55 protein-coding genes (2 of these 55 cut by a window edge) are annotated in these 55,668 nt (G+C 63.2%); 27 read left to right on the top strand and 28 right to left on the bottom strand.

Annotation, left to right across the window (positions count from 1 at the left end):
• From B6S44_RS21615 to B6S44_RS21645, 7 genes are all read right to left on the bottom strand, one after another.
• Nucleotides 1–788: the 5' portion of a phosphoribosyltransferase-like protein gene (locus B6S44_RS21615; RefSeq protein ID WP_129158954.1), read on the bottom strand. The gene continues 433 nt to the left of window position 1, outside the view; 788 of the gene's 1,221 nt are visible here — the first part of the coding sequence; the start codon lies at nt 786–788; its stop codon lies beyond the left edge, outside the window.
• A gap of 191 nt (nt 789–979) precedes the next feature.
• Nucleotides 980–2,713 carry a hypothetical protein gene (locus B6S44_RS29940; protein WP_248309699.1) on the bottom strand — a complete coding sequence of 578 codons (1,734 nt, stop codon included), beginning with the start codon at nt 2,711–2,713 and terminating at the stop codon, nt 980–982.
• Between the two features lie 248 nt (nt 2,714–2,961).
• Nucleotides 2,962–4,902 carry a DUF3732 domain-containing protein gene (locus tag B6S44_RS21625; protein ID WP_129158955.1) on the bottom strand — a complete coding sequence of 647 codons (1,941 nt, stop codon included), beginning with the start codon at nt 4,900–4,902 and terminating at the stop codon, nt 2,962–2,964.
• A complete protein-coding gene (locus tag B6S44_RS21630) occupies nt 4,899–5,408 on the bottom strand; it encodes a three component ABC system middle component (protein ID WP_129158956.1) in 510 nt (169 codons plus the stop codon). The genes B6S44_RS21625 and B6S44_RS21630 overlap by 4 nt, the downstream gene beginning before the upstream one ends.
• Nucleotides 5,409–5,410: 2 nt before the next feature.
• Nucleotides 5,411–6,622: an ABC-three component system protein gene (locus tag B6S44_RS21635; protein WP_129158957.1), complete on the bottom strand. Its 1,212-nt coding sequence runs from the start codon at nt 6,620–6,622 to the stop codon at nt 5,411–5,413.
• 441 nt (nt 6,623–7,063) lie between these two features.
• Nucleotides 7,064–7,285, bottom strand: a complete 222-nt coding sequence (locus B6S44_RS21640) for a hypothetical protein (RefSeq protein ID WP_129158958.1) — start codon at nt 7,283–7,285, stop codon at nt 7,064–7,066.
• A gap of 13 nt (nt 7,286–7,298) precedes the next feature.
• The gene (locus B6S44_RS21645) at nt 7,299–7,595 is read right to left on the bottom strand and encodes a hypothetical protein (RefSeq protein WP_129158959.1); all 297 of its coding nucleotides are present in this window, start codon (nt 7,593–7,595) and stop codon (nt 7,299–7,301) included.
• 572 nt (nt 7,596–8,167) lie between these two features.
• On the opposite strand from B6S44_RS21645, the gene B6S44_RS21650 reads away from it, so the two are divergent.
• Complete coding sequence (locus B6S44_RS21650) at nt 8,168–9,061, top strand: hypothetical protein (RefSeq protein WP_129158960.1); 894 nt, start codon at nt 8,168–8,170, stop codon at nt 9,059–9,061.
• Nucleotides 9,062–9,108: 47 nt separating this feature from the next.
• Nucleotides 9,109–10,824 (top strand): DUF4236 domain-containing protein, encoded by a 1,716-nt coding sequence (locus B6S44_RS21655; protein WP_129158961.1) that lies wholly within the window; start codon nt 9,109–9,111, stop codon nt 10,822–10,824.
• 62 nt (nt 10,825–10,886) lie between these two features.
• Here B6S44_RS21655 and tnpB read toward each other — a convergent pair whose 3' ends face one another.
• From tnpB to B6S44_RS21675, 5 genes are all read right to left on the bottom strand, one after another.
• Nucleotides 10,887–11,243 (bottom strand): IS66 family insertion sequence element accessory protein TnpB, encoded by a 357-nt coding sequence (tnpB, locus tag B6S44_RS29460; protein WP_164985915.1) that lies wholly within the window; start codon nt 11,241–11,243, stop codon nt 10,887–10,889.
• Nucleotides 11,240–11,677 (bottom strand): IS66-like element accessory protein TnpA, encoded by a 438-nt coding sequence (tnpA, locus tag B6S44_RS29465; protein WP_164985916.1) that lies wholly within the window; start codon nt 11,675–11,677, stop codon nt 11,240–11,242. Before tnpA ends, tnpB begins: the two co-directional genes overlap by 4 nt.
• A gap of 219 nt (nt 11,678–11,896) precedes the next feature.
• Nucleotides 11,897–12,493, bottom strand: a complete 597-nt coding sequence (locus B6S44_RS21665; RefSeq protein ID WP_129158962.1) for a 7-cyano-7-deazaguanine synthase — start codon at nt 12,491–12,493, stop codon at nt 11,897–11,899.
• Nucleotides 12,493–13,689 (bottom strand): PfkB family carbohydrate kinase, encoded by a 1,197-nt coding sequence (locus tag B6S44_RS21670; RefSeq protein WP_129158963.1) that lies wholly within the window; start codon nt 13,687–13,689, stop codon nt 12,493–12,495. The genes B6S44_RS21665 and B6S44_RS21670 overlap by 1 nt, the downstream gene beginning before the upstream one ends.
• Nucleotides 13,690–14,017: 328 nt before the next feature.
• Nucleotides 14,018–14,911: an 8-oxoguanine DNA glycosylase gene (locus B6S44_RS21675; protein WP_129158964.1), complete on the bottom strand. Its 894-nt coding sequence runs from the start codon at nt 14,909–14,911 to the stop codon at nt 14,018–14,020.
• A 45-nt stretch (nt 14,912–14,956) separates the two neighbouring features.
• Here B6S44_RS21675 and B6S44_RS21680 point away from each other — a divergent pair, with 45 nt between their 5' ends.
• Nucleotides 14,957–15,271, top strand: coding sequence for a hypothetical protein (locus tag B6S44_RS21680; protein ID WP_129158965.1), 315 nt, complete (start codon nt 14,957–14,959; stop codon nt 15,269–15,271).
• Between the two features lie 576 nt (nt 15,272–15,847).
• On the opposite strand, the gene B6S44_RS21690 is transcribed toward B6S44_RS21680, so the two are convergent.
• Together B6S44_RS21690 and B6S44_RS21695 are read right to left on the bottom strand one after the other, a co-directional pair.
• Nucleotides 15,848–16,687, bottom strand: a complete 840-nt coding sequence (locus B6S44_RS21690; RefSeq protein WP_129158967.1) for a competence protein CoiA — start codon at nt 16,685–16,687, stop codon at nt 15,848–15,850.
• Between the two features lie 278 nt (nt 16,688–16,965).
• Nucleotides 16,966–18,585, bottom strand: a complete 1,620-nt coding sequence (locus B6S44_RS21695) for a carboxylesterase/lipase family protein (protein ID WP_129158968.1) — start codon at nt 18,583–18,585, stop codon at nt 16,966–16,968.
• Nucleotides 18,586–18,816: 231 nt separating this feature from the next.
• Here B6S44_RS21695 and B6S44_RS21700 point away from each other — a divergent pair, with 231 nt between their 5' ends.
• Together B6S44_RS21700 and B6S44_RS21705 are read left to right on the top strand one after the other, a co-directional pair.
• The gene (locus tag B6S44_RS21700) at nt 18,817–19,227 is read left to right on the top strand and encodes an MbcA/ParS/Xre antitoxin family protein (protein WP_129158969.1); all 411 of its coding nucleotides are present in this window, start codon (nt 18,817–18,819) and stop codon (nt 19,225–19,227) included.
• Nucleotides 19,221–19,916: an RES family NAD+ phosphorylase gene (locus B6S44_RS21705; protein WP_248309700.1), complete on the top strand. Its 696-nt coding sequence runs from the start codon at nt 19,221–19,223 to the stop codon at nt 19,914–19,916. Before B6S44_RS21700 ends, B6S44_RS21705 begins: the two co-directional genes overlap by 7 nt.
• A 47-nt stretch (nt 19,917–19,963) precedes the next feature.
• Here B6S44_RS21705 and B6S44_RS21710 read toward each other — a convergent pair whose 3' ends face one another.
• Together B6S44_RS21710 and B6S44_RS21715 are read right to left on the bottom strand one after the other, a co-directional pair.
• Nucleotides 19,964–20,815 (bottom strand): SRPBCC family protein, encoded by an 852-nt coding sequence (locus tag B6S44_RS21710; RefSeq protein WP_129158971.1) that lies wholly within the window; start codon nt 20,813–20,815, stop codon nt 19,964–19,966.
• A 19-nt stretch (nt 20,816–20,834) separates the two neighbouring features.
• A complete protein-coding gene (locus B6S44_RS21715; protein WP_129158972.1) occupies nt 20,835–22,328 on the bottom strand; it encodes an NAD-dependent succinate-semialdehyde dehydrogenase in 1,494 nt (497 codons plus the stop codon).
• A gap of 112 nt (nt 22,329–22,440) precedes the next feature.
• Here B6S44_RS21715 and B6S44_RS21720 point away from each other — a divergent pair, with 112 nt between their 5' ends.
• The 9 genes from B6S44_RS21720 to B6S44_RS21760 all read left to right on the top strand — a co-directional run bounded on the left by B6S44_RS21720 (nt 22,441) and on the right by B6S44_RS21760 (nt 31,650).
• Nucleotides 22,441–22,917 carry an acyl-CoA thioesterase gene (locus tag B6S44_RS21720; RefSeq protein WP_129158973.1) on the top strand — a complete coding sequence of 159 codons (477 nt, stop codon included), beginning with the start codon at nt 22,441–22,443 and terminating at the stop codon, nt 22,915–22,917.
• Complete coding sequence (locus tag B6S44_RS21725) at nt 22,914–23,696, top strand: enoyl-CoA hydratase/isomerase family protein (protein WP_129158974.1); 783 nt, start codon at nt 22,914–22,916, stop codon at nt 23,694–23,696. The genes B6S44_RS21720 and B6S44_RS21725 overlap by 4 nt, the downstream gene beginning before the upstream one ends.
• 2 nt (nt 23,697–23,698) lie before the next feature.
• The gene (locus B6S44_RS21730; RefSeq protein WP_129158975.1) at nt 23,699–24,577 is read left to right on the top strand and encodes an FAD binding domain-containing protein; all 879 of its coding nucleotides are present in this window, start codon (nt 23,699–23,701) and stop codon (nt 24,575–24,577) included.
• On the top strand, nt 24,574–25,059 hold the full coding sequence (locus B6S44_RS21735) for a (2Fe-2S)-binding protein (protein WP_129158976.1): 486 nt from the start codon (nt 24,574–24,576) through the stop codon (nt 25,057–25,059). Before B6S44_RS21730 ends, B6S44_RS21735 begins: the two co-directional genes overlap by 4 nt.
• Entirely contained in the window at nt 25,056–25,814 is a 759-nt protein-coding gene (locus tag B6S44_RS21740) for an N-acyl homoserine lactonase family protein (protein ID WP_129158977.1), read from the top strand. The genes B6S44_RS21735 and B6S44_RS21740 overlap by 4 nt, the downstream gene beginning before the upstream one ends.
• The gene (locus B6S44_RS21745; RefSeq protein ID WP_129158978.1) at nt 25,811–28,210 is read left to right on the top strand and encodes a xanthine dehydrogenase family protein molybdopterin-binding subunit; all 2,400 of its coding nucleotides are present in this window, start codon (nt 25,811–25,813) and stop codon (nt 28,208–28,210) included. Before B6S44_RS21740 ends, B6S44_RS21745 begins: the two co-directional genes overlap by 4 nt.
• The gene (locus tag B6S44_RS21750; protein WP_129158979.1) at nt 28,207–28,965 is read left to right on the top strand and encodes an SDR family NAD(P)-dependent oxidoreductase; all 759 of its coding nucleotides are present in this window, start codon (nt 28,207–28,209) and stop codon (nt 28,963–28,965) included. The genes B6S44_RS21745 and B6S44_RS21750 overlap by 4 nt, the downstream gene beginning before the upstream one ends.
• 23 nt (nt 28,966–28,988) lie before the next feature.
• Complete coding sequence (locus B6S44_RS21755) at nt 28,989–30,506, top strand: class I adenylate-forming enzyme family protein (RefSeq protein WP_129158980.1); 1,518 nt, start codon at nt 28,989–28,991, stop codon at nt 30,504–30,506.
• A gap of 151 nt (nt 30,507–30,657) precedes the next feature.
• Nucleotides 30,658–31,650, top strand: coding sequence for a winged helix-turn-helix transcriptional regulator (locus B6S44_RS21760; RefSeq protein ID WP_248309701.1), 993 nt, complete (start codon nt 30,658–30,660; stop codon nt 31,648–31,650).
• A 13-nt stretch (nt 31,651–31,663) separates the two neighbouring features.
• On the opposite strand, the gene B6S44_RS21765 is transcribed toward B6S44_RS21760, so the two are convergent.
• Nucleotides 31,664–32,887, bottom strand: a complete 1,224-nt coding sequence (locus tag B6S44_RS21765) for an ABC transporter substrate-binding protein (RefSeq protein WP_129159097.1) — start codon at nt 32,885–32,887, stop codon at nt 31,664–31,666.
• A 298-nt stretch (nt 32,888–33,185) separates the two neighbouring features.
• Between B6S44_RS21765 and B6S44_RS21770 the strand changes: the two genes are divergently transcribed.
• From B6S44_RS21770 to B6S44_RS21795, 6 genes are all read left to right on the top strand, one after another.
• Nucleotides 33,186–33,956 (top strand): ABC transporter ATP-binding protein, encoded by a 771-nt coding sequence (locus B6S44_RS21770; protein WP_129158981.1) that lies wholly within the window; start codon nt 33,186–33,188, stop codon nt 33,954–33,956.
• A 1-nt stretch (nt 33,957) separates the two neighbouring features.
• On the top strand, nt 33,958–34,692 hold the full coding sequence (locus tag B6S44_RS21775) for an ABC transporter ATP-binding protein (RefSeq protein WP_129158982.1): 735 nt from the start codon (nt 33,958–33,960) through the stop codon (nt 34,690–34,692).
• Between the two features lie 11 nt (nt 34,693–34,703).
• Nucleotides 34,704–35,588 carry a branched-chain amino acid ABC transporter permease gene (locus B6S44_RS21780; protein WP_129158983.1) on the top strand — a complete coding sequence of 295 codons (885 nt, stop codon included), beginning with the start codon at nt 34,704–34,706 and terminating at the stop codon, nt 35,586–35,588.
• The gene (locus B6S44_RS21785) at nt 35,588–36,574 is read left to right on the top strand and encodes a branched-chain amino acid ABC transporter permease (protein ID WP_129158984.1); all 987 of its coding nucleotides are present in this window, start codon (nt 35,588–35,590) and stop codon (nt 36,572–36,574) included. The genes B6S44_RS21780 and B6S44_RS21785 overlap by 1 nt, the downstream gene beginning before the upstream one ends.
• Nucleotides 36,575–36,591: 17 nt before the next feature.
• Nucleotides 36,592–37,749 carry an iron-containing alcohol dehydrogenase gene (locus B6S44_RS21790; RefSeq protein ID WP_129158985.1) on the top strand — a complete coding sequence of 386 codons (1,158 nt, stop codon included), beginning with the start codon at nt 36,592–36,594 and terminating at the stop codon, nt 37,747–37,749.
• Nucleotides 37,750–37,947: 198 nt separating this feature from the next.
• On the top strand, nt 37,948–38,784 hold the full coding sequence (locus tag B6S44_RS21795) for an alpha/beta fold hydrolase (protein WP_129158986.1): 837 nt from the start codon (nt 37,948–37,950) through the stop codon (nt 38,782–38,784).
• Between the two features lie 321 nt (nt 38,785–39,105).
• Here B6S44_RS21795 and B6S44_RS21800 read toward each other — a convergent pair whose 3' ends face one another.
• From B6S44_RS21800 to B6S44_RS21835, 8 genes are all read right to left on the bottom strand, one after another.
• Nucleotides 39,106–40,557, bottom strand: coding sequence for an NAD-dependent succinate-semialdehyde dehydrogenase (locus B6S44_RS21800; RefSeq protein ID WP_129158987.1), 1,452 nt, complete (start codon nt 40,555–40,557; stop codon nt 39,106–39,108).
• A 76-nt stretch (nt 40,558–40,633) separates the two neighbouring features.
• On the bottom strand, nt 40,634–41,386 hold the full coding sequence (locus tag B6S44_RS21805; protein WP_129158988.1) for an SDR family oxidoreductase: 753 nt from the start codon (nt 41,384–41,386) through the stop codon (nt 40,634–40,636).
• A 30-nt stretch (nt 41,387–41,416) separates the two neighbouring features.
• Entirely contained in the window at nt 41,417–42,115 is a 699-nt protein-coding gene (locus tag B6S44_RS21810; RefSeq protein WP_129158989.1) for an ABC transporter ATP-binding protein, read from the bottom strand.
• Between the two features lie 2 nt (nt 42,116–42,117).
• The gene (locus B6S44_RS21815) at nt 42,118–42,864 is read right to left on the bottom strand and encodes an ABC transporter ATP-binding protein (RefSeq protein ID WP_129158990.1); all 747 of its coding nucleotides are present in this window, start codon (nt 42,862–42,864) and stop codon (nt 42,118–42,120) included.
• Complete coding sequence (locus tag B6S44_RS21820) at nt 42,861–43,793, bottom strand: branched-chain amino acid ABC transporter permease (protein ID WP_129158991.1); 933 nt, start codon at nt 43,791–43,793, stop codon at nt 42,861–42,863. Before B6S44_RS21820 ends, B6S44_RS21815 begins: the two co-directional genes overlap by 4 nt.
• Nucleotides 43,793–44,698: a branched-chain amino acid ABC transporter permease gene (locus tag B6S44_RS21825; protein WP_129158992.1), complete on the bottom strand. Its 906-nt coding sequence runs from the start codon at nt 44,696–44,698 to the stop codon at nt 43,793–43,795. The genes B6S44_RS21820 and B6S44_RS21825 overlap by 1 nt, the downstream gene beginning before the upstream one ends.
• Before the next feature lie 19 nt (nt 44,699–44,717).
• Complete coding sequence (locus B6S44_RS21830; protein WP_129158993.1) at nt 44,718–46,016, bottom strand: ABC transporter substrate-binding protein; 1,299 nt, start codon at nt 46,014–46,016, stop codon at nt 44,718–44,720.
• Between the two features lie 74 nt (nt 46,017–46,090).
• On the bottom strand, nt 46,091–47,218 hold the full coding sequence (locus B6S44_RS21835) for a zinc-dependent alcohol dehydrogenase family protein (RefSeq protein WP_129158994.1): 1,128 nt from the start codon (nt 47,216–47,218) through the stop codon (nt 46,091–46,093).
• 202 nt (nt 47,219–47,420) lie between these two features.
• Here B6S44_RS21835 and B6S44_RS21840 point away from each other — a divergent pair, with 202 nt between their 5' ends.
• From B6S44_RS21840 to B6S44_RS21870, 7 genes are read left to right on the top strand one after another with little or no spacing between them, the layout of a single operon-like run.
• Nucleotides 47,421–48,647, top strand: a complete 1,227-nt coding sequence (locus tag B6S44_RS21840) for an ABC transporter substrate-binding protein (RefSeq protein WP_129158995.1) — start codon at nt 47,421–47,423, stop codon at nt 48,645–48,647.
• 43 nt (nt 48,648–48,690) lie between these two features.
• Complete coding sequence (locus B6S44_RS21845) at nt 48,691–49,551, top strand: branched-chain amino acid ABC transporter permease (RefSeq protein WP_129158996.1); 861 nt, start codon at nt 48,691–48,693, stop codon at nt 49,549–49,551.
• The gene (locus tag B6S44_RS21850) at nt 49,548–50,534 is read left to right on the top strand and encodes a branched-chain amino acid ABC transporter permease (protein WP_129158997.1); all 987 of its coding nucleotides are present in this window, start codon (nt 49,548–49,550) and stop codon (nt 50,532–50,534) included. The genes B6S44_RS21845 and B6S44_RS21850 overlap by 4 nt, the downstream gene beginning before the upstream one ends.
• A complete protein-coding gene (locus B6S44_RS21855) occupies nt 50,527–51,249 on the top strand; it encodes an ABC transporter ATP-binding protein (protein WP_129158998.1) in 723 nt (240 codons plus the stop codon). The genes B6S44_RS21850 and B6S44_RS21855 overlap by 8 nt, the downstream gene beginning before the upstream one ends.
• Before the next feature lie 10 nt (nt 51,250–51,259).
• Complete coding sequence (locus B6S44_RS21860; RefSeq protein ID WP_129158999.1) at nt 51,260–51,979, top strand: ABC transporter ATP-binding protein; 720 nt, start codon at nt 51,260–51,262, stop codon at nt 51,977–51,979.
• A gap of 45 nt (nt 51,980–52,024) precedes the next feature.
• The gene (locus B6S44_RS21865) at nt 52,025–52,420 is read left to right on the top strand and encodes a carboxymuconolactone decarboxylase family protein (RefSeq protein WP_129159000.1); all 396 of its coding nucleotides are present in this window, start codon (nt 52,025–52,027) and stop codon (nt 52,418–52,420) included.
• 7 nt (nt 52,421–52,427) lie between these two features.
• Nucleotides 52,428–53,219 (top strand): N-acyl homoserine lactonase family protein, encoded by a 792-nt coding sequence (locus B6S44_RS21870; RefSeq protein WP_129159001.1) that lies wholly within the window; start codon nt 52,428–52,430, stop codon nt 53,217–53,219.
• 6 nt (nt 53,220–53,225) lie between these two features.
• Here B6S44_RS21870 and B6S44_RS21875 read toward each other — a convergent pair whose 3' ends face one another.
• The 3 genes from B6S44_RS21875 to B6S44_RS21885 form a co-directional block, all read right to left on the bottom strand.
• A complete protein-coding gene (locus B6S44_RS21875) occupies nt 53,226–54,437 on the bottom strand; it encodes an alpha/beta fold hydrolase (protein WP_129159002.1) in 1,212 nt (403 codons plus the stop codon).
• Nucleotides 54,434–55,351 (bottom strand): NAD(P)-dependent oxidoreductase, encoded by a 918-nt coding sequence (locus B6S44_RS21880; RefSeq protein ID WP_129159003.1) that lies wholly within the window; start codon nt 55,349–55,351, stop codon nt 54,434–54,436. Before B6S44_RS21880 ends, B6S44_RS21875 begins: the two co-directional genes overlap by 4 nt.
• Nucleotides 55,352–55,457: 106 nt before the next feature.
• Nucleotides 55,458–55,668, bottom strand: the final stretch of a protein-coding gene (locus B6S44_RS21885; protein WP_129159004.1) for a GntR family transcriptional regulator. It continues 479 nt past the right edge of the window; only the last 211 of its 690 coding nucleotides appear in the window; the start codon falls outside the window, past its right edge — the gene reads right to left on this strand; its stop codon occupies nt 55,458–55,460.

The following is a 55,668-nucleotide window of genomic DNA, read 5'->3' on the forward strand; positions in this document are numbered from 1 at the left end:
ATCTGGGGTGCGTTGTTCGGAATGCCGTGAGAAAACGCGATTAGCGAGCCGGTGGCGTTAAACCCCATCGGCCACTTTGATCCCTTCGGATACTTTCTGCACAGATCCTCGATGGCTTTGAGGTCGGCTCCCATGAAGGTCTCACTGACGACGGGACATGCCGCGTAGATCGTCAATGTTGGCTTGAGGCGATGGTCAGCCACAGTCTTGGCACCCCATTCTGCGGCTGAATAGCAAACGACCTCGAATTCAATAAGCCCATATGACCGCCAACTCTGGATGCTCGCTACATTTCCGAAAGCTTCCAGCATCTCGCAGGCACGCTTACCCGAGCCGATGAAGTCAGTGACGATGACAATTTTTCGGACCCGCTTCGCTCGCAAATCATCGGGCCCAGGATGAGATAGAACTGTAGCTGGATTGGCATTGCGGAATTTAGATATCAGGGCAGCCAGGATCCCTTCGCTGCCAACATCCTGCCTATTAGGCGACACTAAAACCGGCTGGACGCCATGACCCCTGGCTCGTCCTCGTTCAGTCTTTGGGAACAACGGCAACACATTGCCGTCTGCTTTAGCCATCTCTCGCTCGGCGTAGAGCGCGATCACCTGACCTGCTTCCCTCGCGCAAGCGGCGATCACCGCGAGTTGCGTGGTCATCTTTGAATTGAACTCGCTGGCACTAATTAGCAGCAATCCATCGAGCAACTTCTTTGCTATCGGCTTGTCAACAGTATCGAAGTTTTGCAGCCAAGCCTCGCCTGCAGCTGTACCCGATAGAAAGCTCATTGTGGTTTCATAGTCCCAGTCATGCGAACTCGCTCCACGTTCAGCGGTACATGCATCTCGCCCCACATGAGCGACTTATAGACTCTGAACGTTGGCGACGCTTTCGACTAGTGTGCCACAGCCCGCCTCGGGTTAGCGCTCGTTGTTTTCGGCGGCGATCGATCGAAAAGCTAACGTCGGTGCATACGGGCTTACGGCTGGCAGACGACATAACCGACTGCTCCGATTTCCGCGCAGGCAGAAAAGAAGCCCATCAGGATCCAATACAGCTGAACGAAATTCGGCCTGAGCGGATGACCGTCAGCGGCTTGCGCAAAGCCATTGGCAACGTCGGTACGGCTCAGCGAGGAGGTAACGATAAAAACCCGGCGGACGACATCAGGCGCCCCGACCACTTGGCCAATCTTGACCTCAACCTCGTCGCGTGCGCCGCCGCGGATGTACCGAGCGATTGCGGTTATCGCTCCATCATTCCGATAGCTAGTGTCCCAGCCTTCGTATTTGACCGCCATCACATCTCCGGCGAGGTTAAGCCGGCCGAGATTCTTGATGCCCTGACCGACGGCATCATGAAAGGCGGATGCGCTCAACGAACGATCGCCGTGCTTGGCGTGATAGAAGCTGATCGTCGCCGGGGTCGTCTCAGTCGCGACGCCGATAAAATCGGCCCATTCGTCGCCGAGATCGTCGCAGATGAGCACGTCCTCACGCGCAACGCTGTCCACGACAGCGCGGAAGACCGAACCTTGCGAGAACTCGGCCTGTCCGTTCGCGAACGATCCCTTCTCGCTTGTGGCCGCACCGAGCGAGGGATTCGCGATGAGGTGCCGCAGGAACATTTTTCCGCCGCCGACCAGCGCGTCGTCTCGGAAGAGCGTACCGTTCACATACGCTAGGCTGAGATCGTTGAAGAGGACAGTAAACATATCTTCCTCATCAACGAATCGCGAAAGGGGTATGCGATCTTCATCCGCGCCAAGCCCAAGCGCAGCATCTTCGACCATCACATCGGTGAACAGAGGCTTCTCAAGTTGCCTGAGAGCGATCCGGGTTTTGCCGATCCGGAGCGCGCCAATCCTGTTGCCCCCATCACGTAGATTCAGGTCTCTACCATCCACTGCGATCTCAAGGGTCTGATCAAGATCCGCGACGATGGCATCGACTTCTGGCTTGGTGAGTTGCTGCCATGCTCCACCCACCTGACGCACCAGTCGCACTGGCTCCTCGGCCTCAAAGATCGCGTCCGCCAGCTCCATGGTGTCCACGGCGAAGAAGGTAGGATGCACTTCACCCTTGACGTGCGATAAGTCGATCGGCCGTGCGAAATTGCGGATGAACGAGGATGTTTCGCCCGCATCTGCACCCAAGAGCTCAATGATCTCACCAGCCCATTCAACTGCCGCCTCATAGTCGGCACGGTCAGAGCGCAGCGAGATGCGTCCCGTGCTGGGCGTAGCTGAATAGCTGCCGTCCGGTCGGCGCACTCGATACCCTTGAGGAATGAAGCGTGTGGCGCTCGATGCTGCGATGGCATTCTCTAGGTCGCGTGCTTCGAGCGTTTTCGATCGAAGCGCGAATTTCGACGCAGTCATATTTCGTAAGCTGAGCTTCTCGAAAACCGCGTCGTGACGAGCGATTGCGCGCTCCACCCGCGATCTCCCGATCGGCTCAAGATAGAGCCGCTTAAATTCAGACGTCAGATCCAGCCCAGATTTGAACAGTGCGATTAGGTCACCCTTTTCTACGAGCAAAAGGAACCCGTGGACACGATCAGCAGGTCCCGCTTGAAAGAAGGATATCGGGCGGTCGTAGGCGAAGCAGATTGCGGAATAGTGGGCATCGCCGAGCGCAACGCGCTCGGCCCGGAAGATCGGACGCGACGGGCTGTCGGCATCGCGTTGAAGCTGAACGAAAAGCTTACGCACAGCATCCTGGGTTATGCGAGTGCGAGTCCGGCCCCGGAAGAAGTATGCTACGCGGGCAGTCCGAAGCTGATCAAGCATTCCCAGTTACCTTATGAGCGGGCGACATTCCGCGAACGAAGCCGACCTTGCGCCGAGTATTCCCACAAGACCCACATTGCGGGCGATCGGGAGCAGCACGGGCAGGTTGTCAGAGGCTTTCGCGGGGATCCAAACTACAAACTTTGCTTGCATCGCGGTGGCCGGAGATCCTAAGTCGACCGTAGCCAGCTGACCGGCACCAGCTTGATGTTGTCCCGCCATCTTTGGACCGTGGAATCTCGGAACCAGTCCTCCAGCAGTTCGACGTGGTCCATCACGATGATCTGCATTTCGGGGTAGTGCTCCGCGCAGTAGTCGAAAAGAAGCCGATACAGCCGGGCGACGGCGGCCTGGTCCTCATCACTCTTACCGTCGATTGCCCCAACGTCGCGCTCGGGTGGGTAATGCGCCTGCGACGGCTGATCGAGTATCAGGAACGCGGGAACTGGCCGCTTGCGTGCCCGGAATAGGCCGTGGATCGCGAGATGGGCGGCGACGTGGTAGCCGACCCAGTTTTCGCCGCTTCCGATCTGCGGAAGGGCCAAGGGGCCGTCAATCGTGTCCGCGACGACGGTGAGGTTCTTCCGATCGAGCCGCAGCGTATTGTCGCCATGTTCGAGGTCCAGCAGGCGCGCGTATCGGGTGAGATCGCGTCCCACGAGGCCCAATGCGGTGGTAAGGCGTTCCTCGAGCGCCTCCTGGTCCAGCAGCTGTTCAAGCTCGGACACCTCGGCCCGGGCCCGCGCGATTGCCAGCCGTATGCCCTCGTCTGAGGCGACGGTCCGCGCATTTTCGAGGTAGTAGCCGATCCGGCCGGCGGTACGAGCCTGTTCGGTGAACTGGTCCTGCTCGATCCTAAGCCGTTCGTTTTCGGAGATCCGCGCGAGGATGTCAGCCTGGACTATCTTCAGCTGTTCGTCGATGGCGTTCCGGCGGGACTCGAGTTCCGCCTGCCGGGCTTGGAGGCGCGGATTGTCTCGGCGAACCGACTTCAGCTGGCCCTCAAGCGCGGTGAGCGACCTGCGAACCTCGCTGACAGACGGAATAGGGATGGCCAAATGGCTATCGCAAAGTGGGCAGGTCTCGGCGTCGCCACTGTCGTCGGCGAGCAAGCCGATCGACGCAAGGCGGGCCTCCTGTTCTCGGGCCTCGACCTGAAATTCCGACGCCTCGCGTTCGAGCCGTTGGACGTCGGCGATCTCCTCGCGCATCTCTTGCATTTCGCCGCGTAGACGCCGACGGCGATTTTCCAGATCAGTCAGGTCCGCAGCCGGATCGTCATTGCGCGCGTAGGCAAGCTCGCGGGGCGCCGCAGCGGTGGCCAAAAGGGCGCGCAGATCGGCAGGAGTGTCGGCGAAGGCGTTTGCAGGCAAGAGGCCGACGCGCTTCGCTTCCTGAAGGAGCGACTGGGCGGTGCCGGATGCCTCATTCGCTAGAGCGCGAGCTTCGGCGTAGTCGCGTTCGAGTTTACGCAGGCGTGCCCGAGCCTCGTCGTAGCGCATGCGTTGCAAGTAATGATCCTCGCCCATCGCTCCGACGAAATACGGCAGCGTGTCTTTGATGTGAGAGGGGATGAACTGTTCGCCCTGGCGATGGAAAAGCAGGCGACGATTGGCAATTTCATCTTGGGCTTGAAGGCAAAAGAAGATCGCCTGGCTGGCCGAAGCCTCCAACGGTGCTCGGGTCGATCCGGGTTCAGGAACGTGCTTGTTCTCGGCAATGCCCAACACCATTGAGAGCTGGGCGCGCAGGCCATCGGCGGTCACGTTCTTGGCGAATGGCTGAGAGGTGTCGGGGAATCCCACCACCCCGCGCTCGAAGAAAATCTCGTCGCTAGCCTTGCCGGCCGGCCCCGGATTGCGCCGAGCGATCAGGATGCCTTCGCCGTCGCGGTCCAAGAGGATCGCGAACCAGGACACGCTGCGTCGAATCTCCCCCTCCGGGATTGTGCATTCGCCGCGGCCCCAGCAGTAGTCGACGATGTCGAGCAAGGCTGACTTGCCCGTCTTCGAAGCCCCCGTGACGATGTTCAGCCGACCGAGGACGAACTCGACGTCGCGGCGCTCGCCGGCATGGGAATAGATCGCGATGGCTCGCAGTTGCAGGGTCACGGCGTCACGCCCATTGTCTGGAGGATTTGGACTGGCGCGCCTTGGTTGGCAAACCATCGTCCGAGCAAGCCGGCAGCACGGCGGATATCGTCGACATCGGACGTCATCACCGCCGCCTTCGCCGTAAGCCTCATCGGCTTATCGCCCGTTCGCAGCCCTTCCGCGCCCACCGTGAGGGCCCTATGCTGCGCGAGGAAGAGCAGGGCTTCGCGGCTGATCGGTCGAAGGCGCAGGGTGCGTTCCGGCAGATCAGCGAGCAGCGCCTCATTGTCCGCCGACCACGTGGCGAAGGTCGTGTTCGCCCGGCCGGGCAGCGCGGCAAGGGTTGGCGGGTGCAGCACCAAGGGCAGGATCACAAAGCTTAGGGGAAGCGGAAATGCCGCGGCGCGGATTCGTTCGTAGTCCTTAGTGGCGCGAGCGATTAGCTCACCACAGAAGGCGGGGTTGAGAAGCGCCGCTTCCTCGGGAGGGCGATCGCGCCACGCCAAACTCCAACGGGAGGCCATGGCTAGACCTTTTCGACGGCGCAAGCCGTCTGGTAGTCCGGATGCCATCCGACGCGCAGTTCGTTGGCTAGGATATGGTAGGAGCCGACAGTGAGGAAGCGTTGGCTGACCGTTCGAAAGGGGAAGCGGGCGTCCGCCTCCACCCAGCTGTAGAGTTCCTGGCCGGCCTGGCGGCGCGCCGTATCGGTGGATTCTTTGTCGACTATCTTGTCGCACATTTGTTGAAACCGCGGCTGCCACTCCTCGATGAGAGTCAGCTCGTACTTTGCGATCTCGCCGTCGAACACCAGGTGCTCGCGGACCCATTTTGACCGTTGAGTGAAAGCCCGGTAGTAGTCTCGCTTGGCATACTCGATGCGGTTTCCACCGACGCCGACCACCTTCAATTGGTGGACGAAGGGACGCCCCTCGTAGTCGGCAATGTCGTCAGTAGGCGGATCGACGTGTTCTTGGTCGGCGACCAGAGCATCGCGCTTCAGGCCGTCACGAATGTCGTCAAGCTTCGCCTCGACTTCCAGCACTGATATCGTCTCCGCGGGGCTGGCCATGAGCGCTTTGCACACGCGCGGCCACCACCAGCCCTCCAATCGCTCCCGAGCGATTGCGACTTGGCCACGGGGCGCAATCATACGCAGGTCCCTTTCGATCACCTCGCCCAAATCTGTCAGCAGGGGCTGATTGTCGAGTATCTCGATCGAGCTTAGGAGCGAAATTCGCATGGTCGGGCCGAGCGCCAGGAACGCCGCGTAGGCCGCCTTCAATTCCTGATTGCCCCCCGCCTCCGCGACCCTCTCCAGGAGGGCGACCGCCGCTTTGGCGTCGCGCGCTTTTCCGACCGGATAAGCTCCCGCCGGACGCAGCATGGCGGCTGCGCTGTCGTCGGGCGCGGAGCCCGTGGTCACCAAGGCCAAGCGGGTACGCGCGGGGAGGGTCGGATCTTTTGTGGCGGCTTCGCTCCAGACGCGTAGCGTCTTCCAGAGGTCAACACTCTTATCCGTGAGACTGGCGACCCGATTGATGTGGTGTTTCGCCTGAAGAAGCTCCTGCGCCGTTCCATTGGTTTCGAACGAGATATCATCCAATCGTTCGATGCCCACTTCGACGCCAGCATCGACATTCACGTACCTCAGGCAAAGGGCCAGCGCTAAACGGGCCTGGTAGATATAGCCCGCGGCGGATGGCGCTGCATTGAAGTTCGTGGGCGGATCGGCCAAGCGGATACCTCTGAAGATGCAATTTCACTATTTTTCGTTACTTTGCAATCTTGAGTTGCGAGTTATAGCATCAAATTGGGCCTCGAAGTCCCCGCCGCCTTGCAGAAAACGTTCGGGGTCGAATTCGTGGGCCATTGACGCAGTCTCAAACGCCGCAATCTCCAGCTGATTGTCGCCGCTCCTATCTTGCTCACCTCGCCCAGCGCGCCTCTTTTGTTCCATTGTGGAGGACACGGCTACGGCGAGCTTGGGGTCTTCGTCAGAGAGCGAACTGGAAGGTTCGCCGCTGTAGATCTCTCAATATCGAGATCGAAGCCGTTCCGTAGGCTGGCCCAAAATTACCCGTCGCATATCGCGCAACCGCAAAGCGGACGTTCCCAACATCTGGTTTGGGCCAGCTGCGGAGCCTCCGATCCTGGCGGTCGCTCAACGCTCCGGCAACTATAGGTCCTTGGGATCTGCACCGCGGCTACGGTGATCTTCTGCTTCGCGGTCCGACTGGATACGAGCCTCGATCAGCGCCGTTTCGAGGAAGTAAGCGAGGGTCTTGTAGCTTCGCGCATTCGCATCAGTGACCAGCGCCTCGATACGACCGACAAAGTCGTCGGCACGCCGCAGCGGGACCAGCGGTACGCCTGATCCGCTCGTGAATCGATCCGGCATCCCCACCCTCCCGTCAGTCAGGATAATCGCGCGCCAGTTCGTCGAACAGGTCTTCGGCGGCTGCGTCGACGCCGAGCGCCGCGGCTATCTCACCCAGCGAAACAGCTTGCCCGCCATGGCAACGTTGAAACGCATAGGCCGCGCGCTCGTCGGCGAACCTCACCCGAAGTTGGCCGGTCGTTCCAAGCACGGAGCCGATCTCCGCATCGAGCTGCCATTCGGCGAGCCACGCCTCAATCTCGCGCAGGCGGCTGTGGAAACGCGCTGCATCGACGTCGACGAGCACATGAAAGGGCCGAGCATCAGTCATCGCGTCGCTCCCCGCGCGGATGAATGAGCGATCAATCCCCATCCGGCTGATATTCAACCTGGGAGAACAGGAGGAGGCAATATGCCGATCTCGATCAGTTATCGTATCACCGAACGCTTCGGCTTCTCGCTCAACCTGCGCGATGCGATCGCGCTGATCTTCTGGTGGCTTTGAGCCCGCGGCCGCGACAATGTGGCGGCGCCTCATAAGAGTTTCGGATGCCGGATCTCGACGACGAAGCCAAGTACGGCAAGGGCCCGGACCTGACCGCCGATGCCGTGGTCTTCCATCGCAACGAGATCGCCCTCGTCCGAGCCTGACGATGAAAGCGTCGCCGGTGTTTACCTTTGTCATGTTGACCGAGCCTGCGTTTCGCAAAGCTAGGTTGCCGGCTTATGCAGGGTCAATCGGCGCGGAGTTTCTCATTCTAGGTTGGGAAGCCGTCCATACCCCGTCAGGCCGCACACTCCCTTTTTCGATCACGGCACAGTGTGCGTTTTAACCGAAGGTCCAGGTCCGACTCGACTTGCGGTTAAGGATTGGTAAAACACACACGCTGTGGGGGAATGCCTATGCGTACGTTTTTTGTGCTGGGTGTATTGGCGGCATCGGCTTTGCCGGCCCTGGCGCAGTCGCCTGCGCAGTTAGAGGCGCAAAAGCGAAAGCAACACGTCCCCTACGTTCGCGCCGCAACCGATTGCGTGGCCGCTGTTGTCCGCCGCGATGATGGCTTCGATGGCGCTGTCGCGTATGACAGTTTTCAGCCGCTGATCAATCGCGCTGTGTCGACCTGCTCGCAGTCGATCTCGGTGATGATTTCGACACACGACACGATCTACGGCTTCGGTGGCCAAGCCTTCTATGCCGGTCCGTATCTCACTGATCTGGAGCGCGCCGTCCGCGTGCGGCTGGCCAGCCAGATCGCGACCTCCCGGGCGAACACAGAGCGTATGGCAGCCGAGCGACAGGCTAATGAGGAGCGGGAGCGCGCAGAGCGGCAAGCCCGGCTGGAAAGGGAAAAGGCCGAGCGGGAGGCAGCTGCAGCGCATGCCGAGGCTCAGCGTATCGAAGCTGAGACCCGCGCAAAGGCGGCTCGCGCTGAAAGGACTGAGCTTCTGGAGAAGACCCGAGATCTTATCCGGACGAAGACGCTTGCCTGCATCGGAAAGGAAGGAGCCACCATGCTCCTGACCGATGAGAAGGCAGAGGTTGTCGCGAAGGCGGCCATGATCTTCTGTCAAAACGACATCGATGCGCTCGTGAAGGTCACCACTGAGTTGGTGGAAAACGAGTCCGGCGGGCCGTCCGATCGTTCTCTGGTACGAAAGATCGCTGAGGATCGCGTTCGTGACGTCGTCACCGCTTACGTCATCCGGTCGCGCGGCGATCTGATCGGGAAAAATCTGAAGGAGCAGCAGGCTCCTTCGAAGCCAGCCGAGAGCTCAAGAAACTCCCCCACCCTGTAGCCGGGCGGCCGCGCCGGCGAGAACAAGACGGTACGGAAGGGCGCCCTATGGGGTTCAGGTTTCGGCGTTCCGTTCGTCTCTTCCCGGGCGTAAGGCTGAACTTCAGTCTGAGCGGCGTGAGCGTAAGCGCTGGCGTCCCGGGCGCGATGATCAATATCGGCCCGCGTGGCAGCCGCCTGACAATGGGCCTGCCCGGCACCGGCATTTCCTACGTCCACAACCTGAGTTCGCCTCGCCCCACCAAACGCCTGCCGAGCCCGGTCGAGGTTTACCTGGGACCGCCGGCGACGCCCGAGCCGATGCATCCAACCTCTGAGCCGCAGCCAGAGCCATTGGTCGGGGAGATCAAAAGTGCCGAGGTGGCGAGCCTGACCAGCCCCGACCTCGAGGGCCTCAAGAAGCTGATCAACGACGCCGTGCATCAGAAGGCCTTGCTGCAGGGCGATCTTACCGAAGCGGTTGCGGATCGGCGTCGCGCCTGGCGGAAATTGCGCCGCCGCGAACAGTGGCCTCTTCGCTTGCTGATGAAGTCGTCGATCCCGGCCGCGCGCATTTCTTTCGAGGAAGCGGAAGAGGAAGCCTTGAAGGTCGCGGCGGCGATTATAGCGACCGAGATCAAGGTCGAAATCGATCTCGACGATCAAACCTGGTCGGCATGGGCGGAAGTCAGAAAGGCATTCGATCGCCTCTCGCAGACCGCGAAGTTTTGGGATGTCACATCGTCCGTCCACGTCGACCGTTATCGGACCCGATCCGCTGCTCACCAAACGATCACGCGCACCCCGGTCGGGTTGAGGACGGTCTTCGATGGCATCGTGGCAACACCGGGCGGAGGGCACCGTTTCGAAAACGCCAACGGTGGCGATCTCGACATTTTCCCAGGCTTTATGCTCATCAGGGATAAGGCGAGCAGCGACTACGCCCTCATCGACTTCCGCGACCTGGCGGTCGAGACCTATGGCTGCCGCTTCATCGAGAACGAAACAGTACCGCCTGACGCCGAGGTTGTCGGACACGCCTGGCACAAATCGAACAAGGACGGATCGCCCGACCGACGATTTGCGCAGAACTTCCAGATCCCGATCGCTCTGTATGGCGAGATCAGGTTCAAGACCCGGAATGGGGTTGAGGAGGCGTACAACGCCAGCCACTGCGGCTCTGCGCTCGCATTCGGGCATGCGATCTCCAGCTTCCAGGATGCGCTTCGGCGGCAGGTAAAGAGTTCGAAACCGGCCGTTGGACCAGCGGCTGCGGGTGAGGGACCTCAGAAAGATCCCAGCGCACTGCTGCCGGCTTTACCGAAGGTGCTGGGCGCCTATGAAGTGATTGCGATCCCGGCGCTGCTTGCCGGACTGATTGCTTACGGACCGGCTTCCAATCTTGTGCGACCGAAACCGGCTTCGGTTCCAATGGCCGTAATTTCGCCGGTTCCGGCTGTGACCGTAGCAAATGCTGAAAGGCCGAGCACCAGCTCGACCCCTGTGTCAGCGCGGTCCCAGGCCGCTCCAAACCAGCCAGCAGCCGCGCCATTGCCCACGCCAGTTTCAACATCCGCTCCTGCTGCGGCAGCGCCGACCGTAGTCGAGAAGATGGTCGTCAAGCAGAACGCGAACGTCCGAGCTAACCCGGATCGAGCTGCCGCGTCGCTGCGGGTTGTACCGATCGGAACGACTGTCTCGGTGTTCGAGAAGCGCGGCAGCTGGATCAGAATTGGCGACACCGCTGCCTGGGGCTGGACACACACCAGCCTGCTACAACCGTAGCGGAATCGCCAGGAGACTTTCCGCGCGCGGACAGCGACTTGGTACGTGTCCGCGGAATAGGATCAACTTGCGGCGATTGGAACGCGCGTCTCGCGCCGCTCGTGCACACGGCGCCAGTCGAGGCCTTCGAGCAGGGCCTGAAGCTGCGCCACCGTCAGCCGCACGACGCCATCGGCGATGGCGGGCCACTGGAACTTGCCGTCTTCCAGCCTCTTGGAGAACAGGCAGACGCCAGTCCCATCGAAGTAGACCAGCTTGATCCGGTCGGCGCGCCGCGCCCGGAACACATAGACCGTGCCGGAGAACGGATCGGCGCCCATGCTCTCTCGAACCAACGCCGCCAGACCCTCCGCGCCCTTGCGGAAGTCGACCGGCTTCGTCGCCACCATGACGCGGACCGCGCCGGTCGGGCCGATCACGAGCCGGCCTTCAACGCGCCCAGTACCGCGGCGATCGTAGCCGGAGAAGCCCCGTTCTCGATCGTCACCTTCACACCAGCGACGTCGATCTCGATCGCCGCCGCGCGCCGATGTTGTCGACTGCGCCGCTTTCGGTGCGGCGATGCTGCCGGCGGCTCCGCGGCGAGAACCGGTTCGGGAGCGACGACAGCCGGCACGAAGGCCGGCACCGCCTCCGCGGCCTTGCGCGCCTCGCGGCGCCAGGTGAACAACTGCTGCGGCGACAAGGCATGGCGACGGGCAACGGCACTCACCGTCGCTCCAGCCTCGAAGCTCTCGGCAACGATCCGCGCCTTCTCCTCGGCCGACCAATCTCGCCGCCGTCCTGCGCCCGTAAAGACCTCAAACCGCCGAACCGGCTCCTCGACGCTCGATTTAAGCGTAAGCTCTGACATCGTCATATGTCCAAGCCCTCCCGGCTCGGAACATCAACGTTCAAGTCCCAGCACAAAAGGTGGGGCTGGCACACCGCTTACGATGTGCAGGCAGCCCGACCTCGTGGACGAGCCCTCAGGCCTGCGCTTATGGCCTACTCCTATTCTCATCCTGTTATGCAGGACCGGTCGAGGCCACGCGTTGGTTCGGCCCAACTCCCAGTCCGGCCTGCCGTCCCTTCACCAACGCCGACGCAGCGCGTTGAGGACGCTCAAATGCTTCGCACAGCCGCGACAGTCGAGACACGGCTCGTTCGACAAAAAACAGGAATGCGTCCAACCAAGAACATCCGGGGGCACGCCAGAAACCTCCACAAGTTCCGTCGAGGACAGGTGCGCGGCTGGAGCGTCGACACCAATGCTGCCTTCCTGGAGCTTCATCAGTTTGCTGATCGCCTCCCGGAATTCGGGATTGCCGTCCCCATTGATATGATCCTCTCGTACGGAGCCGATCCAGATTGTGTCGATACCGCAATGACGCAATGCGACTGCTGCCGCGAACGTGAGTAGCAGCTGATTTCGGTAGGGCCACCACTCGGGTGTTGGAGCACCTGGTAGGGCTGGCGTTCCGACAAGGGTGCCAGACCCAAGCGACGACAGATCGATCTGTACAGTCTCCAGAGGAAGGCCAATCTCTTGCGACACCATTCGGGCGGCTTCGCGCTCGGCGGCTGCCGGCCGCTGCCCATAGTCGATATTAATTGCCAGCGCGGGACGCTTCCACCACGCGAGCGCAGCAGAATCCATACCGCCTGACAGAAGCAAAGCTTGCGCCATCAAAGCCTCCAGGCGGTATGATAGACTGCAGTCGCGAAATCATGGATGAGACGGCATCCGGACCCCGTGATCATTTTTGAATCCTCGGGGGCGATTAATTCGCCGTAGCCATAGACCGGGATTCCCATTTTCCGTGCATATCCGATCTCAAACATCGTGCCGGAATCGTAGCCATCTAATACCGCGAAAACGCGATCACATGTCTCAAGGCCCCTGAGGTCGGCGGGTGCTACGAAATCTGCTGGTCCTCTGCCGACCTCGTGCACCGGCGAAAACACTTCAAGGCCCATCTGCAGAAACTGCTCTCTGGTCTCTTCGACCAGCCAACGCTGCGCCATAGTGAAGAAGGGGCCAGCCAAGTAGACCCTACCTGGTACGACCGTGACGGCCTGCCTAGTCAGACCTTCGGCATCGTCCAACGAGAGCCTATCGTTACGAGTCTCGACGTAGTGGCTAACAGCTCGCGACGCCTTCTCGGCTGCATCGAAGGGCGACTCGCCGCGCTCTCCCCAATGATAGGCGAACGCTGCTGCGAACATATCGCCGGAACCTATCCCGAACATGGCCTTGGCGTTGAACGCGGGAACTGAGCGTATTTCGGGAGTTCCGTTCTGGAAGACGAGCGCCCCCTTCGGACCTGATTTGACGATTACAACATCGGCAGAATTCTCCGCTAGGAGAAGCGCACCGGCCTCCTCGACCGCTGGCGCACCCGTCGTTTTCAAAGCCTCGCCAGCGTTCATCAAAATGGCGAGCCGTTCAGTCGCGACGCAGCCGGACTCCAAGTAGGAAACTGGCATTTGCCCGTCCTGTGGATCATAGATGATGGTTTGCGCCCTCACAGACGAGTTGCCTTCATACATTCCGAAGACCAGGGCGGTTTCGTTGCCTGCATCGACGTGGATCGAACCTACCCGCTCGAACGTGCCTCTAAGAGGATCGGTCTGCGACGAGGCAAGAGGGTGGATATAGCCGAAGCTCACGTCGATATCGGACTTGACGAGGTCCAGCTGAAAGCCGCCAAGCACTGCCATGCGACGCGCATCGTCCAGCCGCATGTCGCTAACGAACGTATGCAGCGTTACGTCCGTAAGCCCTGCAAGCGCAGTGGCTGCCCGACCGCCGGAGCCATAGAATTGCTTGATCTCGGGCGAGATGCAGATCTCGCGGTAACTGCCCCCGATGACGTGAAACATCGGTCAGATCCTGGACACAGAAACTGACACCGCGCCGCCTTGAACCCGCAGGACAACGGCCTGATACGAGTTCCCCAGATTAATGCATTGGATGATCTCGCGTTCAGCAGGACAATCGATCACGCCGGCGCCAATTTGACTGCTGTGAATTGCGCGGAGGACCTCGACGCCCCCGACCGGAGTGACCTCAACAGATAATCGATCGCCTTGCTGGAGCGACCGCACTACGACCGGATTCGGTGAGCGAAGACTGCCATTGGAGGTGATGTTGCAGAGGTCGGCGCCTGCCTCCTGGCCGGCTGATCCTTTTTCCCCGCCGCTACCCCGGCTAGGCAAGTCGTCCGACAGGTAATCCTTTCTTCCCCCGGTCACTACTTCCCCCCTCAAGAATCACGAATTCATCGATGATACTTGATGGATCGTAGGTTGGCACTGGCAGTCCTTCTGAGGCAGCCAGACCCCTATTCATGCGGTCAGCAGCAGCGAGGCTTGACGGGGACAGGTCTCTCGCCATCTCCCAAATTGTGGCGTCCAGGATCGAGGCTGGCACGCCGGCGGCGTCGGCAAAATCGAGGAAGCGCCGCTCCAAGCGACCGTAGTCCTTGGCGAGATCGAACCGCGGTGGGAAAATCCGGGCAATCTTGCACGCGCGAAGCACATGGACGTCGAGGATGGCAACCTTGTCACTGCCGAGCAGGTTGCGAACGATGAACGATGCGGTTTTGGGGCCGACCCCCCTGATCGCCAGCAGCCTGTCGCGCAACTCCAAGTCGCCTGCGACTTCTTGGACATCGCTCAGTCTTTCCAGCGCACCATGAATGTACTGTGCGCGCTTCTGTGGGAAACGATATTTGGCGCGTTTGCCGCTTCCCAATTGCAGTGGTTCTCGAAGCAGACGCTCGATCTCCTCGACACTGAAGGGCTGCTGAAAAAGGCCGGCGCGTTGAAGGTGCGATAATGCCGCCTCGGCCACTTCGGCCCTGATGCCGAAACCACTGAGAATGCAGAACACGACCTCCTCGGCCAGATTCCAACGCACGCCGCCAAAGACCTGGCTGTAGGTGCCGATGCGCCACCTCATATGGGTGTGCTTCGCGATCCATGATGGCGTGAGCAGAAAAGACGCATCGCCCCATCGGTAGCCAGCGGACCACTCCGCATCGGGATCCGGCAATGGGACGCGGTGTATTCCCTCACTCAGTACGATGTCGATGTTCTGCATTACGTCGCCCTTGTAGTTACATAAGTTACAGTCTAGGGTGACGCGATGCAACCCGAGAAAAGCACATTGCGCGTGCTCATGGATGCGGCCCTGCGCAACGGCAGTACGAAGTCGGACTTGGCTCGACTGGCTGGTTGTTCCCGCATGCAGCTCTGGCGCCTCTACACCAATGAGAGTGTCGAAAACACGCCCTCCGGGCTACGCCTCCGAGCGGCGCTGGAGGGTGACGAGTTCCAGCGCATCATGGTGCAAGTGATCGCGACAGCCAGGCGCCTCGCGGCTAGCGATCCGAAGCGTGCCTATGCTCTGCAGGGTATGTTACAGAAAGTTACAGACCTGATGCCAAAGGCGGAGCAGTGAAGCGAGTGAGCCGGGTCCGACAGTTCGGCCTGAGCACTGGGCCGAGTGCACGTCGCAACCGCTTCCTGCGGTCGCCTCGTTGGAAGACGTTTGGTAGCGGATCGGTCAGGCTAAGCCAAAAGGGCGCGAACTTGGTCGTCGAACCGACCGACGAGGCATTCCGCCTTTGCGTAAATGGCACGCAGGGCAAGCAGCGTCTTCACTCAATGGACGAGGCAAAAGCAAAGGCCTTCGATCTGTTCGAGGATGGCAGGATGGAGGCTTTCCTGAGAAGACGTTCGGCGACAGGTTGAAGCGACCGCCGGAATTCGTGCAGCAGTCGGTGGGCGATGGCACGCGCACTGAGCGATGATCGGCGTGGGCCCATTGGCCATTTCATTTCCGGCATAGTTGTCGACTTGCCCTTCGATGCGGTCGAGGAATTGACCGAGCGTCGCGCCCTCGCCGGTCGCGGTCGTTGCATTGTGAGGAAGGCTGTCCAGCACAGGGAAGGTGACCCGGTCGTACAGCCGCCAAGATTGGCCGGGAAGATATGCGGCAGTTGATCCTGGTTCGAGCCGATCGAAACTTTCCTTGTTAGTCGTGCCTGAACGGATGGAACCGCGTCGCGATCGCGCGACCATCGGTTTCGACCATGACGTCATGCAGGAACTTGCGCTTCGAGACGAGACGGATGCAGCGCAGGCCGGACTCGTCATAGGTGTCGAGCCGCACGAGGCGATCGTCACCGAAGTCGATGTAGACCGGGCAGGCAGCATCCAGCCAAGTGCGACGCGGCCGCACCCAGTCATATTGGTGGTGGCCGCGGTAGGCCTGTGCCACATCGGCCTCGATCTCATGGATGCCGTGGTAGAAACCGCCCCGCATCGACGCCTTGGTGATGGTCTCATCCGGAAATTCCGCCTGACCCTCCGACAGACGAAAGAACAGGCCACGCGCCGCGCCCTGCATGGGCCGGCTCGCCTTACACCACACTAGGTCCTGCGCGATCTCGGAGTCCGGGTCCGGGAGCAGATGGTAGATGTCGAAGTTGTCCCGGAAGCCGCGTCCGTCGATCACCCAGACCAGATTGCCATAGAAGTCTTCGCGTGACTGCCGCTCTGCGTCAGTCATTGCCGAATGCTGGACCTCGATGACGATTCCGGTCGGCGTCTTGATATCCGCGCGGTGGATCTCGCCGTCAGGCGCAACGTGCGCAATCTCCCGGCAGGACTGGGGAAAGAGATTTTTCCACGCCCGATGCCACTCGGTTTCATTCTCCCACCACGGGTCACAGTTACGCCGGCCGGCATGAGCCCAGTGGTGCAGGATGCGCGGCCCACACTTGGCGATCATCGCAGCGCCGCAGGTAGGACAAAGGCCGCGACCGCCCGCAAAGGCCTCGCGCCGGTTACCGTCTACGAGAGAGTATTGCATGACGCGCCCCTAGGCTCACGGCTCCGGCTCCCGGGAGCGACTGAATGGCGACAACTTGGGTGCAAAGCGCGTCACCGCGATACTTGGGCTGGACCGAGCCGGGATGAGGCGCATGGTGGGTCACATCGACGGGGCGTTTGGTCGCGGAAACTTGGACTTTTTGGAGGCTAAGCCGCCACTTGCCGCTTCGACCTTGCGAGCAGTCGCATCCCAAACCACACCCAAGGCCTGAAACCCTCTTTTTGAGATTGGCGGCCGGCGTTGGCGCAACGGGTGCCTCAGATCCTCCAAGCGGCCGTGCGTTCCGGCTGGACGGCGTCGGCGAGCTGATAGCCGCTTTCGCGGCCGAGAACGTTGATGCCCTTGCCGTCGGGCGAGACCGGCCGCCAGGCGCCCGAGATGTCGGAGGCGGGCGTGCCTGTATGAGCGAAGCGGGCCCAGCTCGCCAGCATCAGCTCAGACAGCCTGGCCTCGGCTTGGCCTGCCCCCACCTTGGCGCTGAAGAACGGGTGGCGATAGGTGCCGAAAACGAACGGGATCTCGGCCGTGTGCGGCACGCCGCGCGCCGGCGGCGCGAGGGGATGATCGAATTCGTAGAGATAGGCGGCGTGCCCGGCCCGCGCATGGCGCCTGGCGGCCTCGAGCGCGCGCAGGCGAAAGACGATGTCGCCATAGGCGGCTATCCAAGAGCTTTTCAGAGCATCGCCCTCAGCCGGCGTCGCGGTGGAACGATAGGCCTCGACAATCTCAGCCACCGGCAGATGCGCGGCCTCCGGGCGATAGATCGCGATCAGGTCGCGGATCATCGCCTGTAACTCGGCCTCCGTTTGCGGCGACTTCGGTCCGCCCACAGCCTTGCCGTCGGGGTTGACCAGGTCATACCAGAACACGCCCTCGTCGCGCGTCGTGCCGATTAGTACGGGGACGGCCGGCAATTGCCCGTCACGCGGCCAGGCCGTCAGCACCTTGCCGTCGAGCACGGGCAGGATCGGCGGGCGGCCGAGCGAGCGCACCATGGCAGGATCGCGCGCCAGCTGCAGCTCGGCGTCGTGAAGCTGCTGGGCGGGAAGCTCTCGCAGGCCGGCGATGCTGGTGCCGAGCCGCTTCGCCAGCGCCTCCGCATATGCAGCGGCGGTGTCGAGTTCAGGAAAGCCCGGCGCGCCATGCAGCGAGCCGCTCTGAATGATGATCTTGTCGAACAGCCCGGCATTGGCAGGGTTCTGCGCGATCGTCGCGACGCTCTGCCCGCCGGCCGACTGGCCGAAGATCGTCACCCGCGCCGGATCGCCGCCGAAGGCGGCGATGTTGTCCTTCACCCAGCGCAGCGCTGCGATCTGGTCCTGATGCCCCCAATTCGCGAAGGTGCCCGAGCGCTCGTCCTTGAGGTCGGGATGCGCCAGCCATCCCAGAGCGCCGAGCCGGTAATTTACCGTCACCACGACGACGTCGCCGCGCGCAGCCAGTGCTGCGCCGTTCGTGCCGGCGACTAAGCCATGGCCGGTGCGCCAGGCGCCGCCATGAAGCCAGACCATCACCGGCCGCTTGCCTTGAGCAGAGGGCGTCCAGACGTTGAGAAAAAGGCAATCTTCCGATTGCGGGTCGGCGCCGTCATAGAGCCAGGCGGCCGCGCCCGCCAAGGTCTGGATCGAGGCTGCGCCCGGCTTGCTCGCATCGCGTATACCGGCCCAGGGCGCGGCCGGCTGCGGCGAGCGATAGCGCAGCGGCCCGAAAGGGGGGGCGGCGTAGGGGATGCCGAAGAAGGCGATAGCGCCTTCTTGCACAAAGCCCTGCAGTTTGCCGCTCGCGGTCTCGACCACCGGCATGTTCTGCGCCAGCGCCGCAGCGGCGAGCGTGCTCGACAGGCCGACGAGAACAGTCCTTCGATCGGTCAGAAACATTGCCAAACCCTCCCTGCAGGCTGAAATATATTTTCAGCTTAAAATATTTCGGCGTGCAAGCGGAGTCGTCAGTCGGGGATTGACGCGTCGCCCAAGCCCGACGGGGGGCGGTCATTCGCCTCGGTCATTCAAAATGCCGCTGATCCGCTGGGCACATCGCATCGCGCCTGATCGAACAGCTTATTGCCAATTGGCGCAAACAGGCCTATTTTACGCCTAAGGAGTATCGTCATGCTCGTCGAAATACCGCGCACAGCCGCTCAGCCGTCGATTCCTCAGATCACCGCTGATGAAGCCTCGGCTGCTGCGAGAGCGGTGATTAAGCTCTTCGAGAAGTGGAAGCTGACTGACGCGGTCGCCCGCGAAATCCTCGGTGGCTTGCCGGCCCGGACCTATGCTCGCTGGAAGACCGGCGATCATGGTCGCATTGACCGGGACCTGGCCACTCGCTTGTCGTTGATCCTGGGGGTTCACAAAGGCCTGCGCATTCTCTTCACTGAGCCCGAGCGCGGCTATGCTTGGGTCAGCAAGCCGAATGACAATTTTGGTGGAAAGACCCCGGTCGAGATCATGTCCCAAGGGGACATCTTCTCGCTAGCTCGCATCCGAGCATATCTCGATGCGGAGCGCGGTGGTTGGTGATCGACGCTGCCCCGCTCGCCCACGTCCGCTGGCAGAAGGCCTACCGCATCATCAGATCGATCTACCCGCCGGTCGATCTGTTCGAGGACATCGCAGATCCGAGCGACTGGGAGGCGCTCGCCTCGATCGAATCAAAAACCAACCCGCGCGTTTGGGAGGAACTCGGGAGGCTGGATCTCGTACCTGCCTCCAGGCGCGTATCCGGCCCTGGCGCCAGCTATCTCATGGCCCCCTTCGTCCACATCAGCACCGATCGGCCGGGCAGGTTCACAGACGGGTCATGGGGTGTCTATTCCGCCGGTCAGACTGAAGAGGTCGCGATCCGTGAGGTTGCGCACCATCACGGGCGAACGATGGCCGCAAGCAAAGAGGAACGCGGATGGACCTCACAGTTCCGGATGCTGATCAACGCGATTGATCAGAAACTCCACGACGTCCGACAGATCATCGAGCTGCACGCGGCGGACAGCTATTCGGCCTCTCAGGCGCTCGCGAAGGAGATGCGTGCCTCCGGCTCAAACGGGCTTCTGTACCGAAGTGTGCGCAGTCCCGGCGGGGAATGCGTCGCGATCTTCTGGCCAGATCTGGTCCCTATCCCCGTCCAGGCAGACCACTATGATTTTCATTGGGAAGGCGCGCGTGTCGACAGAGTGCGAAATTGCCGTACCGGGGCCATTCTGGCGCTGTAGGGGCCGCGCAACGCTGATGCGGACGGCAGAGGTTTGGCAATAGTTCTTCAGCCCTCTGGCGCTCCCGAACGCCGTGCCAGCAGCGCATACAGCAACTGCCGGTCAGACATGCTCGTCCGCGAGGCCTCGTGCTGTCTCCCGGCCAGATATCCGACGGCCAAGATCAGGAAGAGCAGAACGGCGGAGGATAGGTCGATGGCTGAACTGCCTGCCGGAGTGGGAAGCGAGAGCCTTGGCGGCGACCCGATCAGCAATGCCGATGCGATGACGAGGCCCGCAGCAATCAAGACCGCGATATTGAGCCATGATACCCAAGGCATCGAGGCGGATTGAGTAGCCAGCGGGAAATCAGTCAAGGGCTGCAGCCGATGGTTCGGCATCGAGTTGATGCCGGCAGCTCGCGACACAGCCTCGGTCACTTCCGGCGTTGCACTCGATCTTGAGTCTGTAGTCCCGTCCTTGCTGGCGATTTCCTCGGCGAAGCGCTTGAAGAAGGCATCGGACATCTTCCGCGCTGTCGCATCAATGAGGCGGCCGCCGAGTTGGGATAGCTTTCCACCGATCTGAGCCGACACCGAGTACCGCAGGATCGTCGCTTCTCCATCGGCCGTAAGGCGAACCTCGGCCGATCCCTTGGCGAAGCCCGCAACTCCTCCCTGCCCCTCGCCGGTGATGCGGTACCCGTTCGGCGGATCGAGATCGGACAACGTCACCGCACCCTGAAAGCGTGCCGACACCGGGCCGACTTTGATGACCGCCACAGCGGTCATCTCCGTATCGGAGTGCTTGTCGAGTTCCTGGCACCCAGGAATGCACTTCCTCAGGATCTCGGGATTGTTCAGAGCAGCCCAAACCACATCGCGCAACGCCTCGATGCGCTGCTCGCCGGACATATCCATGGCGTTTCCTCCTAGCGCTTCAGTTGGGTTGCCCGATGCCGCCGAGGCAGACGTACTTGATCTCGAGGTAGTCCTCGATCCCGTACTTCGACCCTTCGCGACCGAGACCCGATGATTTTACGCCACCGAAGGGGGCGACTTCGGTGGAGATCAGACCCTCGTTGGCTCCGACGATGCCGGCTTCCAGCGCCTCTGCCACTCGTATCACGCGGCCGATGTCACGACTGTAGAAGTACGCAGCCAGACCGAACTCGCTGTCATTCGCCATGGCGATCGCCTCCGCCTCAGTCTCGAACCGGATAAGGGGCGCCAGCGGGCCAAAGGTCTCCTCTTGGAAAACCAAGGCAGACGATGAAACGTCAGCAAGCACCGTCGGCTCGAAGAAATTGCCTCCGAGATCGTGCCGCTTCCCGCCGGCTACGACGCGCGCGCCCTTCGCCAGTGCGTCGCGGACATGTTCCTCGACCTTGTCGGCTGCAGCGGCATTGATGAGCGGCCCCTGTGTCACGCCCTCGCTCATCCCGTCACCGACCTTGAGTTGTCCAACGGCCGTCGCAAGCTTCTCGGCGAAGCGATCATAGACACCGGCCTGAACCAGGAAGCGGTTCGCGCAGACACAGGTCTGCCCGGTGTTGCGATACTTCGAGGCCATCGCCCCCTTCACCGCCTCATCTAGGTCGGCGTCGTCGAAGACGATGAACGGGGCATTGCCGCCCAGTTCCATGCTCGTCTTCTTCACCGTTGGAGCGCACTGGGTAAGCAGGATCGAGCCCACCCGCGTCGAACCGGTAAAGGAGAGCTTGCGCACCAACGGGTTCTCGCAGAGCTCCTTGCCGCACTCGGAAGACGGACCGGTCACAATGTTGCAGACGCCGGGAGGCAGGCCAGCGCGTTCGGCCAGCACCCCGAGCGCCAGTGCCGAGAAAGGAGTCTCGCTCGCCGGCCGAATGACGCCAGCGCAGCCCGCCGCCCAACCTGGCCCCGCTTTGCGGGTGATCATCGCCGCCGGAAAATTCCACGGCGTAATCGCCGCAAAGACGCCGATCGGCTCCTTCTGGACGATGAGGCGGCGCCCAGCGACCGGTGTGGGAATCGTATCGCCGTAGACCCGCTTCGCCTCTTCGCCGAACCATTCGATGAAGGAGGCAGCGTAGGCGATCTCGCCTTTCGCCTCAGCGAATGGCTTGCCCTGCTCGGCTGTCATGATGCGCGCCAGATCGTCCTGGTTCTCCATCATCAGATCGAACAGCCGACGCAAGATCGCGGCCCTTTCCTTGCCGGTCTTGGCTCGCCAGGCCGGTTGGGCCTTATGCGCGGCGGCGATCGCTCTTGCGACCTCGTCGCGCCCGAGCGACGGCACATGCCCGATGACCGCGCCGGTTGCCGGATTGGTCACCGCGATGACATTGCGGCCGACGGTACCGATCCACTCGCCACCAACGAGGTTCGCTTCGAGAAATAGACCGGGATCGGAGAGGGATTCCCGCAGCCCTCTGATCGGCTGAGCCTTCATTGCACATCCTCCTGTCGCACCGATTTCGCTCTGGCTTTGCGAGTTGCCGTCGCGCCTGGTGCCTTGACATGTCCTAACACAGTCTAATAATGCAAGTCACTAGGAGGAGACAATGGTGGACCAAGAAACCACTGCCCCTAAGGCGACATTCGACCGAGCCATCCGAGGGCGTCGCCGGGACTACGCATTGGCGCGCCCCATCCCGACGCGCTGGATGGATAACGACGTCTACGGGCATGTGAACAACGTCGTTTACTATTCATTCTTTGACACGGCGGTGAACGCGGCGCTGATCGAGCGCGGTCTGCTTGACCCCGCTTCGAGCGAAGTGATCGGCCTCGTGGCCGAGACAGGCTGCCGCTATCACGCTTCTCTTTCCTTCCCGGAAGAGGTGACGGCGATGCTGCGCGTCGCCCATCTGGGCCGCTCCAGCGTTCGGTACGAGGTCGGGCTATTCACCGATGGCGATCTGGCCGCCGCGGAGGGCCATTTCGTCCATGTCTATGTCGACAGCCGTACGCGCCGCCCGACCGCATTGCCCGAACCCGTTCGCACATTTCTCGAAACACTCCGAGTGGAACGCGCATGACTAGCATCGAGGGTATCGATATCACGCGCGAAGGCGTGATCGCGACCGTCACGTTGAATCGTCCGGAGCGGAAGAACGCCGTCACCTTCGCCATGTGGCAGGCGCTCGCCGATATTTTCGGAGAGTTCGGGCGAGACGAAACCCTGCGGGGCGTTATCCTCACCGGCGCGGGCTCGACCTTTTCCGCCGGTGCCGACATCGGTGACTTCGAACAGAACCGCGCCTCGACCGAGCAAGGAATTGCTTATGAAGTTGCGGTCGACGCAGCCTGCGATGCCATTGCCGCGCTAGGGCGGCCGGTCGTGGCCGCAATCCGCGGTCATTGCTACGGCGGCGCCTGCAATCTCGCCATGGCATGTGACTTCCGCATCATTTCTGCCGACGCTCGGATGGCGATCCCCGCCGCTAAGCTTTCTATCGTGTACGGCGTGAAGGGCACGGCCCGGCTGCTGGCGTTGGTCGGCCTTGCGGAAGCGAAGCGCATCTTCTTCTCAGCACAAGGCTTCAACGTCGCACACGCCCTGCGTATCGGCTTCGCGCAAGGGGTCGCGGAAGATCCGCTCGCAGCCGCGAAAGAGCTTCTCGATGACTTCTCGGATTTGGCGCCGCTCTCCATTGCCGGAGCCAAGGCCATTCTGAATAGCCTCTCGATGCGCGATCTTCCCTTCGAGGCTGAAGGCGCCAACGCACACATCCTGCGCGCCCTGAACAGCGCCGACTATTCCGAGGGCCGAGCCGCCTTTGCTCAGAAGCGGTCGCCGCGCTTTCAAGGACACTGACGATGAAACCGGCAGCCTTCGACTACGTCCGCGCCGAGAGCGTCGCGCATGCGGTCGATACGCTCGCTGGCGCAGGCGGCGATGGCAAGATCATCGCGGGCGGGCAGAGCCTGATGCCGATGATGAACTTCCGCCTCGTAAAGCCGTCAGTTCTCGTCGACATCAACGCGATCGCTGGTCTCGACCGGGTAGAACGCGATGACTCGCGCCTGCGCATCGGAGCATTGGTGCGCCATTTTATGACGGCGCGCGATCCGATCATCGCCAGGCATGCCCCGGTCGTGTCGGAAGCGATGAAGCATGTAGCCCATCTGACCGTCCGCAATCGCGGGACCTTCTGCGGCAGCGTGTGTCATGCTGATCCAGCCGCTGAGATGCCGATGATGACGGTGCTGCTCGATGGCAGAATCCATGCCGTTTCCAGTCGGGGTACGCGCACGATCCCGGTGCTCGACTTCTTCGCTGGCTCGCTCGTGACCACGCTGGAACCGGACGAGCTCGTCGCCGCTATCGACCTCGCGACCATTCCCGAGGGCATGGGGTACGGGTTCCACGAATTCGCCCGGCGCCATGGCGACTACGCGCTGGCCGCTGCCGCCGCACTGATGCGTCGCGAAGACGGTCGGGTGAAGGACATCCGCATCGCGGTGATGGGCGTCGGCGAAATGCCGAGCCGCATCGCGGCTGCCGAAGATCAACTTGAGGGCACAGAGCTGACAGATAAAGCCGTCGGCCGCGCCGTCGCTGCTTTGCGTGCGGCGATTTCGCCCGGTTCTGACCTGAATGCCTCGGCCGACTATCGGCGCCATTTGGCGGGAGCGCTCGCTGGCCGTGCGATCCGTGACGCCTGGTCCCGGGCCAAAGAGGCTGTGCCGGCATGACAACCGCCAAACGTGAGATTTCCGTCATCGTAAACGGGCTTCGACACAGCGTATTGGTCGAGCCGCGCATGCTGCTGAGCGACATGCTCCGACAAGAACTCGGGCTCACGGGAACACATGTCGGTTGCGAGCACGGGGTCTGCGGGGCCTGCACCATCCTCCTGAACGGGCGCAGCGCTAGATCCTGCCTGACGCTCGCTGTCCAGGCCGATAACGCCGAGATCGAAACCGTCGAGGGACAGGGAACCATTGAGGACCTCGGACGGGCCCAGCGCGCGTTTCGCGACCATCATGGCCTGCAATGCGGCTTCTGCACGCCCGGCTTCATCATGACCATCACCGACATCCTGCGGAACCACGCTCCGTCAAGCGACGACGAGATCCGCGAGGCGCTGTCCGGAAACATCTGCCGCTGCACAGGCTACGAGCACATCGTCGACGCCGTGCGCGAGCTTGTTCGCGAAAAGGAGGCTAGGCCATGAAGCTTCACTTCCTGTCGGGCGGGCGGTTGCGCATGCGCCGATCGATCTACCAGCCCGACGCCGCCAAGGAGGAGACGCTAGAACTGCCGGTTTCCTGCGCGCTGATCCGCCACCCGCAGGGCAATGTGCTCTTTGACACCGGTTGCAATCCGCAAGCTGCGGCAGATCCGGAAGAGCGCTGGGGTGGCTTGGCCCGGGTCATGACGCCGATCTTCGAAGCCCGTGACACGGTCGTACCGCAGCTCGCGGGCCTCGGTCTCCTACCGAGCGACATCGACATCGTGGTCTGCTCCCACCTTCACCCGGATCACTGCGGCTGCAACGAAGCCTTTCACCACGCGACGATCATGTGTCACGCCGCTGAGCTCGATACGGCCAAAGCCGAGGGCGCAGAAAAGCAAGGCTATCTTCCGAAGGAGTGGAACCAGCCTAACGGCTTCACCACCTTCGACCAGCGGCATGATCTGTTCGGCGATGGTCGGATCGTCCTTGTTCCTCTTCCCGGCCACACTCCGGGGACGACGGGGGCTCTCGTGCAGCTCGACCGGGACGGTCAGTTCCTGCTTGCCGCCGATGCGGCGCCGATGCGCTCGTCCCTCGATGGCATCCTGCCCAAGAACAACTGGAACCAAGAGTTCGCCGCCACCACCATCGCCGAAATCAGGCGTCTGGAGGCCGAAGGCGCCACCGTGATCTTCGGACACGACGACGCGCAATGGGCAGCGTTGCGCAAAGGCCGGGACTTCTACGAATGAGCCAGGTCGATGCCTCGGTCGAGCTGCGGCCCAAGCTCGTTGGCGCGCGCGTCAAGCGCACAGAGGATCCGCGCCTCCTGTCCGGCAACGGGCGCTATGTCGACGATATGACGCCCAAGGGCACACTTCATGTCGCCCTGCGCCGCAGCGACCAGCCCCACGCCATGATCCGCGCGATCGATCTCGGTGACGTCTTCGACGTGCCAGGCGTCGTCGCCGTCTTCGACGCCACAGATCTCGAAGGTGATCTCACCCCGGCGATCCCAACCTCGAAGATGAAGAACTACTATGCGACCCCGATCTGGCCTCTGGCGCGTGGCAAGGTGCGCTATGTCGGCGAACCGGTCGTCGCGGTCGTGGCCGAGAGCCGCTACGCTGCCGAAGACGCTCTCGAACACATCACAATCGACTACGAGCCGCTGCCGTTCGCCATCCGGCAGGTCGACGCCGTCGCCCCGGACGCGCCGCTCCTCCACGAGGAGGCAGGGACGAATGTCATCATCTCCCGCGAGTTCCAGCGAGGAGAGGTCGACGAGGTCTTCGCACAGGCGCCCGTCACAGTCCGCGCGCGTTTTCGGATGACGCGCAAGACTGCGGTGGCGATGGAGACGCGGTCCTATCTCGCCGAATGGGACCGCCGCAAACGGGCACTGACCCTGCATTCCTCGACCAACATACCGGGGATCATCCGGGACGTTCTGTCCGGTTGCCTCGACCTGCCGGGCAACCGCATGCGCGTCGTCGCCCCCGACGTCGGCGGCAGTTTCGGCGGCAAGGGCTCGCTCTATCACGAAGAGCTCCTCGTCTGCGTGCTGGCACGCAGGCTCGATCGGCCGGTGAAGTTCGTCAGCGACCGGCTGGAAGACCTCACCGCGACGAGCCAAGCCTTCGACGAGCTGATGGATGCCGAGCTCGCGGTCGACGAGGAAGGACGCCTGCTCGGACTGCGCGCCGACGTGATCGGCGATATCGGCGCCTATTCGATCTATCCCTGGACGGGCGCGCTCGAACCCGTCCAGGTCGTCAGCTTCCTGCCTGGTCCCTATCGGATGGCGGCCTATCACGGTCGCATTCGCGGCGTTCTCACGCCTAAGCCTCCGACCGGGCCGTATCGCGGCGTCGGCCGGCCGGCATCGACCTTTGCCATGGAACGACTGATCGACATGGCCGCGCGCAAGCTGGGACTTGATCCAGCCGAGATGCGACGGCGAAATCTCGTGAATGCCGAGGAGTTCCCCTACCGCACGGGTTCCGGGATCATCTGGGATCGGTCAGCCTTTCAGGAATGTCTGCAAGCTGCATGCGATTGCGCCGATTACCCGGCGCTGTTGCGCGAGCGCGACGAGGCGCGCAACCAGGGGCGCTGGGTCGGGATTGGCTTCGCCAGCTACGCGGAACTGACGGGCATAGGCTCGCGTATCGCGGTCGCGCCCGGCATGCCGATCAACACAGGAATCGAGACGGCGAAGATCACGATCGACGCCACCGGTGCCGTCACCGCGGATTTCGGAATCTCCTCCCATGGCCAGGGGCTAGAGACGACCCTTGCCCAGGTCATCGCCGACGAGCTCGGCTGCCGCATGGAGGACATTGAGGTTCGCCACGGCGATTCCGCACTCGTTCCGATGGGGACCGGAACCTACGCGAGCCGCTCCGCCGTGCTCGCGGGCGGCGCGGCGACCAAGTCCTCCCATGTCGTCAAGGCGAAGGTACTCAAAGCCGCCGCTCATCTGATGAAGGTCCCAGTCGAGGACCTCGAGGCCTCGCAGGGCATCGTCAGGTCCCGTTCCTCCAACCGCTCGCTGAACTTCAAGGAGATCGCTCACGCCGTCTACGCGCAGATGGGCCGCATCCCACACGACCAGCGCGAGGACCTCGTCGCCATGGAGAGCTACGATCCGTATTTCGGCACGGCCTGCTCCTCGACGCATCTCGCCATGGTCGAGATCGACCCGGAGACCTACGGCGTGACGGTGAAGCGCTTCGTCGTCGCCGAGGATTGCGGCCGGATCATCAACCCGATGATCGTCGACGGCCAGGTCCAAGGCGCCGTGGCGCAGGGCATCGGCGCCGCCCTGCTCGAAGAGGTCGTGCACGACGACGACGGCCAATGCGTCACCGCCAGCTTGGCCGACTATCTCGTCCCGGTCGCCTCCGTCATTCCGACGATCGGCATCGTCCATGTCGAGGCTGAACTGCCCGGCACGATCGGCGGCTTCCGCGGCATGGGCGAAGGCGGAACCATCGGTGCTCCGGCTGCGATCGCCAATGCCGTCTCGGACGCGCTTTCCCCCCTCGGCATCGAAATCGACACGCTGCCCGTCACGCCGGACCGGATCTTCCGGCTCGTCGAAGCGGCGCGCGCTGCCAACCCCACTGAAAGGACCACGGCATGAATCTCTCTCTTGCAGGCAAGGCCGCCCTCGTAACCGGCGCCGGCCGCGACGTCGGCAAGGCGATCGCAATCGAACTCGCCGCCCAGGGCGCCGCGGTCGCGGTCAATTACCAGTCGAGCGCCGAAGAGGCCGAGGCGGTCGTGGCCAAGATCGCGGGGGCTGGCGGCAAGGCGATCGCCTTCAAGGCCGACATCTCCGACTTCGCCGAGACCAAGGCGATGGTCGACCGGATCGTCTCCGAATTCGGCGGCATCGACATTGTCGTCAACAATGCCGGCGTCGCGCAGCGGGCGCGCTTCCTCGAGACCACGCCCGACCAGTGGAAGCGCCACATCGACGTCGGGCTGCTCGGCACAGTCAACACCTCCCAAGCGGCCCTTCCCCATATGGTTCAGGCCGGCAAGGGTGGGCGCATCATCTCGCTGGGAGGCGACAGCTCGCGTATCGGCGAAGCCAATCTGTCGATGGCCGCGGCTTCTCGGGCGGCGACGATCGCTCTGGTCAAGTCGCTCGCCCGTGAGTTCGGCCGCTACGATATCACCTGCAACGCGGTGACGCTCGGCATGATTCAGTCGGCCCATTCCGACCCGGCCTGGCTCGCTGAGAACCTGCCCAAGATGGTCAAGAACTATCCGTTGAAGCGCATCGGCCAACCCTCCGACGTCGCGCCGATGATCGCGTTCCTCGCCTCAGCCGACGCTGCCTGGATCACCGGCCAGACGATCAGCGTCAATGGCGGCTTCGCGATGCTCTGACCTGGCGCCAAGGGAGGACGCCCATGATCATCACAGACCTGATCGCCCCGATCGGTGAGCTCCTGCGCAGACAGGCCACCAATCGACCGCAGGCGCCGGCCTTCCGGGACAAGGCACGCGCCGTGAACTATGGTGAACTTGCGGATCGCACGGCCCGCATCGCCGCCCATTTACAGTCGCGCGGCGTCCAGCCTGGCGAGCGCGTCGCGATCCACCTGCCCAATTCCGTCGACTGGGTAGAGGCGTGTCTCGGCATCGTCAGGGCCGGCGCGGTCGCCGTGCCAATCAGCTTCGAGGCGACGATAGAGGAGATTGCCTACCGGCTCGACGACTCGCAGTGCGTGGCCGCGTTCGGCCACATCGCGAAGCTGGACCTGTTGCGACAAGCATCCGGAAGCGTCGCAGTCGTCACGCTGGAGGACGGCCGCGGCGCCCCCTTCGAAGATCAGACGGCGCCCACCCTCGCCCCGCGCGATCCGCCTGACATGGAGCGCCCGGCTTTCATCGTCTACACCTCCGGCACGACGGGCCGCGCCAAAGGCGTCGTGCTCTCGCTTCAAGGCATGAGCTGGGTCACGGCGGCTTGCTGGGCCCCGATCGCCGGATTGAACGCCGACGACTACGTGCTCAACGCGCTACCGCTCTATCACAGCTACGCGCTCAACCTCGCCGTCGTCAGCATCGTCGCGACCGGCGCCAGCGAATATCTGATGGAGAGCTTCTCGACCTCCCGTCTCGCCGAGGTTCTGGCCGAAGAGCCAATCACATTGCTGCCCGGCGTGCCGACCGTCTTCCACTACATGCTTGAACGCGCGAAGGAGGAGGGTCGGCGCACGCTCTCACGCGTCAGAATCTGCCTGTCGGCCGGCGCGGTTCTTCCCGGACCGCTCAACCAGGAATTCGAGAGCTGGTTCGGCGTCAAGCTGCTCGACGGCTACGGCATCACCGAGACCTCGACCATGGTCACGATCAACTCTCCGCAAGGCGCGCGTTTCATGGGCTCCTGCGGCTTGCCGCTGCCCGGGCTCGCGACCCGCATTGTCGACCTCAACGACCGCGACGTCGAGCGCGGCGGTGAAGGCGAGCTGATCGTACGCGGGCCAAACGTCATGCTCGGCTATCACGACAACCCCGAGGCGACGGCCTCAGCCCTGCGGGACGGCTGGTACCGCACAGGCGATCTCGCCCGCTCGGACCACTTCGGCTTCCTGTCCATCACCGGGCGGCTGAAGGAGATCATCATCCGCGGCGGACAGAACATCGCGCCGGTTGAGGTCGAGGAGGCGATCTTCGCCCATGAGAGCGTGCTGGACTGCGCGGTCGTCGGCATGCCCCACGAGTTTCTGGGCGAGGTTCCGGTCGCATTCGTCATTCCGCGCGAAGGGCATCAACTCGACGAGGAGGCCATTCTGACGCACTGCAGGGCGCGGCTTTCAAGCTATAAGACGCCCCAGGCCGTCCACGTCGTGGGTACGATCCCGAGAACGGGCTCCGGCAAGGTCCAGCGCTTCAAGCTGAAACAATTGCTGATGGAGGGCTGAGCCCATTCTGCACTCGCGGGCGGCACTCGCGAGCGGTCGGTTCCGCGTCAGGTCGTATACAGCTAAAAGGACTGATGAACTTTAACGCTCGAAAGGCGCTCGCGTGAGGATTGCCGCAGCAAAGAAAGGAGCGGGCGAGGAGGCTGAGCACGTGTCCGAGGGCGAAGAGGCTTTGACCGCTGTACTTGAGCGCAATTGCTCAGTTGGACGGGCAATCGCGATCCTTTCGGATGCGTGGGCATTTCTCGTCATCCGCGAATGCCTGTTTGGCGCTCGGCGCTTCGATGATTTCCAGGCTCGCCTGAAGGTGCCGCGTCAGACGCTGACGGAGCGCCTGAAACGCCTGACCGATCAGGGAATCCTCAAGCGCGCGGCTTACCTCGACCGGCCCCTGCGCTACGAGTACCGTCTCACCGAAATGGGGATTGACCTCTACCCCAGTATGATCGCGATGCTGCGCTTCGGCGACAAGTGGCTCGACGGCGTGCCGAGAATCCCCCTGCGTTTGATCCACAAGAACTGTGGCTGCCACAGCGAGCCGATCGTGGCCTGTTCGGCTTGTGGTGAGGAACTCAAGGCCCGTGAGGTCAGCTATCGCGACGGTCCGGGCGCAGGACGAAGCGCGCCGATCGAGTTCCGACGGTCCCGCCGCTCCTCCGACAGCGAGCATTACAATCGTGGCCGCCCCTCGTCCGTCTCCCGCACATTGCAGATCATCGGTGATCGCTGGACCTTCAAGGTCTCCCGGGAAGCGTTTCTGGGCGCGCGTCGCTTCGACCAGTTCGAGGAGCGGCTGAACATCGCGCCGAACATCCTGACCGACCGACTCAACCGCCTGGTCGACAAGGGCATCTTCGAGCGGCGTCTGTATCAGCGCCTTCCCGACAGGTTCGAGTATCGGCTCACTTCTATGGGGCTGGATCTCTATGGGCCATTTGTGGCCATCCTCGCCTGGGGCGACCGTTGGCTTTCACACGGCGCGCCGCCGATGATCCTGACCCACAAGACCTGCGGCCAGGACTTCACGCCACAGGTCGTTTGCGACAAATGCCGGCAACCCATCCATGCCTGGGAAATGGCTTATGAGCGCAACTACGACATGACCGAGGACGGCGAAATCCGGATCAGGGAGTACGACCCCTGATCCGGACATCTGGTCACTTCTTGACGAGTGGGCAAGTGCTCTCAGAAAGCGGCCTGAATGCCTCGTCCCGAGGGATGGTCTTGACCAGCTTGTAGTAGTCCCAGGGCGCCTTCGACTCCTTGGGCGTCTTCACCTGGTAGACGTACATGTCGTGGATGAAACGACCATCCTCCCGGATGATGCCGTCCTTGGCGAAGAAGTCGTTGACGGGCGTCGATTTCATTTTGGTCATGACGGCCTTCGCATTGTCTGTGCCAGCGGCTTCAATCGCCTTCAGATAGTGCATGGTCGAGGAGTAGTCGCCTGCATCGCCCATGTGCGGCATGCGTCCCATTTTCTCGGAGAAGCGCTTCGACCAGGCCCGCGTGGCCTCGTCGCGATCCCAGTAGAAGGCGTCGGTGAGGATCATTCCCTGAGCGGTTTCCAGCCCCAGGGCGTGGGTATCAGGCAGCCAGACGAGTAAGCCGGCGATGGTCTGGCCCCCGTCCGAGATGCCGTAATCCTTGGCCGATTTCACCGCGTTCACGAAGACGGTTCCGGATCCGGCAATGGCCACGACCTTTGCCTTAGACGCCTGGGCCTGCAGCAGGAAAGAGGAGTGATCCATCGTGTCGATCGGATAGCGCACCGAGCCCGCGATGGCGCCCTTAGCGGCCTTCACCGCCGCCGAAGTGTCGGCCTCCAGAGCGTGGCCAAAAGCATAGTCGGCGGTCAGGAAGAACCAGCTCGTGCCACCCTTTTCGATCAATGTCTGGCCCGTGCCCTTGGCGAGCGCGTAGGTGTCATAGGCATAGTGGATGCTGTTGGGCGTGCAGGCGTCCATCGTCAGCCGCGACGTGCCCGAGCCGTTCACGATCGCAATCTTGTCCTTTTCCTTGGCGATGGACACGACCGACAGGGCGATCGACGAGTTGATCAGGTTCGCGATCATGTCGACTTTCTGAACGTCGAACCATTCGCGGGCCTTGGCGACCGCGACCTCGTTGCGGTTCTGGTGGTCGGCCACAACCACCTCGACGGGCTTGCCGAGGACCTTGCCGCCGAAATCATCGACCGCCATGCGGACGGCGGCCACGGAGCCGGGGCCGGCCTGATCAGAAAACTGGCCGGACATGTCCGTCAGAACGCCGATGCGGACGACGTCATCGGAAATCCCCGACGACTGAGATCGCGCTGCCGATACCGCGAAACCAGACACCGCAGCGGTCAGCGCCAGCGCGGCCAGATGCTTTTTCATCATGTTCCTGCCCTCCCTCGAAGTTCCTCGCCGGCAACGCCTTGTCGCGTCCGGCAGCGCCCATTCGGGCCATTTCAGCCTTCCGGGGTTCCGTGATCCCGATTGACTTTCATAACTAGACTAACTATTCCGGGATCAGTCAAGACGGATCGAAAACGCCGTCGGAGATGCGAGCGAGACAACGCCCGCCGATTTGGGAGAGGAACTAATGCCTGCTGTCGCGAGCTTGATGACGCGTGCGGAAAATGGCGGAGCAACACCTGCGATTGCTGCTCAGGACAAGCGCCATACTCGCACTATGAGCGAGAATGTGCCGGTCCTCGAGGCGCGCGGCGTCACCAAGTCGTTTGGCGGCTTCGTTGCGGTTCAGAATCTCAATTTGGAAGTCAACCGCGGTGGCGTGCACGCTTTGATCGGCCCGAACGGCGCGGGCAAGACGACAGTCTTCAACCTTTTGACGCGCTTCATTCAGCCGACAGCTGGCCAGATCATCTTGATGGGCGAGGACATCACCACCCTTGCGCCGGAATTTGTGGCGCGTCGCGGGTTGGTTCGCTCCTTCCAGATCTCGGCGACCTTCGAAAAGCTAACGGTCTCGCAGAACATCCGGATCGCACTGCAGCGCCCACATGTCGATGCCTGGCGTTTTCTCGGGACCGGCGCCGATCGCGGCAAGACCGAGGCCCGGATCGCGGAACTGCTGACGAGCTTCGACCTGACGGCCTATGCGAACTGGCGCGCCGGCGACTTGCCTTACGGACGCAAACGCGCGCTCGAACTGGCGGCAACTATGGCGACCGACCCGCAAGTCATGCTGCTCGATGAGCCGACGCAGGGTCTCGGATTCGAGGATGTCGAACGCGTCGCCGATCTGATCAAAGCCATAGGAGCGACCCGGACCGTGTTGATGGTGGAACACAACATGAGCCTCGTTTCCCGCATCGCCGGCCGCATCACCGTTCTGCGGTCAGGCGCGATCATTGCCGATGGCGACTACGCCACCGTCTCGCGCGATCCCCAGGTTGTCGAGGCTTATCTCGGCTCCGGACGCCGCAGGGCGAGGCATTGATATGATCGCTCAGACAATGTCGCAGGAAGCTGCTGCAACGCCGGCCCTCCGCGTGCGTGATCTTCATGCCTGGTACGGGCATTCCCACATCCTGCACGGCATTTCCTTCGACGTCGCGGCGGGAGAAGTCGTAGCGTTGCTCGGCCGCAACGGCAGCGGCCGCTCGACAACCCTGCGCGCGATCATGAACCTGGTCGGACGGCGAGAGGGCTCGATCCTGGTCGCCGGCCGGGAGACAGCAAGGCTGCAGCCCCATCACATCTCGCGTCTTGGCATCGGCTATTGCCCGGAGGAGCGCGGCATTTTCGCGAGCCTGAGCTGCGAGGAGAACCTGCTGCTGCCGCCGCGGATCCGCGACGAGGCGATGCGGGACGACGAGATCTATGCGTTGTTTCCCAATCTTCTCCGTCGGCGCGACGCGCCCGGGACGAAACTCTCAGGCGGCGAACAGCAAATGCTCGCCATCGCCCGCATCCTTCGGACTGGCGCTCGCACCCTCCTGCTGGACGAGATATCCGAGGGCCTCGCGCCGGTCATCGTCGACGCGCTCTTCGACCTGATCCTGAAGCTGCGCGAACTGGGATTCACCATCCTGCTCGTCGAGCAGAACCTCCACTTCACCGCACCGCTGGCCGACCGCTTCATCGTCATCGAGCGCGGCAAGGTCGCGCTTGAAGTCGAGGCGAGGGATCTCGAGGCCAGCACGGCAGCCATCGAGCGCTTGCTCGGCGTCTGAGGGAGAACGACATGACCATTCTCGGCCTGCCGATCCAAGTCCTGTTCGGCCAGCTCACCATCGGGCTCATCAACGGTAGCTTCTACGCGCTGCTCAGCCTCGGCCTGGCAATCATCTTCGGGCTGCTCAATGTCATCAACTTCGCGCATGGCGCCTTCTTCATGCTTGGCGCCCTGGCAGCGTGGCTCGCCCTGACCGTCGGGGGTGTGAACTACTGGTGGGCGCTCGTCCTCGCTCCGCTTGTCACAGGGCTCTTCGGAATCGTCGTCGAGCGCCTGCTTCTGCGCCGCTTGCAGGGGTTGGATCACCTCTACAGCCTGCTTTTCACGTTCGGGCTCGCGCTCGCGATCGAGGGCACGGTGCGCGACATCTACGGGACGTCGGGCCTTGCCTACCCAGTTCCGGCGGCACTGCGAGGACCTGTCGATCTCGGTTTCATGCGGCTGCCGGCCTACCGCATCTGGGTCGTCGTCGTGGCGCTCGTGGTTTGCTTCGGCACCTGGGCACTAATCGAGAAGACGCGGATCGGTTCCTACCTGCGCGCTGGGACCGAGAATGCGCGGCTGGTGCAGGCGCTCGGCATTAACGTGCCGCTGCTCGTCACGCTGACCTACGGCTTCGGCGTGGCGTTGGCGGGTCTCGCTGGCGTGCTGGCCGCCCCGATCTATCAGGTCCAGCCGCAGATGGGCTCCAGCATGTTGATCATCATCTTCGCCGTCGTCGTCATCGGCGGTTTGGGTTCGACCATGGGCACCATCCTGACGGGCCTCGCGCTGGGGGTGATCGAGGGGCTGGCGAAGGTGTTCTATCCGCAGGCGTCCTCGACGGTCGTCTTCATGATCATGGTCATCGTCCTGCTGCTGCGCCCCGCCGGCCTCTTTGGGAAGGAAGCCTGATGATGAACCGTCTCGCTCCGCTCGCGCTGCTGGCGCTCGCCGGCTTCCTTCCCGTGGCCGGCGTCTACCCGCTGTTCCTGACGAAGTGCCTGACCTTTGCGCTCTTCGCCATGGCCTTCAATCTGTTCACGGGCTATGTCGGCCTGCTCTCGATTGGTCACGCTTCCTTCTTCGGGATGGGGGCCTACATCGCCGGCTACGCGGCGAAGGCTTGGGGTGTGCCCACTCCCTTTGCCCTCCTAGCAGGCATCGCTGTCGCGATCGCGCTTGGAGCAGCTTTCGGCGCGATCGCGATCCGCCGCCGCGGCATTTATTTCGCGATGATCACACTGGCCCTCGCGCAGATGGTGTACTTCTTCTGCAGTCAGGCGCCGTTCACGGGAGCCGAGGACGGGCTCCAGAACATTCCACGTGGCACGGCTTTCGGCCTGCCGCTCGGAAACGACCTCGTTTTCTACTACTTCGTCTTGGCTTTGACCGTACTGGCTTATCTCTTCATTCAAGCCGTCATCGCCAAGCCGTTTGGCGAGACGCTTCAAGCCATCCGCGACAACGAGCCGCGCGCCATATCACTCGGCTACGACGTGCGCTCCTACAAGCTCGTCGCCTTCACGATCTCCGCGGCAATCGCCGGACTGGCGGGGGGCCTCAAGGCCTTCGCGCTCGGCGTAGCGACGCTTCCCGATGTCCACTGGACGCAGTCTGGAAACGTGATCCTGATGTGCTTGCTCGGCGGCATGGGAACTGCCCTTGGTCCGATCATCGGCGCGATCGTCGTTGTACTGCTGGAGAACCAACTCGCCAGCCTGGGCGTGATCCACCTCGGCTTCTTCAGCATCGACTTCTCGACGAAGGCTCCGATCGTGATCGGCATCGTCTTCATGCTGTGCGTATTGCTCTTCCGACGGGGCCTCGTCGGTGAACTCATTGCACTCCTGGGCAAACGCGGGTTGGCGACCGAGACGGCGTCAAGGCACACACCCTGACGGCAGCGGAAATCGATATGAACGACTTCATCTTCAATACGACGAAGACCATCGTCTCGCAGCTGGGGGCTGCGACCCGGATCGCAGAGATCGTGACCCCGGTTCTCGGCTCGCGCATCGTTTTCGTTACAGACGCCGGCCTTCGGCGTGCTGGCCTGCTCGAACCGGCGCTCGCGTCGCTACGAAATGCTGGCGCCTCAGTCGAGATCTTCGACGAGGTCGTGGCTGATCCGCCCGAAGCCAACGTGCTCTCGCTGGTCGGCGTAATCCGCGAGCACGGAGCTACAGGTGTGCTCGCCATCGGTGGAGGATCCCCGATGGACGTTGCGAAAGTTGCTGCGTTGATTGCGGGTGGCGGCGAGCAGCTTTCCGAGGTCTATGGCGTCGATAAAGCTCGAGGCCCACGCTTGCCACTGGCCCTAGTGCCTACGACCGCCGGGACCGGTTCAGAGGTGACGCCGGTCGCGATCATCACCACTGGCGAAGCGATGAAGGCCGGCGTGGTCTCGCCGCTGCTGCTGCCCGATATCGCCATCCTGGACGCCGAGCTCACCATCGGCCTGCCGCCCGCCGTGACCGCGGCGACCGGCATCGATGCCATGGTTCATGCCATTGAGTCCTATGCCTCTACCTCCGCAAACAACAACCCGATTTCCCAAGGCCTTGCCCGCCAGGCCCTGCGATTGCTCGGCGCCAACATTCGCGAGGCGACATTCAATGGCACCAATCGCGAGGCGCGCGCCGCCATGTTGCTCGGCTCACTCTTCGCCGGGCAGGCCTTCGGCAACTCGCCCGTGGCTGCGGTTCATGCGCTGGCCTACCCGATCGGAGGGCATTTCCACGTGCCGCACGGATTGTCGAACGCCCTCGTGTTGGCCCCGGTAATTCGGTTCAACCTTCCGAAGGCCCGGCACATCTATGCGCAAATCGCGGTCGACGCGTTTCCGGAACTCGCCACTGTAGCCTTTGACCTCCGCGGCGAGGCCTTCGTGGACAAGCTGGTCGAGCTCAATCGGGAACTGAAAGTCCCGCAGGGGCTCCAAGCAGTCCACATTCCGCGTGAAGCACTACCCATGATGGCTCAGGACGCGATGAAGCAGACGCGCCTGCTCGTCAACAACCCCCGCGCTATGACCTATGATGACGTGTTGGGGATTTACGAGGAGGCATTCTGACTGCAGCGAGCTGGCCGGCGCGCAAGAAGGCTTTACGCATGTTCATTTCCCGGCCTTCTCTACTCGAAAGCGCCGGCAGCTTCCTGCTAGGCCTAGCGGCTTCTGCTCTTTCATCTGCCTCGTTCTCGTGAACGAAACACGTGCGGAAGATGCCCGCAGCGCGTCCGAAGGTCTATGAGACGGGCTGGGAGAAAATATATGCTTTATGTTCAGTCGAACGGCGCCCTGCTCTATGCCGAAGAAACCGGCAAGGGCACCGCCATCGTCTTCGTTCACGAGTTCGCGGGCGACCTGCGCAATTGGGAACCCGCCATCCGCGTTATGGCCCGCCGCTATCGCTGCATTGCCTTCAACGCGCGCGGCTATCCGCCATCCGATGTGCCCCGGGATGTATCGCAATATAGCCAGAGCCTCGCGGTCGAAGATATCCTGAACACGTTGGACCATTTCGATGTCGAGACCGCCCATGTCGTGGGCTTGTCGATGGGCGGCTATGCCACACTAAATTTCGGCATTCAGCATCCCGAACGTACTCGCTCCTTGACGATCTGCGGCGCCGGCCACGGCTCAGATTCCGACAAGCGCGAGAAGTTTCTCGCTGACAGCGATGCGCTCGCGGAACGGCTCCTCCGACTGGGGATTGAGGAAGGCATGTCCGACTATATGTCGGCTCCCGCCCGACGGCGTTTCGCCGAGCGCGATCCGCGCGCCTGCCAGCAGTTCATGCGACAGCTCGCGGAGCATTCTGCACTTGGCTCAGCGTTGACAATACGCGGCTGCCAGTTGCGGCGGCCGACCATCTACGAACTAGGCGATCGAATGGACCGCATCTGCGTGCCGGCACTGATCATCACAGGCGACGATGACGAGGCGTGCATCGAGCCCGCACTCTTCATGAAACGGCAGATCGCAGACGCCCGGCTCTGGGTGATGCCGCGCGTTTCGCACAATGTGAATCTCGAAGAGCCCGAAGCCTTCAACCGCGTCGTGCTCGACTTCATCGACGAAGCCGAAGCCAACCTCAGGATCGCGTGACATGGATCCGGAGCTCGCCAACAAGATTGCGCACGGCCATCGACGCACGACTTTCCGAGCTTCGCATGTTTGCCATGGTGACGAAGAGCGCCTTCGATGGAGCAAGCATTCTGGCTAGCCTGTGCGAGAGCTGCGTTCTGCACGCCTTTCGTTGTGCGATATGATGAACCTGCCGCGGCTGCTGGGTGAACAGCCCGTGGGCGGCACGTCGACCGAAGGCGTCGTGTGACGCGCGCCGCAGTGCACTATCGCAAATCTCCGCCTAGAGCGGCATGGCCCTCATCTGTGCGGCTGCGGCAAGGCGCTGCAGCGCGACGGCCTTCACGCGCCGAGACCACCCATCAGCATGTACTTGATCTCGACGAACTCCTCGATGCCGTGGAGCGAACCCTCGCGGCCGAGGCCGGACTCCTTGACGCCGCCAAAGGGCGCGACCTCGGTGCCGAGAATGGCCGAGTTGACGCCGACCATGCCGTATTCGAGCTCCTCGGCGACGCGGAAGGCGCGGCCGAGATCCTTCGTGTAAAAGTACGCTGCCAGGCCAAAGGGCGTGTCGTTGGCCATCGCGACGACTTCGTCCTCGCTATTGAAGCGATAGACCGGTGCTATCGGCCCGAAGGTCTCCTCGCGGGTGACCAGCATCTTGGTGGTGACGCCAGAGATCACCGTCGGCTCGTAGAAGGTGCGGCCGAGCGCATGGCGCTTGCCGCCGACCATCACCTTGGCGCCGCCTGCGACCGCGTCGGCGACATGGCGTTCGACCTTCTCGATCGCGCGCTCGTTGATCAGCGGCCCCTGCACGACGCCGACCTCGACGCCGTTGCCGACCTTCATCTTGGCGACCTCGCCGGCGAACTTCGCGACGAAGTCGTCATGGATGCCGTCTTGGACGAAGAGCCGGTTGGTGCAGACGCAGGTCTGGCCCATATTGCGGAACTTGGCGATGATCGCGCCCTCGACCGCCTTGTCGAGATCGGCATCGTCGAAGACGATGAAGGGCGCATTGCCACCGAGCTCAAGCCCGACCTTCTTCACCGTCGTGGCCGCCTGCTGCATCAGGAGCTTGCCGACCGGGGTCGAGCCGGTGAAGCCGATGAAGCGCACCGCCGGATGGCTGGTCATCACGCCGCCGATCGCGACGGCGTCGCCGGTGACGATGTTGATGACGCCCTTGGGGAAGCCGGCACGCTCGGCGAGTTCGACCAGCGCGAGCGCGGTCAGCGGGGTATCCGGCGCCGGCTTGACCACGAAGGTGCAACCCGCCGCCAGGCCCGGCGCGCATTTGCGGGTGATCATCGCCGCCGGGAAGTTCCAGGGCGTGATCGCGGCGCAGACGCCGAGCGGCTGCTTGGCGACGATGATGCGTGAATTCGGGAAGGGCGAGGGAATGGTCTCGCCATAGATGCGCTTGGCTTCCTCGGCGTAGAACTCGACGAAGGAGGCGGCGTAGGCGACCTCGCCGCGCGCTTCCGTGATCGGCTTGCCCTGCTCGGCAGTCATGATCTGGGCGAGGTCCTCCTGGTTGGCCATGATCAGGTCGAACCATTTGCGCAGGACGAGGGAGCGTTCCTTGGCGGTCTTCTTCGCCCAAGGCTTTAAGGCGCGCGCCGCCGCCTCGACGGCGGCCGTGGTCTCGTCAGCGCCGAAGCGCGGCACCTTGGCCAGCACCTCTCCCGTCGCCGGATTGTCGACCACATCGACGCCCTCGCCGATCCAGGCGCCGTCGACATGGCACTGCGACTTCAGGAGAGTCTGATCGTTCAATTGCAGCATGGTATTTCCGACAGTTTGATCAGGCGCTCATTCCAGCACGGCGGATGACCAGCCTGCAGCCCTTGCATTCCGGTGATCACCAGATCGAGGTCCCACCATCGACCGTCAATGTCGAGCCGACGGCGAAGCTCGCCTTGTCCGAAGCCAGCCAGACGATCGCCTCCGCGATTTCTTCAGGGCGGCCCATGCGATGGACCGGCGCGCGATCGTCCAGTTCCTTCTTCATCGCCGCCGGATCAGCCGCCTGCGCGAACATTTTGTCAAAATAGGGCGAGTGAATCGTGCCGGGTGCCACGCAGTTCACCCGGATTCCGTCGGCCGCATGGTCGAGCGCCATGGCCCGGGTCAACGACACAACACCACCTTTCGAGGCGACATAGGCGGCTCGATCCGCAATCCCGATGCCTGCGGTGTAAGATCCAGTGTTGACGATGGCGCCGCCGCCTTGCTTCGCCATCACCGGGATGACGTGTTTCGAGCACAGGAAAACACCCTTGAGGTTGACCGACATGAGTCGGTCCCAATCATCCTCTGCGATCGAGACGACGTTGCCGCGGAAGCCGAAGCCGGCATTGTTGACGAGCACGTCGATTCGTCCGAACGAGTCGGCCACAAGCTCGACCATCGTGCGGACCTCGGAGTCCTTGCTGACGTCGACCTTGCAGCCGATGCTGCGTCCGCCAAGTTCCCCGGCGGCTTTCTCGGCGGCGGAGCCATCGACGTCGGCGACGACGACGCTCGCCCCGTGACGAGCGAAGAGCCCAGCGGTGGCGCGCCCGATCCCGCTCGCACTCCCGGTGACGATCACGACCTTCCCTTCGAAATCCATACTATCTCTCCATCTCGCGTAAGGCTCGGGCTAGTGCAGGTCGGAATCGGCGAGCGAGGAATCGGGCAAGGCATCCTGCCTCGACGTCTCGCCGCGCTCGATCACGTAGATCTCGTCGGCGAAGGAGCGCAGCAGGCTCGGATTGGATTCGGTAATCAGCAACCCGAGTTCGCGGTCGACCTGTCGCAGTTCGCGCAAGGCCGCGCCGTAGCGCTGTGCCAGGACAGGAGCCAGCCCCTGGAACGGCTCGTCGAGCAGGATCACCCGCGAGCCGGCGACCAGGGCGCGGCCGAGCGCCACCATCTTGCCCTGCCCTCCCGAGAGACCGGCGGCCGGGCGCGTTCGCATCGCATGGAGTTCCGGGAGGACGCCGTAGACCAGCTCCATGCGCCGCCGCAGCTCCGCCGCGGAGAGCTGCATCACCTCGCCCGGGAAGCGCAGGTTCTCTTCCAGCGTGAATGAGCCATTGAGCCGGCGATCCTCGGGTGCGTAGCCGATACCGAGGAAGGGCCGGCGATGGGACGGTACGTCCCGCAGATCGCCGCCATCGAAGGTTACGCGGCCGCCGGTCAGCTTGAGAAATCCCATGATCGAGCGCAGCACGCTCGTCTTGCCGGCGCCGTTGCGACCGATCAGGGCGACCGTTCCGCCCTTCGCGATTTCGAGAGTAGCGCTGCGAACGACGGTCACGCCGTCGATCTGCGCCGAAGCCTGTTCGACACGCAGCATGGTCAAACCCCGATCACGTTCTTGCGCACGTCAGGGTCGTTGAGAACCTGCTCCGGCGTGCCCTCCAGGCTGATCCGACCGCCCGACCAGACGGCCACTTTGTCGGCGTAGCGCGACACCACGTCCATGTCGTGCTCGACGAAGATCGCGGTCGTCTCGTTGTACTTCAGGGCCTTGATCAATGTGTCCATGATGGCGAACTTCTCCTTGCTGGAGACGCCGCTGGTCGGCTCGTCCATGAAGATCAGCCGAGGTTTGAGCGCGAGCGCCATGGCGATGTCGATGAGCTTGCGCATGCCTTCCGGCAGTTCGCGCACCGGCCGCTGCGCGACCTCAGCAAGACCGATGACGCCGAGCAGATCGAACATCTCGTCGCGCTTGGGATGGCGTTCGAGCGGCGTCCACGCCTGCCAGATGCCCTCCCGCGCTGCCAGCGCGAGCAGCATGTTCTCGATCACGGTGTTGTCGAGGAACAATTGCGGGAGCTGGAACGAGCGCCCGATGCCGCCGCGTGCGATCCGTCTCGGGGCGACGCCAGTGATGTCGCGACCTTCGAACATGACCGCCCCCGATTGCGGCACGAGATAGCCGGTGCAGAGATTGACGAAGGTGGTCTTGCCCGCGCCGTTGGGGCCGATGATCGCGACCTTCTCGCCCTTCTTGACGGCAAGGGAAGCATCGTCGGCGGCTTTCACGCCCCCGAAGCTCAGGCGCAGATTGCGCGCTTCCAGAACCAGAGACTCTGTCATGGGCGCACCTTTCGACGCAGACGCAGCTGGGTCAGGCCATCGGGCGCGAACATGATGATCGCGATCAGCGAGAGCCCGAGGATCGTCTGCCAGTAGCTGGCCGCGAAAGCGGCGGCGTAGTTGCGGATGACCTCGAAGACGATCGAACCGGCGAACGCGCCGACGACGTTGCCCGAGCCGCCCAGGATCGAGATGAAGACGAACTCTCCCGAGCGCACCCAATAGGCGAATTCGGGAGCGACATGGCCTGTGACGATCGCGATGATCGCGCCGCTCATGCCAGCGAGCGCAGCCGAGACCGCATAGGCGATATGGAGCGCGCTATTGCCGGACACACCGAGATATTCCAGGCGCGTCTCGTTCGACTTGATGGCCTCCAGCGCCTTGCCCAACGGCGAAGCCAGGTAGCGCGCGACGAGGAACGCCGACACCGCCGCGACGGCGAGCGTGGTGTAGAACATCCAGGTTTCGAAGGCGACGCGGCCGAGCCTGACACCCCCGAGGGTTGGTCGCGCGACGTTCATGCCGTCGCCGCCGCCGGTCAGATGATAGAGCTTTTCCAGCAGCGAGAAGGCGACCATCGAGATCGCCAGATTGATCATCGCGAAGAAGATGTCGCGATAGCGTACGGCAAAGAAGCCGAACGCTATCGCGATCACCATGGCGACGAAGCCGCCGAGCGGGATCAGTACGAGCGTGTCGAGAGACAGCCGCGCATTGACCAGAAAGGCGACCGTATAGGCGCCGGCTGCATAGTAGAGTCCGTGCCCGAACGAGATCTGGCCGGCCCGCAACAGGATGACGATGCCGAGCACCGTCAGCCCGACCGCGAGCGCAATGGTGAGCATGACCGTCGCCCAGGGAGCGATGATCGTGGCGACGCAAAGTGCGAGGGCGGCGCCGGCGCCCATGATGACTTCAGGACGCATCAGACTTTCCTCGTCTGCGGGACGCTGAACAGGCCTTGGGGCTTGATCAGCAGAACGACGAACATGATCAGATAGGGGACGAGGACATCGAATTCCGGCGCCGTATAGACGGCGATCGAGCGCCCGAGGCCGATCATCAACGCAGCCACCGCCGCGCCCTCGATCCGTCCAAGACCAGCTGTCGCGGCGACCGCGAAGGACAGGATGATCATGCCGGAGCCCATGCCGGGCACCAGTGAGGTCGAGCCCGACGCGAGCGCTCCGCCGAACGCGGCGAGCGATGCGCCGATCATGAAGGTCAGCAGATAGACCTTGGCGGCATCGACGCCCATGGCCGCGGCGGCCTCGCGATCATCCGTCACCGCGGTGACAATCCGCCCGATGCGGGTGCTCCGCAGCACGTAGCGCAAAGTCAGCAGGACGACGACCGCGAACGCCGGCACGACGACCAGCTGGTAGAGCGAATAGTTGATGCCGAGGATGTTGACCGTTCCCAGCAGGGACAGCGGAGTATTCACGAAATAGGGACTCACGCCCCAGATCGCCTTCTGCAGGTCCTCGAAAATCATGAAGACTGCGAAGGTGACAAGGAGCTGCAGCACCTGCTCCTTGCCGTAGATCCGACGCAGCAGCGTAACCTCCAACAGCCCGCCGAGCAGGACACCGACCAGCACCGCAGAGAGAGCCATGGCCGGGTAACTGAGCCACGGGCTCAGCCCGGAAGCCGCCAGCAGCAGGCCGAAGCTCGCCGCCACATAGGCGCCAATCGCGTAGAAACTCCCATGCGCGACGTTGACGATGCGGAGCACGCCGAAAATCAGAGACAATCCCACGGCGACCAGGAAGACCTGGGCGCCATAGGAAAGTCCGTCCAGCGTGGCCAGGAGGACTGTCTGGAGGAACATGATGACGAGACCTGTCCGCTTACTGCTTCGCGGAGAAAAGTTCGATCGACGGATCGTTCGCCAAGTCGGACTTGATCTTGGTCAGCCATTCGGCCGACTTCTGTCCGATCGGCGTGGTGACCAGCTTGCCCGGATAGATCGCGATGTTGTCGAGCGTCGCGAAATTGAAGGCGGGATTGCGGACCGTCGTGCCGATGAGCTGATCCTCGAGGCCCTGGCTGTCGTCGCGAATCGAGACTTCGCTGGTGAGGCCGTGGAAGCTGAGGTTCTTGAAGGCTGCCAGCAGCTGCTCCTTCGATGGCCACGGAACCTTGTTGTCGACAGCAGCCTTCTCATAGGCCTTCTGCATGGCCGACATGGCCTGTGACATGTGGAACACCGGGTAGATCGGATAGGAGCCGGTCTTCTCGCGATACCGCTTCACGAAGTCCTGGAAGGCCGCGTCGCTCTTGTGCTTGGGATGATCGAAATAGTGGTCGCCGCGGGCGCCGATGACGACGCCGGCCGGCAGCGCATTGCCGAGGCGCTCAAGCGAACTCTCGCCCAGCGGAAAGACATAGGTGCCTTGGGTCATGGCGCCGCGGGCAGCCGCCTGCTGGACAAAGGTGTCGAGGTCGCCGCCCCAGGAGGTATTGACGATCACGTCCGGCTTGAGTGCCTGGATGCGTGAGATTTCGGTCGAATAGTCCGGCGCGCCGAACTTCGGGAACAGTTCCGCAACCACCTGAACGTCCGGCTTGAGCGCCTTCAGCGCGGTGAGGAACAGGGCCCATTGGTCGCGACCGGCAGCATAGTCCTGGTTCACGCCGGCGACGGTCTTGAAGTTGGGCTTGTTCTTCACGAGGTAGAGCGCTGCCGCGAGCATCTCAGCGCCCGTGTGCGCCTGCGTGCGCACATTGAACTTGTACTTGTTGTCCTCGAAGATGCGGGGCGAGCTGCAATCCCACAGGATGTTGGGAACCTCGAGGTCCTCGGCGACCGGAGCCAGCGCCAGGCAGTTCGCGCTCGAAACCGAGGCGAACATGACCTCGGCCTTCTCGTTGAGAACGACACGGCGGTATTCCGACATCAGCTGGTTGGCGCCGGCACCTTCGTCGATCACGATCGAGCGGACCGGGACGCCGAGGATGCCTCCCTTGGCGTTAAGATCGGCGATCATCATGTCCGCCGCGTTCTTGCCGGGAACGCCGAACACCGAGGCGGGGCCGGACAGGAAGGTCGTGATGCCGATCACGAGCTCCTTGGGCTTCTCGGCCGCCTGGGACGAGGATGCAGCGAGCATCGCGGCGCACAGGGCGCCGATAGATTTTCTGATCATTTTTTCCTCCTCTGAGTGGTTTTTATGTCTGCCCGCATTCCGAGCGCGTTCGCCGATGGGCTGCGGCGGCGTCTTCAGAACCGGATCACGTGACGCACGACCTTCCCCTGGTTGAGCAGGTCGAAGGCGGCGTTGATGTCGTCCAGCGGACCGGTGCTGGACAGGAGCTTGTCGACAGGCAGCTTCCCGCGCTGAAAAAGCGAGATGTAGTGGGGTATGTCGCGCGGCGGCACGCAGCTGCCCATGTAGCTGCCGTGGATCGTGCGCTCTTCGCCAACGAGATTGACGGCGGGAATGGCGAAGCTCGAACCCGGCGCGGCCAGGCCGGCCGTAGCGGTCTTCCCGCCACGCTTCGTGATCTTGTAAGCCAGCTCGAAAGCCTTGACCGAACCGGCCATCTCGATCGCATGATCGACGCCGCCATTCAGCTCGGCGCGAACCTGCTCGACGACATCCGGATCTGAGGCCACGAAGGTGTCGGTGGCGCCGAGACCGCGGGCAAGCGCCAGCTTGTCCTCGCTCAGATCGATCGCGACGACCCGCGAGGCGCCGCTGGCCAGCGCCCCGAGGACGGACGACAGGCCGACCCCTCCAAGGCCGACGACCGCGACCGTCTGACCCGGCCGCACGCGGCAGGTGTTCACTACCGTTCCCACGCCGGTCATCACGGCGCAGCCGAATAAGGCGGCATGGACGGGGTCGATGTCCTGGGTGACCCGCACGACCGAGCGGCGCGACACGACCGCATATTCCGCGAAGGCCGACACGCCGCTGTGATGGAAGGGCTCGGCGCCATCGTCGCAATGGAACCGACGGGCGCCTGACAGCAGCGTCCCAGCACCGTTGGCGGCATGGCCCGGTTCGCAAAGTTGGGCTCGGCCATCCACGCAGGTGGCACAATGGCCGCAGGTCGGCAGGAAGCTCATCACAACCTGCTCCCCGCGCTTCAGATCGCTGACGCCCGCTCCGAGCTCCTCGACGATGCCGGAGCATTCGTGTCCGAGGACCATCGGAGTGGGTCGCGGGCGGTCGCCATTGATGACGGACAGGTCGGAATGGCAGAGGCCCGCTGCGGAAATTTTGACCAGGACTTCCCCCGGTCCCGGAGGATCGAGTTCGACCGTCTCGATGCTGAGCGGCATGCTCTCCGCATAAGGTCCTTTGACGGGCGAGCGGCGCAGGATCGCGGCGCGAATCTTCATCAGTGATCCTCCCTTAGCGGTGCTCCCGACTGCGGCAGTCCCGCTTGTTGCCATAGCGTCATGCGCTTTGGCTGTTATTTCGGATCAGTTTGCAGCTATCAGACAATCTGTCAATGCTATTGACAGTCAATGCCCGCGCAAGGCAGGTTCTGACGGTCGGTGCGAGCCGGCCCAATGACGAATGAATTGACGGGAGCGAGAGATGCCGGGAACGGAAAGGAAGTACGGGCTCGGGCCAACCCGTCGACATGCATTGGCACTGACGGCGCTCGGAATTGCCTCACCCTTCGTGCTGCGCGACGCAGTGGCGCAAGGCAAGGCGATCAATGTCGGCGTGATCATGCCACTATCTGGCGCGAATGCGCAGTTCGGCATCAATTCGCGCAACGGCGTCGAGCTCGTCGCCGACGAGATCAACGCCGCCGGCGGTATCAAGTCGCTCGGCGGAGCGCGGATCAATCTCGTCGTCGCCGATTCGACCTCAACCCCGACCACGGCCGCCAATGTGGCGCAGCGCCTGCTAACCCAGAACGACGTGGTCGCGATCCTTGGCGCATTCGCCTCGGCGCTCACCATCGCGATCTCGGAAGTGACGGAGCGCCGCGGCGTGCCGCTGCTGACCATGTCCTTTTCCGATCAGATCACCGGCCGCGGCTTCGAGAACATCTTTCAGGTCGTCGCCAAGGCCTCCGCGATCGGTAAGGCGCAGTTCGACGGCACGGTCGCGATCGCCGCTGCAGCCGGGCAGAAGCTCGATAAGATCGCGATCATGTACGAGGACACCGCCTACGGAACCTCGCAGGCTGCGGGCCTGCGCGACGGCGCCAAGGCGGCCGGCGTGCAGATCGTGATGGACGAAGCCTATCCGCTCGGCATCACAGACGTCACGCCGCTGATCAACAAGCTCAGGGCTTCAGGCGCGCAGGCCGTCTTCCCGGTTTCGTATCTCAACGACTCCCTGCAGATCATTCGCGCCATGCGTCAGCAGAAGATCGCAATCCCGGCGATCGGCGGCGCCGCAGGCTACGTCATCCCCGATTTCGAGAAGGGACTCGGCGAATTCTCTGAAGGCGTTCTCTCAATCTCGCCGGCCAATTACGATCTCGCGCCGGAGCTGACCGAACGTTTCCGCAAGCGCTACGGCTATTTCATGGTTCACGAGGCCCTGGAGCATGCGGTCTGCATGGATGTGCTTGCCCAGGCGCTTGAGCAGGCGAAGTCGACCAAACCTGACGATCTGCGCAAGGTCCTGCACGGCACCCGCTTCGAAGGCGGTTGGACCAAGGCCATGACGGGCGGCGCTGTCCAGTTCGACAAGACCGGGCTCAACACCCTCTCCGTGCCGGTGATGGTGCAGTGGCGCAACAAGGAGCTGGTGACCGTCTGGCCCTCGCAGGTCGCCAAGTCCAAGGCGATCTGGGCGAGCTGAAGCTTGCCCGATCGACCTCAAGCCACAGCGGAGAACGACTGACATGGCGGTGGTGCAGGCCATCCTCGATGGGCTGATGATCGGCGGCGTCTACGCCGTCATCTCGATCGGCTTGACACTGGTCTTCGGCGTGATGGGTATCGTGAACTTCGCCCAGGCGGAATTCCTGATGCTCGGCATGTTCGTGGCCTATTTCGCCTGGGCGTGGCTCGGTCTCGATCCACTGCTGGCTGCGCCGCTCGCTTTCGCCGTCGTCTTCGCGCTGGGCGCAGCGCTGCAGCGCCTGCTGATCCGGCGCGTGATGAAGGCGCCGGAAGTGGCGCAGATCTTCCTAACAGTCGGGCTCCTGATCGTGCTCGAAAACGCCGCGCTCCTGATGTTCGGCTCCGGCTTCCGCTCGGTCACGACGCCCTATCAAACCTCGTCGCTGCAGCTCGGGCCGCTCTTCGTCAGCGTCCCCTATCTCGCCGCCTTTGCGATGTCCGTCGCTTCAGGACTGGCGCTTTTCCTGTTCATGAAGTCGAGCTGGTTCGGCCGGGCGATGCGAGCGACTGCGCAGGATCCGATGGCGGCGAAGCTGATGGGCATCAACGCCGACCGCATGCACATGCTCGCCTTCGCGCTCGGCGTCGGCCTGACAGCCTTCGGCGGCGCGGTGATCCTGCCCTATCTCACCGCCTCGCCGACCGTCGGCGCGCAGTTCGTCGTGCTGATGTTCACCGTTGTGGTGCTCGGCGGGCTGGGTTCCGTTGCCGGCGCAGTCGTCGGCGGCCTCGCGGTCGGCGTCATCCAGTCGCTGTCCGCTCTCGCTTTCCCGATCCAGCTCCAAAACTTGGTGCTCTTCGTCGTCTTTATCGCCGTGCTCGCGCTCAGGCCGAAGGGTCTGCTGGGGGCGGCACGATGAATACATCCTCCACTCGCCTGGTTGCCCTCTTCGCGCTGCTTGCGATTGCCGTTGTTCTGCCGTTCGCCTTCGATCCGCGCGGCTACGCCATCCGCATCCTGTGCCTGGCCCTGCTGTTCGCGGCGATGGCGCAGGCCTGGAACATCGTCGCCGGCCTCGCCAACCAGGTCTCGCTCGGCCACGCTGCCTTCTTCGGTATCGGCGCCTACACCTCGACGCTGCTGCTGATCCATTTCGGGCTCTCGCCCTGGCTCGGCATGATCGCCGGCGCGGTGCTCGGCGGGCTCGCCGCGTTGCTGATCAGCCTGCCGACCATGCGGCTGCGCGGTCACTACTTCGCGCTGGCGACGCTGGCCTTCGGTGAGGTGATGCGCGTCATCGCCAACAGCTGGGGCGGGCTCACTGGCGGGCCTGTCGGTATCTCCGTGCCCTTCGCACCGCCCGATCTCGCCATGCTGCAGTTCAAGGAGACGCGCCCCTATTACTGGCTGATGCTTGCCGCGCTCGTGCTCGTCACCACGATTTTCCTCGCGATCAAGCGCAGCCGCCTCGGCTATCGCCTGCGCGCGATCAAGGAGAATGCCGACGCGGCCGAGGTGATCGGCGTCGACACCACCCGCACCAAGATCGTCGCCGCAGTGATCTCCGGCATGATCACCGCCTGCCTCGGCACGCTCTATGCGCAGTTCCAGTTCTTCTTCGATCCTGACACGGTGTTCGGTGTCGCCTCGGTCTCGGTACGCATGGCGATGATTGCCATCGTCGGCGGCATCGGCACGGCTGCAGGGCCGATCCTCGGCGCCTTCTTCGTCATCCCGCTCGAAGAGTTCGCCAATCAGATCTTCTCGGCACAGGCCGCCGGCCTGTCCCAGCTCGTCTTCGGCCTGCTGCTGATCGCGGTGATCCTGATCGAGCCCCGCGGCTTCATGGCGATCGGTCCGAGACTGAAGCGCCTCTTGGCAAGGGAGAAGGCTGATGGCTGAGCCCGTGCTCGACATAACCGACATCTCCAAGCGCTTCGGCGGTCTGCAGGCGCTGTCCAAAGTCTCGCTTTCCATCGCCAGCGGCGAGATCGTCGGGCTGATCGGCCCTAACGGAGCCGGCAAGACCACGCTGTTCTCGACCTTGGTCGGTCTGCATAGGCCGGACAGCGGCGCGGTCAGGCTGGACGGGCGACACCTCGTCGGCCTGAAGCCGCACCGCATCGCCGCCGCCGGAATGGTCAAGACCTTCCAGAACGTCGCGCTCTTCCTCGATTCCTCTGTGCTCGACAACGTTCTGACCGGCGGTCTGATGCGGCACCCGGTTGAGGGTGCGCGCGATCTCGCCCGCCGTTGTCTCGAACGCGTCGGGATCAGTGCGATCGCCGGCAAGCTCGCGCGCGATCTCTCCTTTCCCGAGCGAGCCCGCGTCGAGGTCGCGCGGGCGCTCTGCACCGAACCGCGCGTGCTTTTGCTCGACGAGGCGATGGCAGCGCTCAACCATGTTGAGATGGACGAGTTCATGGCGCTGCTGCGCCAGCTGCGCGCCGAGGGACTGACCTTGATCGTGGTCGAACATCACATGCGAGCGATCATGTCGCTCTGCGAGCGGCTCGTCGTCCTGAACTTCGGCCAGGTGATCGCGACCGGAACGCCGGCCGAGATTTCGCGCGATCCAGCGGTCGTGCAGGCCTATCTCGGTCGTTCGGCGGCTTGAGGAACAACGCATGACCACATCCGCCCCGCTCCTCGCGATCGAGAGCCTCGATGCCGGCTATGACAGCGTCGACGTCCTGCATGGCGTCTCGCTCGCCATGGACGCTGGCGAGTTCGTCTGCGTCATCGGCGCCAACACGGCTGGCAAGAGCACACTTCTGCGGACCATCTCCGGTCTCGTCGCCTCGCGCGGCAGTATCCGATTCGAGGAGCAGGAGCTGGTCGGACGGCCTTCGCACCAGATCCCCGGCCTCGGCATCGCGCACGTGCCGGAAGGCCGGCACGTCTTCCCCGAGATGAGCGTCGACGAGAACGTCATGCTCGGTGCCTATGCCGTACGCAACGCCGCCGACCTGGCGCAGCGGCGCGAGCGGGTGCTCCAGATGTTTCCACGCCTGCGTGAGCGGCTGACCCAGGCGGCTGGGACCCTGTCCGGTGGCGAGCAGCAGATGGTCGCGATCGGGCGTGCACTGATGCTGTCGCCGCGCCTGTTGCTGCTCGACGAGCCGAGCCACGGACTTGCGCCGAAGGTCGTCGACGAACTGCACGACACCTTCCTGACCGTTAGCAGGACCGGCACAGCCATCCTTCTCGTCGAGCAGAACACTACGCTCGCACTCTCTGTCGCGAGCCGCGGCTATGTACTCGAATCTGGGCGCATCGTGCTGACCGGCACGAGCGCGGAACTCTCAAACAACGATGCCGTCCGTAGCGCCTATCTCGGGCTCTGACGGCGTCGCACGCCCTTGTCATCCGTCCCCAAAAAGGAGTTGCCCATGTCCAACAGCGAACAGTTTGAAAAAGGCCTGCAGATGCGCCGCAAGGTGCTTGGCACGGAATACGTCGATGGCAGCATTGCCAAGGCCGACGACTTCATGATGGCCTTCCAAAATATCACCACCGAATGGTGCTGGGGCTATGCCTGGACCCGGCCCGGCCTCGACCACAAGACCCGCTCGATGCTGAACCTCGCCATGCTGACGGCGCTCAGCAAGCCAGTCGAGCTCAAGCTCCACGTCAAGGGCGCGCTTGCCAATGGCGTGACTGTCGACGAGATCAAGGAGATCCTGCTGCATGCGACAGTCTATTGTGGCATCCCGGCCGGGCTCGACGCCTTCAAGGCAGCCCATGAGGTGCTGAAGGCCGAAGGCGCGATCCCTACGGAGAAGTGAGGAGCAAATGCGCCACTGGGAGGTCTACGCGCTGCGCTATGCCGTGCATGAACGGGCGGCGTCGGAGAACTTCCTGCGCCCGCCGGATCCGCACGACGCGCCCATGCCGATGGATTATTTCGTCTGGGTGCTGCGCTCCGGCGGCGAGACCATCGTCGTCGACACCGGCTTCACCCCAGAAGGCGGCGCCAGACGCGGGCGGACGCTGATCCGCCCGGTCGAGACGGCGCTGGCCCAGCTCGGCGTGGCGCAGGAGGCGGTCGCCGATGTCGTGATCACCCATCTTCACTACGATCACGCGGGCAATCTCGACCTGTTCCCGCAGGCCCGCTTTCATCTCCAGGACGCGGAGATGAGCTTCGCTACCGGCCGGCACATGTGCCAGGCCTGCATCCGCTACCCGTTCGAGGTCGAGGACGTCGTGCGCATGGTGCGCGCGGTCTATGCCGAGCGCGTCGTCTTCCATGACGGCGACGCCGAGATCGCCGAGGGCGTGAGCCTGCACAAGGTCGGCGGCCATAGTGCGGGGCTGCAGATGGTCCGTGTCCAAACGGCACGCGGCTCGGTCGTGCTCGCTAGTGACGCGGCGCATTTCCTCGCCAACATCGAACGCCAGAATCCGTTCCCGATTTATTTCGATCTCGGCGCGCTGGCGCAGGGTTGGCGGGCTGCGCGGCGGCTCGCTGGTTCCGAGGATCGCGTTATCCCGGGACATGATCCACTGGTGCGGACGAGCTATCCCGCCGTCGCGGGATCGGATGGTGAGACAGTGGCGCTGCACCTGCCTCCGCTAGCGTGAGCTTCCTCAGCTCCCGACATGCTCCAGCGCCGCCACGAGGTGCGGGCGGAACAGGTCGGGATGTTCGCACATCGGGAAGTGGCCGAGCCCGTCCATGACGCGCAGCAGCGCACCGGGGATCAGTGCCGCCAGCTTCTTCCCGTCCTCGGGCGTCGCCGAATAATCGTAGGTGCCGCTGAGCAGGGCGACCGGCGTGCGCGAGGCATCGATTCGCAGCGCGACGTCGCCCCCGTCGAACTCGTCGCTGTAGAAGGCGAGATCGCCCGTGTAGACCTGCGGCGCACCTTGCGAATAGATCCAGGCGGCGCGGCGACGCTGGTCGAGCGGGCTCGTGGGACTCATCAGCCCGCGCACGAAGGCCGGGTTGTGCAAGCCCGCATGGACCGCGACATGGTGCTGGAAGGGGTTGCGCCGGCCCTTCGAACGGAAAGGCGGCTCGATCGCGATCACACCGGCGACGAGATCGGGGCGCTCGGCGGCCAGGAGCAGCGCCATTGCGGCGCCCATCGATCCGCCGGCGACAATCACCTTCTCGCCGACCGCCTGCTCGATGATCGCGCTGCACCAGCCGAGATAGCGCTCGCCCGTCAGCTGGTAAGGCTCGCCTTGCCAGCCCGAGGGCGGCAGCGAACGGCCGTGGAACGGCATGTCCGGCGCGAGCATCCGATACCTCGCCGCAAGCTCGGTATCAGCGAGCTGCCCAAGGAACTGACGCCCGTCGGCGCCGGCTGTGTGCAGGAAGAGCAGCGGGCGGCCGTGGCCGGCCTCCTCGACGAAGACGTCGCAGAGGCCCTCCTCTAGACCAACCGGCCAATAGTGCCCGGTGATTTGGCGCATGTCGCGCGCGACGTTGGCGGCCGGCATCGCCGGCGAGGCGCAGACGATCTCGAACAGGCGCTCCAGCATCGCACGCGCCTGTGCGATCCGTTCCGGCGCACCCTCGATGACGAAAGCCTCATTGGTGATGGCCAGTGCGGTGAAGGCCTGGAAACGTGGTGGCGGTGGCGTCTCGAGGACACGCCCCCAGTCGGCGGCAGCAGCCTGTATGACGATGTCACCCGGCGCGTCGGGGTCGAAGGCCGCGACACCGTTCTCCAGCCGCAGCCTGATCTCCGCGCCTGCGCCTCGCAGATGCAGCCCCGTCCTCGTCAGGCCCGAGCCGAGCCTACGCAGTTCCGCGTCACCCAGCGCTGCGGCAAGGCGCTCCTTGAGGCTCATGCGGCGTGCGAGCGGTTGGCGTCCATATCGGCGAGGAAGCGATAGATCTCGGTATGGTCCGCGTCCGGCTTGAGCGAGCCTTTCGCCTTCTCCCAAAGATCGGCGACGGTGGCGATCTGCGGGATTCCTAAACCGAGATGCCCGGCGAGATCGGCCGCAATGCGCAGATCTTTTGCCATCAGCGCCAGTGAGAATCCCGAGTTGAAGGCCTCGCTGATAACGAAGGGCTTCATCTTCACCTCGGTGGAATTGTTGCGACCTGTCGAGGCGTTGAGTACATCGACGATGACCTCCGGCGCGAGACCGAAGCTGCGGCCGACCAGCAGGGCCTCGCAGGCCGCGATCAGGCCGGCGGCCGAGACATAGTTGTTCAGCGCCTTCATCGCATGCCCGGAGCCGACCGGCCCCGTGGCGAAGATCGATTTGCCCATCGCAGCCAGGATCGGCCGCGCCCGCTCAATTTCGGCCTGTGGCCCACCAGCCATGATCGACAGCGTTCCGTCGATGGCGCGCTTTACGCCGCCGGAAACCGGCGCGTCGATCAGCGGCAGGCCGAGGGGTTCCAGGTCGGCAGCAAGGCTCGTCGTATCGGTCGGCGCCGACGAGCTCATGTCGATGACGAGCGTTCCGGCTGGCAATGCCCCTGCGATACCATCGGGGCCGAGCAGGACCTCGCGCACCACGCGGCCATTCGGCAGCATCGTGATGATCCCGGCCGCCCCGACGACGGCCTCGGCCGCGGTCGGGAACGCCTTGCCGCCAGCAGCCGCCAGCGCAGAGCGCGCCGCCGGCGCCGGATCGGCGCCATGAACCGCGAAGCCGGCCTCGATCAGCCGCTTCGCCATCGGCAATCCCATCTGGCCAAGGCCGACCATCGCAATGATTGCAGGTTGAGCTATCGGGGCTATAGCCATGGCGTTTATCCTCCGGCTTACCCGGACGTGACTAGCCACCGGGCGATGATCAGAGAGATATCATCGCTATCAGACAATCTGTCAATCAGAGAAACGAGGTTGTCGGTTAGGCCGGCTTTTCAGCCTCCTGGCGGGCAAGCACGGCGAGCGCGACCTTGGCGGCCATCGCAATATGATGCTTGCAAGCGGTTTCGGCCCGGTCTGGGTCGCGCGCCACAATCGCGTCGAAAATCGCCCGGATTTCTGCGACGCTGTCGGCGAGCCGGCCACTCTGCGTCATCGACGTCACCCGCAGCAGGGTGATGCGGTTGTGCAGC

It is taken from the genome of Allobosea sp. Tri-44 (assembly GCF_004123845.1).
Taxonomy (GTDB): Bacteria; Pseudomonadota; Alphaproteobacteria; order Rhizobiales; family Beijerinckiaceae; genus Allobosea.

What these genes read in the sequence shown, in the direction of transcription:
- B6S44_RS21630 (WP_129158956.1), bottom strand. Translation starts at nt 5,408, where the DNA reads ATGGCCTCCCGTTGGAGTTTGGCGTGGCGCGATCGCCCTCCCGAGGAA.
- B6S44_RS21640 (WP_129158958.1), bottom strand. Translation starts at nt 7,285, where the DNA reads ATGCCGGATCGATTCACGAGCGGATCAGGCGTACCGCTGGTCCCGCTG.
- B6S44_RS21645 (WP_129158959.1), bottom strand. Translation starts at nt 7,595, where the DNA reads ATGACTGATGCTCGGCCCTTTCATGTGCTCGTCGACGTCGATGCAGCG.
- B6S44_RS21650 (WP_129158960.1), top strand. Translation starts at nt 8,168, where the DNA reads ATGCGTACGTTTTTTGTGCTGGGTGTATTGGCGGCATCGGCTTTGCCG.
- B6S44_RS21655 (WP_129158961.1), top strand. Translation starts at nt 9,109, where the DNA reads ATGGGGTTCAGGTTTCGGCGTTCCGTTCGTCTCTTCCCGGGCGTAAGG.
- tnpA (WP_164985916.1), bottom strand. Translation starts at nt 11,677, where the DNA reads ATGTCAGAGCTTACGCTTAAATCGAGCGTCGAGGAGCCGGTTCGGCGG.
- B6S44_RS21665 (WP_129158962.1), bottom strand. Translation starts at nt 12,493, where the DNA reads ATGGCGCAAGCTTTGCTTCTGTCAGGCGGTATGGATTCTGCTGCGCTC.
- B6S44_RS21670 (WP_129158963.1), bottom strand. Translation starts at nt 13,689, where the DNA reads ATGTTTCACGTCATCGGGGGCAGTTACCGCGAGATCTGCATCTCGCCC.
- B6S44_RS21675 (WP_129158964.1), bottom strand. Translation starts at nt 14,911, where the DNA reads ATGCAGAACATCGACATCGTACTGAGTGAGGGAATACACCGCGTCCCA.
- B6S44_RS21680 (WP_129158965.1), top strand. Translation starts at nt 14,957, where the DNA reads ATGCAACCCGAGAAAAGCACATTGCGCGTGCTCATGGATGCGGCCCTG.
- B6S44_RS21690 (WP_129158967.1), bottom strand. Translation starts at nt 16,687, where the DNA reads ATGCAATACTCTCTCGTAGACGGTAACCGGCGCGAGGCCTTTGCGGGC.
- B6S44_RS21695 (WP_129158968.1), bottom strand. Translation starts at nt 18,585, where the DNA reads ATGTTTCTGACCGATCGAAGGACTGTTCTCGTCGGCCTGTCGAGCACG.
- B6S44_RS21700 (WP_129158969.1), top strand. Translation starts at nt 18,817, where the DNA reads ATGCTCGTCGAAATACCGCGCACAGCCGCTCAGCCGTCGATTCCTCAG.
- B6S44_RS21710 (WP_129158971.1), bottom strand. Translation starts at nt 20,815, where the DNA reads ATGGATATGTCCGGCGAGCAGCGCATCGAGGCGTTGCGCGATGTGGTT.
- B6S44_RS21715 (WP_129158972.1), bottom strand. Translation starts at nt 22,328, where the DNA reads ATGAAGGCTCAGCCGATCAGAGGGCTGCGGGAATCCCTCTCCGATCCC.
- B6S44_RS21720 (WP_129158973.1), top strand. Translation starts at nt 22,441, where the DNA reads ATGGTGGACCAAGAAACCACTGCCCCTAAGGCGACATTCGACCGAGCC.
- B6S44_RS21725 (WP_129158974.1), top strand. Translation starts at nt 22,914, where the DNA reads ATGACTAGCATCGAGGGTATCGATATCACGCGCGAAGGCGTGATCGCG.
- B6S44_RS21730 (WP_129158975.1), top strand. Translation starts at nt 23,699, where the DNA reads ATGAAACCGGCAGCCTTCGACTACGTCCGCGCCGAGAGCGTCGCGCAT.
- B6S44_RS21735 (WP_129158976.1), top strand. Translation starts at nt 24,574, where the DNA reads ATGACAACCGCCAAACGTGAGATTTCCGTCATCGTAAACGGGCTTCGA.
- B6S44_RS21740 (WP_129158977.1), top strand. Translation starts at nt 25,056, where the DNA reads ATGAAGCTTCACTTCCTGTCGGGCGGGCGGTTGCGCATGCGCCGATCG.
- B6S44_RS21745 (WP_129158978.1), top strand. Translation starts at nt 25,811, where the DNA reads ATGAGCCAGGTCGATGCCTCGGTCGAGCTGCGGCCCAAGCTCGTTGGC.
- B6S44_RS21750 (WP_129158979.1), top strand. Translation starts at nt 28,207, where the DNA reads ATGAATCTCTCTCTTGCAGGCAAGGCCGCCCTCGTAACCGGCGCCGGC.
- B6S44_RS21755 (WP_129158980.1), top strand. Translation starts at nt 28,989, where the DNA reads ATGATCATCACAGACCTGATCGCCCCGATCGGTGAGCTCCTGCGCAGA.
- B6S44_RS21765 (WP_129159097.1), bottom strand. Translation starts at nt 32,887, where the DNA reads ATGAAAAAGCATCTGGCCGCGCTGGCGCTGACCGCTGCGGTGTCTGGT.
- B6S44_RS21770 (WP_129158981.1), top strand. Translation starts at nt 33,186, where the DNA reads ATGAGCGAGAATGTGCCGGTCCTCGAGGCGCGCGGCGTCACCAAGTCG.
- B6S44_RS21775 (WP_129158982.1), top strand. Translation starts at nt 33,958, where the DNA reads ATGATCGCTCAGACAATGTCGCAGGAAGCTGCTGCAACGCCGGCCCTC.
- B6S44_RS21780 (WP_129158983.1), top strand. Translation starts at nt 34,704, where the DNA reads ATGACCATTCTCGGCCTGCCGATCCAAGTCCTGTTCGGCCAGCTCACC.
- B6S44_RS21785 (WP_129158984.1), top strand. Translation starts at nt 35,588, where the DNA reads ATGATGAACCGTCTCGCTCCGCTCGCGCTGCTGGCGCTCGCCGGCTTC.
- B6S44_RS21790 (WP_129158985.1), top strand. Translation starts at nt 36,592, where the DNA reads ATGAACGACTTCATCTTCAATACGACGAAGACCATCGTCTCGCAGCTG.
- B6S44_RS21795 (WP_129158986.1), top strand. Translation starts at nt 37,948, where the DNA reads ATGCTTTATGTTCAGTCGAACGGCGCCCTGCTCTATGCCGAAGAAACC.
- B6S44_RS21800 (WP_129158987.1), bottom strand. Translation starts at nt 40,557, where the DNA reads ATGCTGCAATTGAACGATCAGACTCTCCTGAAGTCGCAGTGCCATGTC.
- B6S44_RS21805 (WP_129158988.1), bottom strand. Translation starts at nt 41,386, where the DNA reads ATGGATTTCGAAGGGAAGGTCGTGATCGTCACCGGGAGTGCGAGCGGG.
- B6S44_RS21810 (WP_129158989.1), bottom strand. Translation starts at nt 42,115, where the DNA reads ATGCTGCGTGTCGAACAGGCTTCGGCGCAGATCGACGGCGTGACCGTC.
- B6S44_RS21815 (WP_129158990.1), bottom strand. Translation starts at nt 42,864, where the DNA reads ATGACAGAGTCTCTGGTTCTGGAAGCGCGCAATCTGCGCCTGAGCTTC.
- B6S44_RS21820 (WP_129158991.1), bottom strand. Translation starts at nt 43,793, where the DNA reads ATGCGTCCTGAAGTCATCATGGGCGCCGGCGCCGCCCTCGCACTTTGC.
- B6S44_RS21825 (WP_129158992.1), bottom strand. Translation starts at nt 44,698, where the DNA reads ATGTTCCTCCAGACAGTCCTCCTGGCCACGCTGGACGGACTTTCCTAT.
- B6S44_RS21830 (WP_129158993.1), bottom strand. Translation starts at nt 46,016, where the DNA reads ATGATCAGAAAATCTATCGGCGCCCTGTGCGCCGCGATGCTCGCTGCA.
- B6S44_RS21835 (WP_129158994.1), bottom strand. Translation starts at nt 47,218, where the DNA reads ATGAAGATTCGCGCCGCGATCCTGCGCCGCTCGCCCGTCAAAGGACCT.
- B6S44_RS21840 (WP_129158995.1), top strand. Translation starts at nt 47,421, where the DNA reads ATGCCGGGAACGGAAAGGAAGTACGGGCTCGGGCCAACCCGTCGACAT.
- B6S44_RS21845 (WP_129158996.1), top strand. Translation starts at nt 48,691, where the DNA reads ATGGCGGTGGTGCAGGCCATCCTCGATGGGCTGATGATCGGCGGCGTC.
- B6S44_RS21850 (WP_129158997.1), top strand. Translation starts at nt 49,548, where the DNA reads ATGAATACATCCTCCACTCGCCTGGTTGCCCTCTTCGCGCTGCTTGCG.
- B6S44_RS21855 (WP_129158998.1), top strand. Translation starts at nt 50,527, where the DNA reads ATGGCTGAGCCCGTGCTCGACATAACCGACATCTCCAAGCGCTTCGGC.
- B6S44_RS21860 (WP_129158999.1), top strand. Translation starts at nt 51,260, where the DNA reads ATGACCACATCCGCCCCGCTCCTCGCGATCGAGAGCCTCGATGCCGGC.
- B6S44_RS21865 (WP_129159000.1), top strand. Translation starts at nt 52,025, where the DNA reads ATGTCCAACAGCGAACAGTTTGAAAAAGGCCTGCAGATGCGCCGCAAG.
- B6S44_RS21870 (WP_129159001.1), top strand. Translation starts at nt 52,428, where the DNA reads ATGCGCCACTGGGAGGTCTACGCGCTGCGCTATGCCGTGCATGAACGG.
- B6S44_RS21875 (WP_129159002.1), bottom strand. Translation starts at nt 54,437, where the DNA reads ATGAGCCTCAAGGAGCGCCTTGCCGCAGCGCTGGGTGACGCGGAACTG.
- B6S44_RS21880 (WP_129159003.1), bottom strand. Translation starts at nt 55,351, where the DNA reads ATGGCTATAGCCCCGATAGCTCAACCTGCAATCATTGCGATGGTCGGC.